Below are 57,671 nucleotides of genomic sequence, written 5' to 3'. Positions count from 1 at the left end.
CGCCGCCTTCGCCTGAAGCGCATCCTCAGGCCACCAGCGCCCCTTCCCATGCGCGCAGGCAGGGGCGCGCCGTCTTGCCTTGGGGGATATCCTCGAACAGTTCGGGGAAGATCTGGGCCAGTTCGGCCAGCGTGTCGTCCCCCAGCGTCGCCAGCGATTCCTGCGCCAGATGCAGGCTCTCGCAAGGGCAGCCTTCGGCAAAGATCACCTCATGCCGGTCAAAGGCCAGATGCACATAGGTGATCCGGTCCCGTGGCGCGCGGCGGATCGTCTGTCCATTCACCAGATGTTTGGCCGCCACCAGAACCTGGGGCCTCGCGAAATACATCTCGGCGCGCCAGTCCTGCACCAGCATCCGGTGCTGCGGCGACACCAGCAGATCCCGGCGATTGCCAAGGCTGCCTGCGCTGATCTGGATCGGGGCCAATGCGCCGATCCCCGGAACGCTGCGCTGTCCGATCCACCGCAGCGGCTGCGGCCCGTGATCCGCAGTCATGATCAGATCGCCGGGGCGCAGCGTTTCGATCTGCCGCGGACCTGACGCCGTTTCGATCACTGTGCCTGCGGCAAAGCAGGGAAAGACCGGCGGGTCCGTGGGAAAGGTGCTGAAGGACAGTTGCTCACCGCGCGGCGGATCGGCACCCGGTCCGATTTGCATGTTGCCCGGCGTGATCCCCTCTGTCGCGATGATGATCTGCGCCGGGCTGGTCATGATCTGATGTGTGCCGGACGAGGCCCGCCCCTGAAACTGGTCATGCTGCGGGTTGAGTGAACTGTAGAGCGGAGGGCCGGGCGGCGTTGTGTCCGGCCAGGCATAGATGTCCACCATCTGCCCGTTGCGGAACATGTCATCGCCGGCGTTCACCTGCCGGATCACGATGCGGAACACATCATCTGCCCCGCCAAGCGCCTGAACCCCTTGCAGTTTCACCTGCATCCCGTTCGAATTGCCCGAGGAGGACAGCCCGGAAAAGGTGCCGATCTGGTTCCCTGTCAGAAAAATCTCGACCGTTGGCAAGAGCGCTGCTCCTTCCGAGGACGTCCATTGCGACGTCACCCTGTGTTGCTTTTGGTTAACCTGATGATTTTACTGGCAAGCAAGCAGGGCAGACCTTGGCGAACTCCTTCTCCGCAGGCAATGACGAACGAACCCTTTGGACAGGGTGATGCGGCAATGTCACGCTTGGCCGGTGTCAGGCGGCAGCGAAATCTGCCCGACTGTAACCCTGGATGAACAACAGCGCGGTCAGATCGCCGTGGTTGATGCGCACATCGCATTGCGCCGCCACGCTAGGTTTCGCATGCAGCGCAACACCCGTCCCGGCGCGTCCCAGCATGCCCAGATCATTGGCCCCGTCGCCCACGGCGATCACGTCGGCTTCGGCAATGCCCAGCCGCGCGCTGATCTGCTCCAGCGCCTCGATCTTGGCCTGCCGCCCCAGAATGGGCCGCGCCACGTCGCCGGCCAGCCGGTTGCCCTCGATCAGCAGGGTATTGGCGCGGTGCTCGTCAAAGCCCAGAACCGCCGCCACCTTTTCCGTGAATGCGGTAAAGCCTCCCGACACCAGCGCCGCATGGCCGCCATTGGCCTTCATCGTCGCGACCAGTTCGGCCCCGCCCGGCATGAAGGTGATCCGTTCCCGCAGAACCTGTGCGATCACGCCCGCATCCAGCCCCCGCAGCAGCGCCACCCGTTCCAGCAGCGCGGCCTCGAAATCCAGCTCGCCATTCATCGCCCGCGCGGTGATCCCCGCCACATGCGCGCCCACGCCCGCCATATCGGCCAGCTCGTCGATACATTCCTGCTGGATCATGGTGCTGTCCATATCGGCCAGCAGCATCCGCTTGCGCCGGCCTGTCGCGCCCTGCACCACCAGATCCAGACCCATGCCCTGCAGATCCTCCCAGACCTGCCAGCGATTCGCGGGCAAGGTAGGCAGGACGAACTCCGCCGCCGCATCAGGATCCAGCCAGACCACATCCCCGCCACCCCATGCGTTGCGCAGGCTGTCCAGCAAAGACCCCTCCAGATTGCGCGTGGCGGGATTGGCTAGAACGGTGGCAATGAACATGGGCGTGTTTCCGATCGTGGATGTCGATGTCGCAAATTGCGCGGGATGCGGCGCTATAGCGTCATTCTCCCCGTTGTGAAAGGATCTGAACCCTTCTATTTCCGGCGGTGGGACACCCCTCCCCAACGGGGGGCGCTTATCTGGAAGGATAGCATCAATGACGACGACCAAACCGGCATCGCGGCCGGCCAATCCGCGGTTCTCCTCTGGCCCCTGTGCCAAAATCCCCACATTCTCGCTTGATCTGCTGGCAGACGCGCCCTTGGGCCGCAGCCACCGCGCAGGCGTAGGCAAGGCCAAGCTGAAAGCGGCCATTGACGGCACGCGCGAGATTCTGGGCATCCCCGCCGATTACCGCATCGGCATCGTGCCCGCTTCCGACACCGGCGCGTTCGAGATGGCGATGTGGACCATGCTGGGCGAACGCCCCGTCGAAATGGTCGCATGGGAAAGCTTCGGTGCGGGCTGGGTCACTGATGTGGTCAAACAGCTCAAGATCGACGCCCGCGTGCATGAAGCAGGCTACGGCGAGATCGTGGATATGGCCGCGCTCGATTACGACCGCGACGTCTGCTTTACATGGAACGGCACCACCTCCGGCGTGCGCATGCCGCATGGCGACATGATCCCGGCGGATCGCAAGGGCCTGACGATGTGCGACGCCACATCGGCGGCCTTCGCGCAGGACCTGCCATGGGACAAGCTGGATGTGACCACGTTCAGCTGGCAAAAGGTGCTGGGCGGTGAAGCCGCGCACGGGATGCTGGTCCTCAGCCCCCGCGCGGTCGCCCGTCTGGAAAGCTATACCCCTGCATGGCCGCTGCCCAAGATTTTCCGCCTGACCTCCAAGGGCAAGCTGATCGAGGGGATCTTCGTCGGCGAGACGATCAACACACCGTCGATGCTGGCGGTCGAAGATTACCTCGTGGCGCTCGACTGGGCGCGCGCGGTCGGTGGCCTCAAGGGGCTGATGGCGCGGGCCGATGCCAATGCCGGGGCCATCTGGGATTTCTGCGAAACCCGCCCGTGGATCGCCAATCTGGCGGTCGATCCGGAGACACGCTCGAACACCTCGGTCTGTTTGAAGTTCACCGATGACCGGATCAAGGACGGTGCCGCCTTCGCCAAGGCCGTGGCCAAGCGGCTGGAGTCCGAAGGCGTGGCGTTGGATATCGGCGCCTATCGTGACGCGCCCGCCGGTCTGCGGATCTGGTGCGGCGGCACGGTGGAAACCGCCGATGTGCAGGCCGTTCTGCCTTGGCTGGAATGGGCCTTCCATACGGAAATCGCGGCGCAGGCCGAAGCCGCCTGATCCCTTGATCCCTGATTGTTCCGGGGTGCGCGCTGCTGCGCGCCCCGCCCCCCCTCATTTCACATCAAAGGACCACTGATATGGCTCCCAAAGTTCTCATCTCCGACGAATTGTCCGACGCCGCCGTGCAGATCTTCCGCGACCGCGGGATCGACGTCGATTTCCAGCCAAAGCTGGGCAAGGACAAGGACAAGCTGATGGAAATCATCGGCAATTACGATGGTCTGGCGATCCGTTCGGCCACCAAGGTCACCGAAAAGGTGCTTGAAGCCGCGACCAACCTCAAGGTTGTGGGCCGCGCCGGGATCGGTGTCGACAATGTCGACAAGGAAGCCGCCAGCAAGAAGGGCGTGATCGTCATGAACACGCCTTTCGGCAACATGATCACCACCGCCGAACATGCCATCGCGATGATGTTCGCCGTGGCTCGCCAAATCCCCGAGGCGTCCGCCTCCACCCATGCGGGCAAGTGGGAAAAGTCGAAATTCATGGGTGTCGAACTGACCGGCAAAACCCTTGGCGTGATCGGCGCGGGCAATATCGGCGGCATCGTCTGCGACCGCGCACGCGGGCTGCACATGAAGGTGATCGCCTATGATCCCTATCTGTCCGACGAAAAAGCCGCCAAGATGCATGTCGAAAAGGTTGAACTGGACGACCTGCTGAAACGCGCCGATTTCATCACCCTGCATGTGCCGCTGACCGATGCCACGCGCAACATTCTCAGCCGTGAGAACCTCGAAAAGACCAAGCCCGGTGTGCGCATCATCAACTGCGCGCGCGGCGGTCTGGTGGATGAGCAGGCGCTGGCCGACCTGCTGACCTCCGGCCATGTGGCAGGTGCCGCCTTTGATGTGTTCGCCGAGGAACCGGCCACCGAAAACCCGCTCTTCGGTCTGCCCAATGTGGTCTGCACCCCGCATCTGGGGGCCGCCACGACCGAGGCGCAGGAAAACGTCGCCCTGCAAGTGGCCGAACAGATGTCGGACTACCTGCTGACCGGGGCCGTGACCAACGCGCTCAACATGCCTTCCGTCACCGCCGAAGAGGCCAAGGTCATGGGCCCCTGGGTCAAGCTGGCCGGACATCTGGGCAGCTTCATCGGCCAGATGACGGACGAGCCGATCAAGGCGATCAACATCCTGTATGACGGTGTCGTGGCCGAAATGAACCTTGCCGCGCTGAATTCTGCCGTGGTGGCGGGTATCATGAAGCGCGTGAACCCGGACGTGAACATGGTCAGCGCGCCCGTGATTGCCAAGGAACGCGGCATCAAGATCTCGACCACCAATCAGGACAAGTCGGGTGCCTTTGACGGCTATATCAAGGTGACCGTGGTGACCGAAAAGCGCGAGCGTTCCATCGCGGGCACCGTGTTCAGCGATGGCAAGCCGCGCTTCATCCAGATCAAGGGCATCAACATCGACGCCGAAGTGGGCGCGCATATGCTCTACACCACGAACGAGGATGTGCCCGGCATCATCGGCACGCTGGGCATGACCATGGGGCAGGCGGGCGTGAACATCGCCAACTTCACCCTTGGCCGTGCCGCCGCCGGGGGCGAGGCCATCGCCATCCTCTATGTCGATGAGGCGGTGAGCGAGGCTGTCTGCAAGAAGCTGCAGGACACCGGCCTGTTCCAGCAGGTCAAGCCGCTCGTCTTTGACGTGAACTGATTACAGTTTTACCGGTTTCGACATATGGCGCCGCCCCGGAAACGGGGCGGCGTTTTGTTGGTCTCAGACCGCCACGGGCCGCTGCATCCCCTGTCGCAGCACCACGATCAGGAACAGCACCATGGATGCCAGCGTCAACGTCGATCCGATCTTCGCCAGGGTCATGTCCTGCCCTTGGATTGCCATGACGATACCGGGCACCAGCAGCACCACACCCCCCAGCGCACAGGCCAGATGCAGTTTCGGCAACCACCCTGCCTGCGCCTCGGGCACAAGATGATAGTAGAAGGCAAAGATCGACAGTGTGACCCATCCCACAAGGTTCAGATGCGCATGTGCGCCTGACAGCTTGTGGTCGCCTGCGGCCGACATCTGGATTCCCCAGGCCATGCCGACCAACACCGCGATGATCGCGGCGCAAAGAAAATAGAACGCGATACCCCTCATGTCCTTGTCCTTTCCGTTGTCCGCCCCGTCGGGCAGATGACGCGTATCGGGCCCTTTGACCTCGGAACAGGCCGGACCTCTGCCGCGCCGATATTGGTTCAGAAACTGGTTACGGGCGTCCCCTGCATCACATGCACCGGATGACAGGGGGCGTCGGCAACATCATGCCGCAACCCGGCGAGTCGGAAAAGATCATCTGCGCTCGCCCTTTTTCGGTGAAATTCGCCGGGGATGATCCTTTCGGAACAAGCCGATACGCGATATGTCACCCCAGAGGTTCACAACGAAAGACCCTGCGATGGCCCAACCCCTCTATGTGATCGGCGACATTCACGGCGAGATCGCGATGCTGGACACCGCACTGGAGCGTATCGCCGCCGATGGCGGGGCCGATGCGCCGCTGATCAGTCTGGGTGATCTGGTGGATCGCGGCCCCGACAGCCGCGCGGTGATTGACACATTGATGCAGGGGCAGATGGCGGGGCGTGACTGGACCGTGCTCAAGGGCAATCACGACCGCATGTTCCACCGCTATCTTGAAGATGGCCGGATCGACGACCCGCGCATCGTCTCCAAGGTCGACTGGCTCAGCCCGCGTCTGGGTGGCGTGGCCACGCTCGCCGCTTATGGGGTATCGCTCGAAGAAGGGCGCGACCCTGCGGATATCCTGCAAGAGGCCCGCGCCGCCGTGCCCGCCGCCCATCTGGCCTTTCTGCAATCCCTGCCTCTCTACCATCAGCAGGATGACAGGCTTTTCGTCCATGCGGGCATCTCCCCCGGTGTGCCTCTGGCCGATCAGACCGAGGATGATCTTCTCTGGATCCGTGACCCTTTTCTCACCTATACGGAGCCGCATCCGATGCTGGTCATACATGGCCATACCGCGCTGGAGGCCCCCGCCCATTATGGCAACCGCATCAATCTGGACAGCGGCGCGGGCTATGGTCGCCCCCTGACCGTGGCAGTATTCGAAGGGGATCGCGTCTGGACGCTTGACGCCGACGGTCGACGCCCTCTGACGCCGTGACGGAACGTTTCGCTGCCCCGGCTTGACTTTGCGGCATCCGGGCGACACCAAACGACTGACCAAATTCACAAAGCGAAGGGGATTCCCATGACCGATATCGTCATTCTCGACGGCGCACGCACCGCCATCGGCACCTTTGGCGGCGCGCTGGCCGCCGTGCCGCCGACCGAACTGGGCGCCATCGTCGCGCGCGAAGCGCTGGCCCGGTCCGGGGTCGAGGGCGCGCAGATCGGTCATGTCGTTTTCGGCAATGTGATCAACACCGAACCCAAGGACATGTATCTGTCCCGCGTCGCCGCGATGAAGGCGGGCATCCCTGACACCGTGCCTGCGATGAACGTGAACCGCCTGTGTGGATCGGGCGCACAGGCTGTCGTCTCGGTCATTCAGTCTCTGATGTTGGGCGATGCACAATTCGGTCTGGCCGGCGGGGCGGAAAGCATGAGCCGCGCGCCCTATATCGTGCCGGATCAGCGCTGGGGGGCCAAGATGGGCGATATCCGCACGCTGGATATGCTCTTGGGCACGCTGAACTGCCCCTTCGGATCGGGTCACATGGGCGTCACGGCGGAAAACGTGGCAGGAGAGCATGAAATCAGCCGCGCGGATCAGGACGCCTTCGCCATGGAAAGCCAGGTCCGTGCGGCCCGCGCCATTGCCGAGGGGCGTTTCAAGGATCAGATCGTCCCCGTCGAGGTGATGGTGAAACGTCAGCCCGTGGCTTTTGACACTGACGAGCATCCCAAGGCCACCAGCCTTGAGGCGTTGGCCGGTCTGAAACCCGTGTTCAAGAAAGACGGCTCCGTCACCGCAGGCAACGCCTCGGGCATCAATGACGGCGCGGCGGCGATGGTGCTGGCGCGGGCCGAGGCCGCAGAGAAAGCGGGCCTCAAACCCCGCGCCCGCGTGCTGGGCTATGCTCATGCCGGGGTCCGGCCCGAGGTGATGGGCATTGGCCCGGTCCCCGCGGTCGAGGCGCTTCTGGCCCGCACCGGCCTCAAGGCCAGCGATTTCGACGTCGTGGAAAGCAACGAGGCTTTCGCGGCGCAGGCCGTGGCCGTCAACCGTGGTCTGGGGCTGGACCCTGCGATCGTGAACCCCAACGGCGGTGCCATCGCGCTGGGTCATCCGGTCGGCGCGACCGGCGCGATCCTTGTCATCAAGGCCATGGCGGAACTGGAACGTATCGGCGGCAAGCGCGCGCTGATCACCATGTGCATCGGCGGCGGTCAGGGCATCGCACTGGCCATCGAGCGGATGTAACCCGACCGGAGTAACCCGCGCGGGTTACTCCAACACCACCCGCACCCGGTCGGCGCGGCCCGCCGCGTCGATCACGGACAGGGTGACGTGGCCCTTGCCCAACCCTTCCAACGCGGCCTCGCGCCGATGCGTGCCCACCACCAGCGGCGCGCCATCGGCCAGCCATGTGAATGGCGGCACCCCGTCGCGCAGCTTCACCGTCAACGCCTGACCTGCCAATGGCAGCCGCGCGCCGTCAGGCGGAAAGGCCAGTCGCGGCGCATCCATTGGCACCGCCCCCCGCGCGCCGAACCGCTGTAGGGGCAGCGGCAGGCTGGCGTTGGGCGCGATCAGCGTCTCGGGCGGCGGTGGCGGCAAAGGGTCGGCCTGCGGCTTCACCCTCTGGAACGCCTGAAACAGCACAGGCGCCGCCAGATCACCGCCAAAGGCTCCCGGCACGGGCGTGCCATCCGGTCGCCCGATCCAGACTCCCACCACATGCGCGCCATCAAACCCCACCGCCCATGCATCGCGGTGCCCGTAAGATGTGCCGGTCTTGTAGGCCAGCCGCATCCGCGCCGCCCCCGGCGGCGGTTCCATTCCCGCCATGATATGCGCCACCTGCCACGCCGCGGCGCGCCCCACGATGCGTTGCGGCACGGCCTCCGTTGGACTGGTCCAATAGAGCGGCTCGGCCTGCCCGCCTTGGGCCAGCCCGGCATAAAGCTGCACCAAGCCTTCAAGCGAGACACCCACACCGCCCAAAGCCACGGCCAGTCCCGCCTGCCCACCGGGCAGCGCCGCCTCGACCCCCGCCCGGCGCAGGGCGGCCATCAGGTTGGCGGGGCCGATCGCCTCGGTCAGCCGGACCACAGGGATATTCAGCGACAGGCGCAACGCATCGGCCACGCGGATTTCCCCCCGGAACTGCCCGTCGAAATTCTGCGGCGCGTAAGCGCCAAAGGCCACAGGCCGATCGTCGATCAGCGTGTCGGGATGCGCCAGCCCCCGGTCAAAGGCCAGCGCATAGACCAGCGGTTTCAGGGTCGATCCGGGCGATCGCAGCGCCGTGGTCATATCCACAAACCCCTGCCGCGTATCTTGCGAAAGGCCCGCTGACCCGACCGAGGCCAGCACCGCCCCCGTCCTGTGATCCGCGACCAGCATCGCGATGGACAACCGCTCACCCATACCGCGCAGGGCATCGGTAGCCAGATTTTCCAGCTTGCCTTGCAGCCCCGCATCCAGCGTCAGGTCATGGCGCACCTGTCCCGGTGACGCCGCCAGAACACGATCCGCCAGATGCGGCGCGAGGATGGGAAAGGCGATGCGCATGGCGGGCACGGGCTCGCTTTGCGCCGCCTGCGCGGCCTCCGCGCTGATTACCCCTTGCTGCGCCAGCCGCGACAGAACCCGGTCGCGCGCTGTCCGTGCGGCCTCGGGCGCACGGTCCGGGCGGCGCGCCACGGGCGATTGCGGCAAAGCCACCAGCAGCGCCGCTTGCGCCGGCGTCAGCCGCGCCGGTTCCTTCCCGAACCACGCCAGAGTGGCCGCCCGCAGCCCTTCGATATTGCCGCCATAAGGGGCCAACGTCAGATACAGCCCAAGAATCTGATCCTTGCTCAACCGCCGCTCCAGCGCCAGCGCCACCCGCATCTGCCGCAGCTTGCCGGGCCATGCACCCGTCCCCGTCTCTTCCAGCAGGCGTGCGACCTGCATGGTCAGGGTCGATCCGCCCGACACCACCCGCCGATGCCACACCGCCTGCCCGAAAGCACGGATCAGCGCCAGCGGATCGACACCCGCATGGTCGTGAAACCGCTTGTCCTCATAGGCCAGCAGCATGTCCACGAAACCGGGGTCCACCTGATCCGGCCCAACCGCCAGCCGCCACCGCCCATCCGCCACCGTATAGGCACGCAGCAAGGCCCCGTGCCGGTCGCGCACTTCGACAGATGTGGCGGGCAGGGCCGATGGCAGTATCGTCGCGTCGATCCACGCGTCCCCCGCATCCCGCGCCGCCGCCCCAAGGATCAGCAGCGCCGCAACGGCAAAGGGCCAGAGCCGCCTCACTCGCCAACCGTCACGCGGCCCGATGCCGTGGTCGCGCGGTATTCGGGTCGATACATATCCTCGACCAGCGCCGCCGGGTGGTGGAACTGACCGGGCGAGATCGCGCGGACGATATAGGCCAGCGTGAACGGCCGATCCGACTGCCAGTCCACCGCCGCCAGAAACCGGTCGGCGCGGAACTCGGCATGTTCCGCATAGGCCGGGTCCAGCCAATCCAAAGCGGCAACATCGCCCGCGTTCAACAGGTTGGGGTTGTCGATCTCGAACCCTGCGGGCAGCGGATCATTCACCATCAGCCGCGCGCCGGTCTCGTCCGCAGGCGTCACGGTCAGCACCGCCACCAGACGGGTGCCGATCCGCACGTCATCCGGCGACAACGGCGCGCCGTCCAGATCGTAATAGGCGCGTTCGATCCGGTAGCCATAGCCACTGGCCAGCGTCGCCCCCTCGGGCACGCCAAAGGTGGTCAACGTCACCTCCATCGGCGCGGTCGAGGCGTTGCGCAAGCCAACCGGGGCCAGCGCCAGATCACTGTCGGTCGTCCGCAACACCGGGCCAGAGACGGGCAGTCCGTTCACCTCCAGCCCCGCTACGGAGGCGTCACGGCTCAGGGCATGCGCCGCCAGCAACGACCACGACGCCTCCTGCGTGGAAAAGGCCCGGCCCACGGCTCCGATGCGTTGCGCCAGCGCGCCGGTATCCACCGCGCTGCTTCCCGCCTCGACCGCCAGCGCTAGAACGCCCGCCGTATCGCGCAGCTGCGTGCCGTAATCCGCGCGCCAGACCGGGGCCTCGGTCCCGCTGGCCGCGTCGATCATCCGCGCTGCGCGGGCAAATAACCGATCCGCCCGCGTCTGATCGCCATAAAGCGCCAGCGCCGCGCCCAGTTGCGCCGCCGCCAATGGCGTGGCCAGCGCCTCTCCCTTCTGATCGGCGTAATAGCGCAGATCACCCATATTGGCCGCCCCCTCGCGCGCCAGAACCATCAGGGCATAGGCCAGATCCTCGCCCCCCTCATCGAAATCCGGGGCAAAGTTGATCCGGTTGCGCAGATTGTCCAAGGCCAGCCGGAACGCCAGTTCGGGCACATCATGGCCCGCGGCCCGCGCGCGCGACAACAGGTCGGTGACATAGGCATCCAGCCAGAAATCCCCCGATCCCGCCTGCCACAGCCCGAAACTGCCATTGCCCGATTGCCGCGTCAGGATACGGTCCAGACTTTGGTCAATACGGGTGCGGATAGCCTCCGCATCCCCCAAATCCAAGGCGCTGACCATGTCCTGCATCGCCAGCAAGGGCATCGTCTGGCTCGCCACCTGCTCGGTGCAGCCATAGGGATAGCGGTCCAGCATCGCCAGCAGAGCGGGTGCATTCAGCCGCGCCAACGGCCCTGCGGCCAGCGTCAGCGACCCTGTGCCCGCGCGCAGCCCGTTGAACCGCTCTGGCGACAGGTCCAACCCCTCATCCGGGGCCAGCACCACCCGTTCGGTCACCGCGACCTCGGGGTCATTGGCGCGCACGGGCAGGGTCAGGGATTTCACCAACTGCCGCCCCTCCGGCGTGGTCAGGGCAACACGGATCGCATGATCGCCCGGTTGATCCGCCGTCACCGGGATCACGACGACCTGTTTCTCACCCTCCGCAAGCGTCACGCCCGATGGCACAGGGGCCAAGGTCACACCATCGGCCGTCACGTCCAGACCCATCCGCCCGACCGGACCGCTGGCATGGGTGACCTCCAGCAGCAACCGGCTCTCATCCCCCGGTGCCATGAAACGGGGCAGGCTCGCGCTGACCACCACCGGATCACGCACCAGAACATCCGCCTCGGCCTGCCCCACGGCGCTGGGCGACCATGCCACGGCCATCAGCCGCACGGTGCCGTTGAAGGCGGGCAGATCGAACCCGATCACCGTGCGCCCATCCGCGCCCACGGTGACGGGACCGCTGAAAAAGGCAAGCAGGTCCTCGGTCGGCGGCGGCGATTGCAACCGCATCCCCGCGCCTGCATCCCCGCCGGATCGCACCTGCCCCATGGCCCCGTTCAGACTGTCGATCAGGCGGCCATAGACATCGCGCAATTCCATCCCCAGACGCCGCTGCCCAAAGTAATGGGCGGATGGGTCAGGGCTGTCGAAACCCGTCAGGTTCAGGATACCCAGATCAACAGCCGCCAGCGTGACATGGGCCATCTCGTCCTGCGTTATGCCATCCACTTGCACGGCAACCTCCAGAGGCCCGCGCGGGTCGGCGGCCTCTGGCGCGTCGATGCTGACGGACAGTTGCCGCGCGCCGGGATCAACGCCCGCATGGGCCAGCCCCAGCGCCCGTGTGGGCATCCGCCCCGCCGCCGCATCCATTGGCCGGATCACGGTCGCGGTGACATAGGCCCCCGCGCCCCAATCATCAGTGACGGTCAGGGGGATCAGCGTCTCGCCCTCGGCAACCGCGACCGTCTGCATCGAGATCAGGCGGTTCGACATCACCGCGACACTGGCAATCCCCGCATGACGCGGCACGATCCGCAGCATCGCGGTTTCGCCGCTGCGATAAGCGGGCTTGTCCAAGGACAGTTCCAGCAGATCAGGCGTCGTGGCGGTATCCGCAGGCGCATACCAGCCAGCGTCGAACCCGGTCGAGGAGGCGGCATAGACCCCCTCCCGCGTCTCGACCACCAGTTCGTATTGCCCCCAGTCCACCGGGGTCGCAATCTCCAGAGGTTCGGTCCCAAGCACAGCCTCGCCCTGGTCGATGCGGGTGCGTGTGGTGATCGGCTCCCACTGCCATTCGCCGAATTGCTGATACCATTGATAACGCGTCTCGACCCGGTTCACGCTCCAGCGAACGGCCAGGGGGGCAGGGGTCAGATCGGGTGACAACCCGATGATGCGAAAGATGGCTTCGGCCCCCTCCGGCAGCGCGCCATCGAACAGCGGGCGGATGCCGATCATCGGCGTGTCGGGAGTCAGCGCACGGGTCAACTCCCGCTCCACCGGACGGTTCGACCCCTCGGACACCCGCAGGGTCACCCGCGCCTCCAGCGGGCTGCCTGCGGCCTGCACATCCGGCAGGGTCAGGGGCAGGGTCACCCGCCCCGCCTCATCGGTGCGCGTCGCCTGCAGGGAACGGCTGCGCGGGCTGACGGGCTCATCATGGCGGCCAAACCGATAGAGGGGGAAGCCCTCAACCGTATCCGTGCCCCGCAACAGAACCTCGCCCTCCACCGCCAGACCCGCGCCGGGTGCGCCAAACAGATAACGCGCCTCCACGCGCAGCGGCGGCGTATCCCCCGCGCGCAAGGCGCCATCCGGCAGGCTCAGGTCAAAGTCGATCCGTTCGGGCAGGAAATCCTCGACCAGTACAGTGCGACTGGCCAAGGGAGCCGCGTCCACATCGGCCTTCACCTCCAGCCGCCATGTCCCGCGCGGCACCGCATCGCCCAAGGGCAGGGCAAAGACATGTCCCCCCGCCACATCCTCGGTGGAAAGACTGCGGGAGTATTCCACCCCATCGGGCCGGGTCAGGATGGCGGTGACGGGCAGGCCGGGGATCGCGGCGGCGCGGTCGTCACGGGCCAGAACGGTCGCATGGATCACCTCACCCGCGCGGTAAGCGCCGCGATCCGTGGCAAGGAACACATCAATCGGCGGGCTGGGCGGGCGGCCTTCCACCCCGCGATCCGATAGGTCAAAGGCCGGATCGGTCAGCGACAGGAACGCGATATCCTCGACATCCGCCCCGGACCCGCTGCCATGGCGCACCACCACCATCGCAGGCGCAGCCGTGCCGGTGCCCCGCGTCAGGCCCGGATCAATGCGCAGATAGCCCTGCGCATCAGTCGCACCGTCCGCAATCACCGCATTGGCCCGGCTCAACACCTCGACCCGCGCGCCTTCTACCGCGCTTGCGTCGGACAGATGCCGCACCGTCACATGCAGCCCATCCGTGCCCAGCATCGTGGACAGGCCCAGATCGGACAGCACGAACCACTGCGTCGCCCCCGGATCGGCATAGGGATCGGCGCCCGGCACCCGCGCCGTCAGCGCATAGATGCCTGCTGGTTGATCTGCCAGCACATCACCCAGCGGCAAGCGCGTGACCATGTCGCGGTTCAACGCGCGCCCCGTCTCGCCCGTCCCGGTCCAGACCTCGGTCGCGATCTCCGAGGCAAAGCCGCGTTCCTGCCATTCGGGCAAGGTGCTGCCGAAGTAATCCTCCTGCATCGCGCGGATCAGGTTGCGGTCGCTGACGCGCCGCAGCGTCAGGTCGATCCGGTCAAGGTTCACCGTCTGCACCGGCACCGCCGCATCCGCGCTGCGCGGCAAGACATAGGCACGCCCCGGAAAGACGATCGACGGCGACCGATCGCGCACATAAAGCACCTGTTCCACATCGCGCAGCAGCGTCTCGCCACTGGCGGCAGGCAGGCCCGCGCGCAGCACGATGCGGTAACGTTCACCGTGCCGCACACCGTCCACACACAGCTGATTGTCCTGCGCCTCCACCGACAAGGTCGCATCCGGCAGGTTCACGAACGGCGTGTAATCCTGCCCCGCCTTGATCAGCGGCTCCGAGAATTGCGCGCAAATCCGCGGCGCGGCGCTGTCGCTCTCTACCGCATTGCCGATCACGCGGAACCCGTATTTGGCAACGGCCTCCTCCAGCGCGCGGTCCAGATCGGCGCGCGGAGCGATGCTCTGCGCCAGACGCAAGCTCGGGATCATGTCGCGCCCCCGCTCCGCCGCCTCCAACGCCTGCGCCAGAACCTCCAGCGCGCTCACGCGCTGCGCTGGCGCATCGGCGCGCAGATAGCCGTTCACCGCAGCACTCACCGCCCGTTCCCGCAGGCGGATCTGGCTGTCATAATCCTGCGTCTGGATCTGCCCGGTCAGGCGCGCATATTCCACCCACAGATCACTGCGATCCAACAGGGACACCGCCGCCCCCATCCACCCGGCGGCACCGGATCTGTCCCCGGCATTGGCCCGCTCCAGCGCGGCTTGCAGGATCGTGTCCGGATCGAAGCCCCCCGCAGGGTGCAGCGTGCCGATCTCCAGCGCCAGATCGCGCGCGTCCTCCAGAGTCGGACGCCCCAGCCAGTCCAGATCCGCGATACGGGCCGCAGCGGATTGCAGAGCGCCGGGCGCCGTCGCCACCACCTCGGCCGACAGCGCGCCCGCATAGGGGCTGCGCCCCTGCACGGCCGATTTCGGAAAGCAGGCATTCGACCGGGTATTGAAGGTAAAGGCCGCGCAATCGCGATCCGCCAGACAGGCGGTCCGACAGGCCGTCAGCGTCGTATCGAACAGGGGTTGCAGATCGCCACCCGGAAAATCCATGTCCCGCGTCACGACGATACGTCGATCCGGCACGATCTCCTGCGCAAAGGCCGTTGCGGGCGCAAGGCCGACAAGGCCAAGAACAAGGGCAAGCGCTGCGATGGTGCGGGGCATGGCGGATCCTCCTGATCTTGGGGCATGGTGACATGACCGCAGATTTCGGTGCAAGGATTCCTCTTGCCGACGGGCGTGTTTACCCGGAATTCACCCGCCCCCGCGATGGTAGGCGACGGTGATCCCCTGATTCAACACGATCGAAAGGACCGGCATGAGCCTTGCCAACAAACTGGCTGATGAACGGCGCGCCCGGCTGGCGGCGGAACGCCTGCTGGAACTGAAACAGGCCGAACTCTTCGCGGCCAACCGAAAGCTGGGCCGCCATGCCAAGGCGCTGTCCGACGAAATCCACGAGACGCGCGCACAGGTCCAGACGATCGAGGATGAGAACAGACGCGTCAAATCCGACCTGAGCGAGGCGCATCAGAAGGTCGAGATTGCTGAACGCCGCCTCTGGCATTCCATCGAAACGATACAGGACGGCTTCGCCTTCTTCGATCTGGACGACCGCATGATCGCGGCCAACAATGCCTATCTCTCGGTGTTCGAAGGGCTGGAAGAGGTCAGGCCCGGCGTCACCTATCCCTACCTGCTGCAACTCCTGACGGATGAGGGAATCGTCAACATCGGCACCCACAGCCCCGCCGAATGGCGCGCCATGATGCTGCGCCGATGGGAGGCGCCGTCGCCCGAACCCACGGTGATCCGGCTCTGGAACAACGCCTATATCAAACTCATCGACCAGCGCGGCAAGGGCGGTGACGTGGTCAGCCTCGCGCTGAACATCACCGAAACCATCCGCTATCAGAAAGAACTGAAACAGGCGCGCGAAAGGGCCGAGGCGGCGAACCGGGCCAAGTCCTCGTTCCTGGCCAACATGAGCCACGAGATCCGCACACCCATGAACGGCGTGGTCGGCATGGTGGACCTGTTGGGCGATACCCCCCTGACAGAAGAGCAGCGTCTTTACGTCAACACGATCAAGACCTCGGCCGAGGCGCTTCTGGTCATCATCAACGACGTGCTCGACTATTCCAAGATCGAAGCGGAACGGTTGACCCTGCATCCCGAACCCTTCGATCTGGAACGCGCCATTCACGAGGTGATCCTGCTCCTGCAACCGAGCGCGCGGCAGAAGGGGCTGGAACTTCTGGTGGATTACGACCTCTTCCTGCCCACCATATTCATGGGCGATCCGGGGCGCATCCGGCAGGTGCTGACGAACCTGATCGGCAATGCGGTCAAATTCACCCCGTCGGGACATGTGCTTGTCCGCGTCGTCGGCCTGCAGGCCGAGGGCAGCGCTCAGGGGCAGGTGCATGTCACGGTCGAGGATACCGGGATCGGCATCGCCCCGGACAAGGTCCAGCATGTGTTCGGTGAATTCAATCAGGTCGAGGATGAACACAATCGCCGTTTTGAAGGGACCGGGCTTGGCCTTGCCATCACGCAAAAGCTGATCGGGCTGATGGGCGGGCGGATCTGGGTCGAATCCGAGCTGCGGCGCGGCAGCGTCTTCGGTTTCGTGCTGGCGCTTCCCGTGGTGGACAGCAGCGCAGGCGATCCGGCGCTGATGCGCGCCTCCGCCAGAACAGCCCTGCGGGTTCTGGTGGTCGACCCGGTCGAGGCGAACCGCCAGATCGTGATCCGCCAGATGCAGGCGCTGGGACACCACGTCACCGCCTGCGCCTCGGGCGAGGCGGCACTGACCCATGTGCCCGAAGGCTTCGATCTGATCCTGACGGAACATGCGATGCCCACCATGGACGGTCTCGAACTGGCGCAGGCGGTCCGCGACACCGGGGCCGGGCTGCCGATCCTGCTGATGACCGCCAATTCCGGTTTTGCCGAGCAGGACCCGGCCCATGTTCACCTGCACGCCATCCTGCAAAAGCCGACCGCGCGGCGGCATCTCTTTGCGGCGCTTGACGGGGTCACCGGGCGCGCCGCCCTTCCATCCGTCCCGGCAAAGGCCAAAGGGACCATGCGCCGGATGCGCGTTCTCGCCGCCGAAGATAACCGCACCAACCAGCTTGTGTTCTCGCGCATGCTGCAACATCTGCAAATCGACCTGCGCTTTGCCGCCAACGGGGCCGAGGCCGTGGCCGCCTGCATCGCAGACTGGCCTGATCTGGTTTTCATGGATATTTCCATGCCCGAAATGGACGGCAAGGAAGCAACCCGCCGCCTGCGCGCCGAACAGGCGGCCCGGGGGCGTCCGCATCTGCCCATCGTTGCCATGACGGCCCATGCCATGGATGGCGACCGCGAGGGGATATTGGCGGCCGGGCTGGACGACTATCTGTCCAAACCGCTGCGCAAGGCCGACCTTGTCTCACATGTCCTTGCCCATTGTCCGCCTGATGCGACCGCGCCGCTTGACACGCTGACCACCACGCTGACCGACGCCGAGGATGCGCCCGCCGCCGGGTAAGCCTCAGGCCGCCTTTTCGGCCGCCACCGCCTCGCGCAGGAACACCCAACGGTCACCCTCGCTCAGATCGGGGCGGAAAGCATAGCCGCCGCTGTCGAAATCCTTGATCCCCTCCGGGCTGGTCAGGCGGCGCTGGATGATGAACCGCGCCATCGCGCCGCGCGCCTTCTTGGCGTAGAAGCTGACGATCTTGGCCTCGCCGTTCTTTTCCTCAAGGAAAACAGGCGTGATGACCTGCGGGCGCAGCGTCGACAGGTCCACCGCGCCGAAATATTCCTGACTGGCGCAATTGATCAGCGTATCGGTCCCCAGAACCTCCGCCTGCGCGTTCAACGCCTCCGAGATGCGGGGGCCCCAGTAATCGTAAAGCGTCGCCCCGCGCGGCGTTTTCAACCGGCTCCCCATCTCCAGCCGATACGGCTGGATCGCATCCAGTGGCCGCAACACGCCATACAACCCCGACAGGATCCGCAGGTGATCCTGCGCAAAGGCCATCTCGTCGGCATCCAGCGACCCGGCCTCAAGCCCCTGATAGGTGTCCCCGGCAAAGGCCAAAGCCGCCGGTTTCTCCTCCATGCCGCCGAAATCGCGGAAGCGATCCGCGGTCAGCTTGGCCAGGCTTTCGGAAATCCCCATCAGTTTCTGCAGATCCTTCACGCTCAGATTCCGCGCAATCCGTGCAAGACGATCGGCATCCGTCCCGAAATCGGGCCGGGTCGGCGTCACGCCGGCGACCTCGGTCATGTCCAGTTTCTTCGCGGGCGAGACGGTGATCAGCATTCCATTCCCCTTCCAGGCATCCTTGCCGGTGACTTAGCCCGCATCCCGCAACACGTCCAGAAACGCTGGCCCGAAACGTTCGGCCCGTTTGTCGCCCAAAAGCCGCTCCATCTCGCGCGCATCGCGCGGGCGCAGTTGCGCGACCTTGGCCAGCAAGGCGGCGGAACAACTCAGGGGCTTGTCCACCCCGTCCGATCCACGCGCCAGATCGGCCTGTGCGGCCAGCAAGCGATCATACAACGTGCCCTCCGCTCGCCCCGCGATCTTGCGCCGTGCGGGGTGCATGGTCTCGACCGCGCCGGTGATCACCTCCAGAAACGTCGCGCCATAGCTTTCCAGCTTCTTCGCCCCCACGCCCCCGATCCGCGCCATCGCGTCCAGCGTGGTGGGCCGGGTTTCCGCCATCTCGATCAGCGTCTTGTCGGTGAAAATGACGTAAGCAGGCACCCGCGCCGCCTCGGCCAGCGCGCGCCGCTTGGCCTTGAGCGCCGACAGCAAAGGCGCATCCTCGTCCGACACCAGCGTTTTGACCGCCGGGCGACGGTCGGGCTTTGCGACAGAATCACTCCGCAGCGTGATCGACGCCTCATCCCGCAGGATCGGCCGCGCCGCATCGGTCATCCGCAAGGCCCCGTGGCGTTCGGGATCGGGCCGGATCAGGTCATGCCCCATCATCTGCCGAAAGATCGCCTGCCACTGGGGTCGCGAATAATCCCGTCCCACACCAAAGGTCGGCAGCGCATCATGCCCGCGTTCGCGCACCTTGTCGGTGCTGTTGCCCGTCAGAATGTCGATCAGATGCCCCGCCCCGAACCATTCCTCCGTCCGCAGGATCGCCGACAGCGCCTTGCGCACGGCCAGCGTCCCGTCAAACACCGCGGCCGGACTGTCGCACAGGTCGCAATTCCCGCAAGGCTCCGGCGTCTCGCCGAAATAGCGCAGCAAGGTCTGCCGCCGACATTCCAGCGCCTCGGCCAGACCCAAGAGCGCATTCAACCGCGCATGATCGGCCATCCGCCGATCCGCCGGGGCCAAGCCTTCGTCGATCTGGCTCCGCCGCAGGCGGATGTCGTCGGGGCCATAGAGCGTCAGGGTTTCCGCCGGCGCCCCGTCCCGCCCCGCGCGACCGATTTCCTGATAATAAGCCTCGATCGACTTGGGCAGATCGGCATGGGCGACCCAGCGGATATCCGGCTTGTCGATCCCCATGCCAAAGGCAACCGTCGCCACCACGATCAACCCGTCCTCCTGCTGGAATCGGGTTTCGGTCTGGCGCCGATCCTCGGCCTCCATACCGCCGTGATAATGGCAGGCGCTGTGCCCCGCCTCGCGCAGAGCTTGCGCCAGTGTCTCGGTCTTGGCCCGCGTGCCGCAATAGACGATCCCCGATTGCCCTTTGCGCGCGGCGGCAAAACTCAGGATCTGGCGGCGCGGATTGTCCTTGGCGGCAAAGGCCAGATGGATATTGGGCCGATCAAACCCGCGCAGAAACTTCAGCGGCGCGTTCCCGTCGAACAGCCGCATGACGATCTCGTCCTGCGTTTCCGCATCCGCCGTGGCGGTGAACGCCGCCAGTGGCACATCCAGCGCGCGGCGCAGCGCACCGATGCGCAGATAATCGGGGCGGAAATCATGCCCCCACTGGCTCACGCAATGCGCCTCATCCACCGCGATCAGGCTGACACCGGCCCGCTGCAACATCCCGAAAGACGACTGCGCCGCCAGCCGTTCTGGCGCGATGTAAAGCAGCTTGAGCCGCTTCTCCTCCAGCGCCAGCCAGACGGCATCCGTCTCCTCGGGCGTGTTGCCTGATGTCAGCGCCCCCGCCTCGACCCCCGCCTCGCGCAGGGCGCGCACCTGATCCCGCATCAAGGCGATCAGCGGCGAGATCACGACAGTGACCCCCTCACGCATCAGGGCAGGCAGTTGGAAACACAGGGATTTGCCGCCGCCCGTGGGCATGATGGCCAGCACGTTGCGCCCGGCCGACACAGCCTCCACGATCTCGGCCTGTCCCGGGCGGAACGCGTCGAATCCGAAGATGTCGCGCAGCAGCGGGACGGCGCTTTGCATGGGACCCCCTGTCGGTCTGTCTATATCTGCTCTTTCCCGACTAATCCCACACCATGGGTTGTTGGGCAAGAGGCCGATAGACCCCCGAACAGCAGAAACAGGCGCTTACCCCAGCAAGATCGCCGGCAGGATGAAATCGCGCAGCGATATGACCGCGATGAACGCCACCAGGGGCGCCAGATCCAGCGGGCTTGTGTCGGGCAGAACGCGCCGGATCGGGGTATAGACCGGCTCCAGCACCCGGTTCAGCCCGGTCCAGAGTTGATAGACGAATTGCTGGTTCAGGTTCAGCACCTGAAAATTGATCAGCCAGCTCATGATGATATGGGCCAGCATGATGAAGAAGACCACATCAAGGATCAGGGCAAGGGTCTGGTAAAGGGCAATCATCCGTCTCGGTCCTCTGTTGGGCGCTCCACAGGTAAGCGCAAGCCGCTCCGCTGGCAAGGTCTGCCCGCCTTTGCCGCGACGTTGCGGTTGACGACCCGTCACCCACGCCAGACAAGCAGGCACCCGTCAGGAGGCCCGCCCATGTATCCCGTCATCCGCCTCGTCACCGAATTCATCCGCTTCCGCCGTGCACCCGCGCTGCCTTTGACCGGCACTCATGTCTCGCGCCACATGTGCCTGCCCTGGGATATCGACCTGTGGATGGAACTGAACAACGGCCGCACCCTCACGCTTTATGATCTGGGCCGTCTGCCGCTGGCCAAGCGCGCCGGGCTGATCGGCGCGATGAAGCGCAACGGCTGGGGCCTGACCATGGCGGGGGCCTGCGTGCGTTACCGCCGCCGCATCCGCATGTTCGAGGTGGTCGAGATGCGCTCCCGCGCGCTGTGCTGGGATGCGCGCTTCATCTATCTGGAACAATCCATGTGGAAGGCCAACGGCGATTGCGCCAATCACATCGTCTACCGTGCCGCTTTGACGGATCACAGCGGGATCGTTCCCCCCGAAAAGGCCGTCCGCGCCATCGCGGGGAATGTCGCCTCACCGCCCATTCCGGCCTGGATCGCCGCCTGGATCGCGGCCGAGGATCTGCGTCCATGGCCCCCGATGCAGGACACAGCGCAGGGTTGAGGCCGGGTCCGCGACGATTGACTTGCCACTGTCATGATTTGGCTGTCTTATCCCGAAAAAGGCCCGTGAACGGCCGAAGAGGGGGACGGTATGACAGCGATTTCCATGCGGCGGCGCATCTGGGGCTGGTTCTTCTTCGACTGGGCCAGCCAGCCTTACAACACGCTTCTGATCACCTTCATCTTCGCGCCCTATGTCAAGGAACTGATGGGCGATGGCACAGCCGCGCAATCCGCTTGGGGTTTCGGCATCGGCGCGGCAGGTTTCATTATCGCCGTGCTGGCCCCGTTCCTTGGTGCGCTGGCCGATACATCGGGCAATCGGCTGCGCTATATCTGGCTGTTTTCCGTCATGTATGTGATCGGTGCCTTCGGCCTGTGGTGGGCGGCCCCCGATGATTTCAACCTGATCCTGACGCTGGTATTCTTTGCGATCGGCATGATCGGGATGGAGTTCGCGACGATCTTCACCAACTCCATGCTCCCCGATCTTGGCCCGCGCGATCAGATCGGGCGGTTGTCCGGCAACGGCTGGGCCTTCGGCTATCTGGGCGGCATGGTCACGCTGATCATCATGCTGGCCTTCCTTGCCGAAAGCGCCACCACCGGCAAGACTTTCATCGGCATCGACCCGATCCTCGGCCTTGACGCCAGCGAACGCGAAGGCACCCGCGCTGTCGGCCCGCTGACCGCGATCTGGTATATGGTCTTCATGATCCCCTTCTTCCTCTGGGTGCGCGATCCGAAACCCGCCCGCGCCGCGCCCGGTGCCGTCAAGCGCGCCCTGTCCGAAGTGGTCACGACCATCCGCGCCCTGCCGCAGACGCCATCCCTCTTCGCCTATCTGGCGTCCTCGATGTTCTATCGCGATGCGCTGAACGGGATGTATGTGTTCGGCGGCATCTATGCCGCAGGTGTGCTGGAATGGTCGGTGGTCGATACCGGCGTCTTCGGCATCGTCGCCATCATCTCGGGCACGATCTTCGCCTGGATCGGCGGCATGGCGGATGACCGTTTCGGGCCGAAAAGGGTGATCCGCGCCTGCATCCTGATCCTGACTTTCGTGGCCATTTCCATCGTCTTTGTCTCGCGCGACAGCGTCTACGGCATGCCGGTCGACCCTGGCTCCAATCTGCCCGACATTACCTTCTACATCCTCGGCGCACTGATCGGCGCGGCGGGTGGCGTCATTCAGGCAGCCTCCCGCACGATGATGGTCCGTCAGGCCAACCCCGACAAGATGACCGAGGCTTTCGGCCTCTACGCCCTCGCCGGCAAGGCCACCTCCTTCCTCGCGCCGCTCTCGATCGGGATCATGACAGCCGTCACGCAAAGCCAGCAACTCGGCGTGACACCGCTGATCGTGCTTTTCCTTCTGGGCCTGTTCTTGCTAGGCTGGGTGAAACCGGATGGAGATGGCAAAGCATGGGCCGCGCGCACACCCTGACACTGACGATATCCCTGTTCCTCAGTCTCGTGCTGGCTGGTGAGGCGGCCGCGCAGGCCGCCAAGCAGTTGTTCGGAGCGCAGAAAACAGCCGCCGCAGCGCAACCCGCGCCCTTTGGCGGTTATTCCAAGGGCTGTATCGCAGGGGCCATGCAACTGCCCGAAACCGGGCCGACATGGCAGGCGATGCGCCTGTCGCGCAACCGCAACTGGGGCCATCCCGAAACGATTGATTTCCTGATGGACCTGTCCGGCTTCGCCGCGCGCCTGCCCGGCTGGCAGGGGCTCTATATCGGAGATATCAGCCAGCCGCGCGGCGGACCGATGCTGACGGGCCACGCCAGCCACCAGATCGGCCTGGACGCCGATATCTGGATGCTGCCGCCCAACCGCCTGAACCTGACCCGCAACGAGCGTGAGAACATCTCCTCGATTTCCTTGCGCCGGGCCGAGGGTGCCTATGTCAACAACCAGTGGACCCGCCAGCATCACGAGGTGATCAAGGCCGCAGCCTCTGACCCCCGCGTGGCGCGGATCTTCGTCTTTCCCGGTGCCAAGGTGCAGATGTGCAAGGATGAAGGCGGCGATCGCGCCTATCTGCGCAAGATCCGGCCTTGGTATGGCCATCACTACCATTTCCACGTCCGACTGAACTGCCCGCGCGGCGCGCGCGGTTGCCTCGATCAGGACACGCCGCCCCCCGGTGACGGTTGCGCCGAGGCGCAGGAATGGGTCAACAACATCCTGAACCCGCCGCCGGCCAAGCCGCGCGATCCCAACGCCCCTGCACCCCGTCCGCGACGAGATCTGACGCTCGCCGATCTGCCCGAACAATGCGCCGCCGTCTTGCGCTCGCGCTAGGCGCGGTCGCGGCGGTCGGTCTGGGGCTTGGTCTTGCAACCGATGCCGGACAGCCGGGCGTCGCGACCTATCTGGGCAGCTATCGCTGGCATATGGATGATCCGGTCTTCGGCGGCTTTTCGGCCATCGACCTCGATCAGGACGGTCTGACCTTCCTTGCCCTCACCGACAGGGGGCATGCGGTCAATGGCCAGTTGCAGCGCAATGACAGCGGGCGGATCACCGGGATCACCGCCCGCCCATTCCTGCTGTTGCAGGATGTCGAAGGGGCACCGCTGAAGAAACGCACCGCCGATTCCGAGGGTCTGGCCCTCGCCCCCCAAGGCGGGTTCTACGTCTCCTTCGAAGCGCATCATCGCGTCCGCTACTATCCGGGCGCCGACCGGCCTGCCATCCGCATCGCCTCGCATCCCGATTTCGCCGGGATGCAGCTCAATTCATCGCTCGAAGCGCTCGCCATCGACGCGCGCGGGCATCTGTTCACCATCCCCGAACGCTCTGGTGCGCTGGACCGGCCCTTTCCGGTCTACCGCTTTGACGGGCAGGGTTGGGACATCCCCTTCCGCATCCCCCGCAGCGGGGCTTTCCTGCCGGTCGGCGCGGATTTCGGCCCCGATGGCTGGCTCTATCTCCTCGAACGCGCACTGACCGGGCCAGGCTTCCGCACCCGCCTGCGCCGCTTCGACGTGACCGGCGATCAGTTGCTGGCCGAGGAGATGCTGCTCCAGACCCGCACCCGACAGCATGACAACCTTGAAGGTCTGACGGTTTGGCAAGACGGGCAGGGGCGCATCCGCCTCACCATGATCTCGGATGACAACTTCAAATTCTTCCAGCGCACCGAGATCGTGGAATACGCCGTCGCACCACCCCTTGCCAGCCCGCTGGACAAAGAGTAAACGGCGATCCTCATTCATCTGCCCCCACCGGGGCCAAGTCGCCGCAACCTTGTCAAAACGGGCACCAACATGAACCGCACCCATCTTCCCGGCATCCTTGCCATGGCCGCCATCGTCGTGGCCTCGAACATCCTTGTCCAGTTCCTCTTCGGCCAATGGCTGACATGGGGCGCCTTCACCTATCCGCTCGCCTTTCTGGTGACCGACGTGATGAACCGCGTCTATGGCGCAGGCCCCGCCCGCCGCGTCGTGTTCGTGGGCTTCGTCGTGGGCGTCCTCTGCTCGCTGATCGGCACACAGATCATGGGCGAATTCGGTCCGCTTGTGACACTCCGCATCGCCATCGGATCGGGCCTTGCCTTCCTGACCGCGCAACTGCTGGACGTCGCAATTTTCGACCGTCTCCGCGCGGGCCGCTGGTGGCGCGCGCCGCTGGCCTCGACCCTTGTCGGCTCGACCGTCGATACTGCGCTGTTCTTCACCATCGCCTTTTCGGCCAGCCTGTCCTTCATCGAACCCGGCAATGACGTGTCCTGGGCTGGTGAGGTGCTGCCGCTTCTGGGCGTCGGCCCCATGGTGCCGCTCTGGGTGTCGCTGGCCGTGGCCGACTGGAGCGTCAAACTTCTGCTCGCTTTAGTGGCACTTGTGCCCTTCCGCATCATCGTGGGGGCACTGACCCCGCGCACCACATGATTTTGTTTTTGACATCTGCTGATTTTGTGGCAACCTGATCTCAGGCGAAACAATTGAAAGGAGGTGCTCTAGTGTCTAACGGGATATTGGAGAGAGGTGTCGGAACAGTTCGGGGGACGCAGTCCTGAGGCAGCCCTCGGGGGATGCAACATCCGAATTGGTGAGAGCCTAACCGGCCCCACCTCCGTAAATCTCAGAGGGCCATCCGCAAGGGTGGCCCTTTCTGTTTGCCTCCCATCCGCGCTATGGTCCGGGGCAACATCACAAGGAACGGGCGGTCATGCTGCGGATCACCGACGACATCGGCATCGAGGATTGGGAACTGACCGAACAGTTCATCCGCGCCAGCGGTCCGGGCGGGCAGAACGTGAACAAGGTCTCCTCCGCCGTCGAATTGCGGTTCGAGGCGGAACGCTCCCCCAACCTGCCGTTGCCCGTGAAAACCCGTCTGCGGCGTCTGGCCGGGCGGCGCTGGACCAAGGACGGGGCCATCGTCCTGCAAGTCGATGAAACCCGCAGTCAGGTCCGCAACCGCGAAATCGCCCGCGACCGTCTGGCCGAGCTGATCCGCGCCGCGCTCGTCGCCCCCAAGCGTCGGGTAGCGACCAAACCCACCTTCGGATCGGTCAAGCGCCGCATCAAGGCCAAGAAGGTGCGCGGCGAGGTGAAGGCCATGCGCGGCAAGGTTGAAGGCGAGGAGTGACCGCCCCACGCGGCCCCGTCATCAGGTTTTCACTTGATACGCCGGGCGATTGGCCCTATCCACCCGCTTCCTGTTGAAGTCCCGCCCTGCCACCGGCAGGCCGCCACGCATGGGGGAAGGCACGATGCTGCACACGCCTTACTACCTGATCGACAAGGCACATCTGCTGCCCAATCTGGAAAAGATCGCCCACCTGCGCGAGGCGTCAGGCGCCAAGGCGCTTCTGGCGCTCAAATGTTTCGCCACATGGTCGGTCTTCGACATGATGTCCGAGTATATGGACGGCACCACCTCGAGTTCGCTTTTTGAAGTGAAGCTGGGCCGCGAGAAATTCCCCGGCGAAACCCACGCCTATTCCGTGGCTTGGGCCGATCACGAGATTGACGAGGTTCTGGCCAATTCCGACAAGGTGATCTTCAACACCGCCGGACAGTTGACCCGCTTTGAAGAGGTCAGCCGCGGCCACACCCGCGGCCTGCGCGTCAATCCCGGCGTCTCCACCTCCAGCTTCGATCTGGCCGACCCCGCGCGCCCCTTCAGCCGTCTGGGTGAACATGACCCCGCCGTGATCGCGCCCGTGCTGGATCAGATCAGCGGCTTCATGTTCCACAACAACTGCGAAAACGCCGATTTCGACCGCTTCGACGCGATGCTGGGCAGCATCGAACAACGTTTCGGCCATCTGATCCGCAAGATGGAGTGGATTTCGCTTGGCGGCGGCATCCATTTCACCGGCGAAGGTTATCCCCTTGACCGTCTGGCCGAACGCCTCAAGCGCTTCGCAGGCCAGAACGAGGTGCAGGTCTATCTGGAACCCGGCGAGGCGGCGATCACCAAATCGACCACGCTGGAACTGACTGTTCTGGACACGCTCTACAACGGCAAGAACCTCGCCATCGTCGACAGCTCGATCGAGGCGCATATGCTCGACCTCTTGATCTACCGCGAAAGCGCCAAGGTCAGCCCCAACGCGGGCCCCGAGGAATGGATGATCTGCGGCAAATCCTGTCTGGCGGGTGACATCTTCGGCGAATTCCGCTTTGCAAAGGCGCTGAAACCCGGCGACCGGATCAGTATTCAGGACGCCGCCGGTTACACGATGGTCAAGAAGAACTGGTTCAACGGCGTCAAGATGCCCGCCATCGCCATCCGCGAGCTGGACGGGACCGAGCGCCTTGTGCGCGATTTCGGCTACGACGATTTCGTCGCCGCCCTCTCGTGATCGCCCGCGCCGCGGTATGGCGCTTTTCCTGCAACTGGAACCTTAAAGGAGGTCTGGTGACACCATGAAACGCAACGTGCTTATCATCGGCGCCGGTGGCGTGGCTCAGGTCGTGGCGCATAAATGCGCGCAGAACAATGATGTGCTGGGCGATCTGCATATCGCCAGTCGCACGGTCGCGAAATGTCAGGCGATCCTCGACTCGGTGCATGAAAAATCCGCGATGAAACAGCCGGGCGTGTTCAAGGCCCATGCGCTTGACGCGATGGACTCGGCCGCCGTGGCCCAACTGATCCGCGATACGGGCTGCCAGATCGTGATCAACGTGGGCTCGCCCTTCGTGAACATGACCGTGTTGCAAGCCTGCATCGAAACCGGTGCCGCCTATATGGACACGGCCATTCACGAAGACCCCGCCAAGATCTGCGAAACACCGCCATGGTATGGCAATTACGAATGGAAACGCCGCGAAGCCTGCGAAAAGGCTGGCGTCACCGCCATCCTCGGCATCGGTTTCGATCCCGGCGTGGTCAATGCCTATGCCCGTCTGGCCGCCGACGATTACATGGACAGCGTCACCTCCATCGACATCGTGGACATCAACGCAGGCTCGCATGGCCGCTGGTTCTCTACCAATTTCGACCCGGAAATCAACTTCCGCGAATTCACAGGCACCGTCTACAGCTGGCAGAACGGCGCATGGCAGACCAACACAATGTTCGAGGTTGGCCGCGAATGGGACCTGCCCGTCGTCGGCAAGCAGAAAGCCTATATGACCGGCCATGACGAGGTGCACTCGCTGGCCGCCAATTACCCGGATGCCGATGTGCGCTTCTGGATGGGCTTTGGCGATCACTACATCAATGTCTTTACCGTGTTGAAAAACCTTGGCCTTCTGTCCGAACAGCCGGTGAAAACCGCCGAAGGGCTGGAAGTGATCCCCCTCAAGGTGGTCAAGGCCGTTCTGCCCGACCCCTCCAGCCTTGCTCCTGATTACACCGGCAAGACCTGCATCGGCGATCTGGTCAAAGGTCTGAAAGACGGCAAAGAGGTGGAAGTGTTCATCTACAACGTCGCCGACCACAAAGACGCCTATAACGAGGTGGGCAGCCAAGGCATTTCCTACACCGCAGGCGTGCCCCCCGTCGCCGCCGCGATGCTGATCGCGAACGGCACATGGGACACCGGCACGATGGTCAATGTCGAGGAACTGGACCCCAAACCCTTCCTGACCCTTCTCGACCAGATCGGCCTGCCCACCCGCGTCAAGGATGCGGCGGGCGACCGGCCCTGGAACGCCTGAACCGACAGGTCAGGCAGGCCGCCCGGTCTGCCTGACCTCGCCAAGGGGCGAGATCACCTTGCCCCCCGCCGCCACCGCATCCTCCAGATCATGTGTCACAAGGATCGCCGGAATCCCCTCGGCCCGCACCCGGCCAAAGACGAAATCCCGCATCTGCCGCCGCAAATCCGCATCCAGCCGGGAAAACGGCTCATCCAGCAACAGCGCACGCGGCGCGCTTAGCAGGCAGCGCATCAAAGCGACCCGCGCGCGTTGTCCGCCCGACAATGTCGCCGGATCACGCCCCGCGAAACCAGCCAGTTCCGCCGCCTCCAGCGCGGCGTCGATCCGCGCTTGCCGCGCCGCACGGCCCTTGACCGTCGAGGGCAGGGCAAAGGCCAGATTCTCCCCCACGGACAGATGCGGAAACAGCAGATCATCCTGAAACAAAAGGCCAATCCGCCGCGCCTCAGGTCCCAGCCCGCTCAGGTCGCGCCCGTCCAGCCGCACCCGTCCGCTTACGTCAAAGCCCGGATCAGGTCGCCCGATCAGCACCGACAAAAGCGTCGATTTCCCCGACCCCGATGGCCCCATCACGCTCAGGACCTCGCCCGGCGCCACCGTCTGATGCAGATCGACCAACCGCCTGTCGCCCAGCGTGATCGTCAGGTGATCCAGTTCCAACCCCGCCGCCATCGCCTACCCCCTGTCCAACACGCCACGCCGGTTGCGAAACACCACCGCCGGCAGCGCCAGCGCCAGCGCGAACCCCAGCAGCGGCAACACCGTCTGCGACAGCGCATAAACCCCGATCAGCCGCCGGTCACCCCCAGATGACAGGGCCACCGCCTCGGTCGTCAGGGTGCTCACGCGCCCCATCCCGATCAAGAGCGTCGGCAGATATTGCCCCACCGACACGGCAAACCCCACCGCCGCCGCCACCAGCACCGGCCGCAGCAGCATCGGCAGACGCACCCGCCACAGGACACGCTCCGCCCCGGCGCCAAGGCTGGCCGCCACCAACCCTTGCCGCGCATCCCAGGACCGCCACGGGTCGGACAGCGACAGAAACACATAGGGCAGCACGAAAATCACATGGGACGCGATCACCGCCGCCCGCGCGCCGGTCCATCCCGTTCCAATCGCAAGGGTTTGCAACCCGATCAGAAAGGTCGCCTGCGGCACGATCAACGGCAGATACAGCAACCACAGCGCCCGCGTGGAAGGCCGCAGCCCGTGGCGATACTCGGCCTCAAGGCAGGCGACGGTCAGGATCAGACTGATCCCCGTGGCCACCGCGCCGATCACCGCCGTTTCCACCGCGATCCGCGCCAGACCATCCCCTTGCCGCGCCCAGTTGCGCCATGTGAACTGATCCGGCAGCAGGTCGGGAAAGGTCCAGAAGCCCGCAACCGACCACACCGCCAGCCCCAGAATCCCCAAACCCACCGCCAGTGCCATGATCAGCGCCAGCGCCATCGCAAGCGCCCGCATCGCGCCATCCCGCGCCATCCGGTGCCCCATCCGCACACAGGCACAGCCCAGCCGCGCGACCACATGCTCGCCCAGCCGCCACATCAGCAGAACGCCCAAAATCAACCCCAGTTGCAGCACCGCCCCCGCCGCCGCCTGAAACCGCAGGCCTAGATCGGGGTCCGACAGCCACTCCAACACCTGCACCGCCAGCGTTGACGGCCGTGTCGGGCCAAGGATCAGCGCCACGTCAATGACCGAACAGGAATAGGCCAGCACCGCATAGACGGGCAGGCGGATCTGCACATAGAGCCTTGGAAACACGGTCAGAACCCAACCCGCCATGCGCCCGTATCCCATCGTCTGCGCCAACAGGACCGACCGCCGCGCCGGCACCTGCCCCAGTGCCGCCAGCGTCATCAGCAGCAGAAAGGGCACTTCCTTGACCACCAGCCCCGCCATCAGCGACAGCCCCAAGGGGTCCTGCGTGATCAGAAGGTCCGGCGGCCTTTCCCATCCTGTGGCCCAAGGCGACAGCCCCCGCGCGATCCAGCCGGATGGAGCGATCAGAAAGGCCAGCCCGAATGCCGCCGCCGCGTGGGGCACCGACAACAAGGGTGACAAGGCCCGTTCGATCAGCCCGAAACTGCTCGTCCCTTGCCAGGCCGCGCAGATCATGACCGTGATCAGCAGCGACACCGCCGTCGCCCCCAGCCCGGTGAACAGGCTCAGCCACACCGCATCCGGCAATCCGGGCCAGGCCAGCAAAGCGCGCCACGGCCCCAGTGACAGCGACTCGCCACCCAATGCCGGAAACCAGCCAAAGGCCGGGGCCAGCACCCCGGCCAGCCCCGCACCCACGGGCACCAGCAGCACCGCAAGGGTCAGCAGCGGTGCCAGCGGCAAAAGCGTGACCCGGTTCCTCGGAATGGCAGGCACCGGACCGCGCCGCCCTTATTGCGCCACGCCGAAGCGCGCCTCCCAATCGGTGGCGATGCGCTGCATCCAGCTGGGATGCGGCTCGGGCAGGGCAGGGCCAAGATCGGCGGGTGACAGAGTCGCGACCCCCAGATCCAGCGCCGCGAACCGTGCCGCATCCTCGGCCGAAAGCTTGCCCATCGACAGAACCGTCGGCGTGCCCATAACGGCGGCATCCTGCTTGTGCAACTGCGCCTCGACCGACATCAGGTAATTGGCCACGACCATCGCGCCTGCCTTGGCATTGGCATTGAACGGAATTGCCAGGAAACTCGCGTTCCCGATCGTGCCCCCGTCCAGAACCATGCTCCTCACCGTGTCGGGCAACTCGAAATTCGCAATCGCCGCCGAGGCTTCACCGGGGCTGAAGGAAATCGCGATGTCGATCTCGCCATCCGCCATCAACTGCCGCTGTGCCGGGCCGTTCTGGGGATAGGCTTTGCCCTCGCGCCACAGGCCGGGCGTCAGCGCGGTGATATACTCCCACAATGGGGCCGTCACGGCCTCGTAATTGGCCTCTTCCACAGGGGCGTAAAGCGGATCACGATCCGTCACCAGTTCCAGCAGCGCCTGTTTCAGAAAGGTCGTGCCCAGAAAATCAGGCGGCTGCGGATAGGTGAAGCGCCCCGGATTGGCCTGAGTCCAGTCCAGAAACTCCAGCATGGTGCGCGGCGGTGCGGCCACGCGGGCGCTGTCATAATAGAACACAACCCGCGCCATGCTCCACGGTGCTTCCAGCCCCTCGACCGGCACGGTGAAATCCTCGATCAAAGCCGGATTCTCTTCGGGATCGACCAGCGCCCAGTTCGGGATATCCTCGGACCACGGCCCGAACAGCAACCCGTTCTCCTTCATCGCGGCGAAATTCGCCCCGTTGATCCAGATCAGGTCGATCGACCCGCCCGTCGTCTGGCCCGCCGCCTTTTCGCTGACAACGGTGCTGACGGCGGTCGCGGTGTCCGACAGCTTCACATGCTCCAGCGTGACGCCGAAATTGTCCTTCACCTGCTGACCGGCCCAGGCGATATAATCATTGGTGCGCGGATCACCGCCCCAGGCGTTCCAATAGACCGTCTGCCCCCGCGCCTCCTCCAGCACGGCATCCCAGTCTTTCGGATCAGGCTCGGCAAATGCGGGCAGGGCAAGGCCCGCGGCAAGGGCGACAAGGGCGGTCAGTCTGGCAATCATGAAGTGTCTCTTTTCCCTAAACGGCCTCTGACGGGCCATGCCATCCGAGAAACACCGCCCCGCGCCATGTCGTCAACCGCGACCTTTACACAATTTCGTTGAAGCCTGATTAAAGCGCCCCTTTACACCCCCGCCACCTTCGCCTTGACTGGCGCGACCGATACGACCGGGGAGGGTCCGATGGGCATGCGTTTTTTCTCGGACAAGGACCGGCCCGTCCATCTTGGGCCCTATCCGCTGGAACGGCTGACCCGGTGCGACACGCAGCCTGACCCGTCCGCCGTGCCGCGCATGCCGGCGCTGAATTTCCACCGCCCCGATGCGCCGCAAAGCATCGTGAACGCGATGGGCGAATATCAGGCCATGCTGGACGCGATCCGCGACGGACTGGTGAACCGCGCCCGCGCCGTGATCCCCGATGATCCGCAGACCCGCGCCAACCACCTGAAAGCCTTCGGCTATTTCTCGGATGCCTCGATGGTCGGCATCGGTCCGGTCACGCCTGCGATGATGCTCGACCAGCCTCGCCGGAACCCCGATATCGACCGTCTGGCCCATGATCTGCGGACCCGTCAGACCAAGACGCTGGCGTCAGGTATCGACATGATCATGGCCGATCTCAAGGAGTCGATGGAGGCCCCGCCGCGCGGCATCCACGGCCATCACACCGCGCTGATCTTTCTTTATGAGCATCACCGCGATCCCAAACCGGATGAGGCCGGGGCCGACTGGATCATCGACGCGCAAGCCCATCGCGCCTGCCTGCGCGGGTCCGAAACCGCCGTGGTTCTGGCCAATTACATCCGCCTTCTGGGTTTCGATGCCTGCGCGCACAGCTATACGACGTCGGATGTGGACCTGCACCGTCTGGCCGTGGCCGCTGGCCTCGCCACGGTCGAGGACGGCACGCTTGTGGCCCCGTGGCTGGGGCCCCGCTTCGGGCTGACCGCCGTGACCACGGATCTGGACCTGACCCATGACCGCCCGCTTGCGCCCATGGCGCAGCAACCGTGGTTCCGCACCCAAGGCCCCGCGTGGTGGCTGGGCAAGGGGTTCGCCAAATCCGCGCTGAACCGCGACCCCTTCCGCCGCCGCGCCTATGCGATGGGCGCGCATCCGTTCGAGACGCTGAAACGCGTGGACAGTCCCACCACCTATATTGACGAGCCGCGCGTCGCCCGCGTTCCCAAGCGCGCCGATCTTTTCGCCCGCGCGCAATTCGGCGATCTGGGCAAGGCCGCGCAAAAGGGGGCGACGGGTGGGCATTATGTCCGCAAATCAGCCCCCAGCACCGCACAACGCCGCGTCCTCGGGGCTTTCGTGCTGCTACAGGACGGCGATCCCGCACCCGCCAAAACTCCGCTCGATCCGGCACGGGCCGCCGATCTGGTCAAGGCCTCCGCCTATTTCCTTGGCGTCGATGCCGTGGGCATCTCGCGCTGCCCGGATTGGGCGTGGTATTCCCATGACGCCACAGGCACCCCCATCGACCCGCCCCATGATCAGGCGATCAGCATGATCATCGACCAGGGGTTCGAGACGATGGCAGGCGCCTCCGGCGACGACTGGATCAGCGTCGCCCAGTCCATGCGCGCTTACCTGCGTTTCTCGCTGCTGGGCGGTGTCATCGCGCGGCAGATCCGCAATCTCGGCTACAAGGCCAAGGCCCATAGCGTCATGGATGGAGAGGTCTTGCAGCCACCCCTTCTGCTGCTGTCGGGGCTGGGAGAGGTCAGCCGGATCGGCGAAGTGATCCTCAACCCTTTCCTCGGCCCGCGCCTGAAATCGGGTGTGGTGACCACCGATCTGCCGATGGCGCATGACCGCCCGATCGACTTTGGATTGCAGCGTTTTTGTGAATCCTGCAACAAATGCGCGCGCGAATGCCCCTCCGGCGCAATCACCGCCGGTCCAAAGCTGATGTTCAACGGTTACGAGATCTGGAAATCCGATAGCCAGAAATGCGCGACCTACCGCATCACCACACCGGGCGGCGCGATGTGCGGCCGCTGCATGAAAACCTGCCCGTGGAACCTTGAAGGGCTTTTCGCCGAAAAACCCTTCCGCTGGGCCGCGATGAACCTGCCCGGCGCGGCCCCGGTTCTGGCACGGCTGGACGATGCGCTGGACAAAGGCGGTCTGAACCCGGTCAAGACATGGTGGTGGGACCTTGAGATCGAGGAGGATGGCGGCTATCGCCCGACCCGTCACCCGGTCAACCGCCGCGATCTGCAAAAAGACCTGCACCTGCGCTATGCGGATCAGACGCTGGCCGTCTATCCCGCGCCCTTGGCGCCGCATCCCTGGCCCTATCCCGCCCCGATGGACCGCGAGGCCGGGATTGCCGCCTATCAGGCGATGATCCCCGCAGACGAGCACCGCGCAAGGCTGGCACAAGGCGACGTGAGCCATATCCACCGCTACACCGTCCCGCAGGACGCCCCTGTGATCGAGGTCCGCGTGTCCAAAGTGGATCGCATGACGCCCGATGTGACCAAATTCGAATTCACCGCCCCCGATGGCGGTGATCTCCCCGCATGGACCGCAGGCGCGCATCTGGATATCGTCGTCGCCCCCGAATACCTGCGGCAATATTCGATGTCCGGCGATCCGGCGGACCGGTCCAGATACCAGATCGGCGTGCTGCGCGAGGATACCGGACGCGGCGGATCAAAGCTGATGCACCGTATCTTCACACCGGGGCGGCGGGTGTTCATCTCGAAACCCATCAACCATTTCGATCTGGTCGAGGACGCGACGCGGATTCTTCTGATGGGCGGCGGGATCGGCGTCACCCCGATGATCGCCTTCGCCCACCGCCTGCACGCGCTGGGCCGGGATTTCACGCTGCACTATTCCTGCGCCAGCCGCGCGGCGGCGGGCTATCTTGACGATCTGGCAGCCTTTCCCTGGGCCGACCGCGTGCACCTGCATTTTTCCGACGAAGGCACCCGCGCCGATCTGGACGCGATCCTCGCAGGCTACCGAGACGGCTGGCATGTCTATACATGCGGACCCACCCGCTACATGGACGCCGTCATCGCCGCCGCGGAACGGCAGGGCTACCCGGATGACGCCCGGCATCTGGAATATTTCGCCGTCCCTGACGTGCCCGATTACGTCAACCACCCTTTCACCCTGCGACTGGCCCGCACGGGGCGCGACCTGCTGATCCCCGCCGACCGCAGCGCCACCGACGTTCTGGCCGACGCGGGCATCCACGTCGATGTGAAATGCGCCGATGGCATCTGTGGCGTTTGCAAATGCGGGCTGGTCGCGGGCGCTGTCGAACACCGCGACTTCGTGCTGTCACGCGCCCAACGCGACGGCGCGATCATCCTGTGCCAAAGTCGTGCGGCGGAACCGGACGGGGTCATCACCGTCGATCTGTGACCTTTGCCTGTCTGTTGATCAGTCCGCAGCCAAGGCCCCACGATCCGCCCTGTCGGGCTGCCTTGGATCTTGCGGGCGCGCCACGTGGCTGGCTAGGCTTTCCCCAATCCGACATCGCAAAGGTCCCCATGCGCCAGCTTTCCCCCGCCAGCATCGCCCCGCCCTTTGCCCGCTATGCCCACGGCGTCGAACTGCCCGCCGGGTGGCGCATCGCGCGCACCTCTGGCCAATTGGGGCTGGCGGCGGATGGCACCGTGCCGGACAACGCCCATGATCAGGCGCGGATCTGCTTCGCCAATATCACCGCCATTCTGGCCGAGGCGGGGATGGGTCCGGCCGATGTCATGCATCTGGCCGCCTATGTCACGGATCGCGCCCATATGGCGGGTTACATGCAGGCGCGCGACGCATTTCTGGCCGATGTCACCCGCCTGCCCACATCGACGCTGATCATCGTGTCAGGCTTCACCCGCCCCGAATTCAAGGTCGAGATCGAGGTGATCGCCGCCGCGCCCTGACCCCGTCCGTCAGACCACCACATCCATCGCCGTCTGGTCGCCCACGCCGAACACACGCTTGTAGCGCGCAATCTCGGCCTCGGGTCCCATCGCCTTGTTGGGGTTGTCCGACAGCTTGACAGTGGGTCGCCCATCCGCCGACACCGCCTTGCACACAAGGCTGAACGGCGCCAAGGCATCCCCTGCCACCAACCCGCGGAAGTCATTGGTCAACAGCGTGCCCCAGCCAAAGGATGGCCGCACCCGCCCTGCAAACTGCTTTTGCAATTCGGCGATCTTGGCCACGTCCAGCCCGTCCGAGAAGATCACCAGCTTCTGCCGCGGGTCCTCGCCCCGGCTTTTCCACCAGTCAATCGCCACCTCCGCGCCCGTCGCCGGATCGCCGCTGTCGATGCGGATGCCGGTCCAGCCTGCCAGCCAGTCGGGCGCATTCTGCAAGAACCCCTTGGTGCCATAGGTGTCGGGCAGGATGATCCGCAGATTGCCGTCATGTTCCTCATGCCAGTCGGCCAGCACCTTGTAGGGCGCCTCGCGCAGGGCATCATCATCCTCGGCCAAGGCGGCATAGACCATGGGCAGCTCATGGGCATTGGTGCCGATCGCCTCGATATCCCGCTTCATCGCGATATGGCAGTTGGACGTGCCCACGAATTTCTCGCCCAAGCCCTCGATCAAGGCCTGCACGCAACGATCCTGCCACAGATAGGAATGCCGCCGCCGCGTCCCGAAATCCGCCAGTCGCAGGCCATCCACCTCGCGCAGCGCCTCGACCTTCTCCCACAGCTTCGTCATCGCGCGGGCATAGAGCACCTGCAACTCGAACCGCCCCATCGTGTTCAGCACCGCCCGCCCGCGCAACTCCATCAGCACGGCCAGCGCCGGGATCTCCCACATCATCACCTCGGGCCAGCTGCCCTCGAAGGTCAGTTCATACTGGTCGCCCTTGCGCTCCAGATGATAGGGCGGCAGGCGCAGCGCCTCGAACCACTCCATGAAATCGGGGCGGAACATCTGCCGCTTGCCGTAAAACGTGTTCCCGCGCAGATAGGTGATTTCCCCCCGCGTCAGCGACAACGAGCGGATGTGATCCAACTGCTCGCGCAACTCGCCTTCGTCGATCAGCTTGGCCAGCGGCACATGCGCGGACCGGTTGATCAGGCTGAACGTCACCTGCGTGTCCGGCTTGTTGCGGAACACCGACTGGCACATCAGCAGTTTATAGAAATCCGTATCGATCAGAGACCGCACGATCGGGTCGATCTTCCAGCGATGATTCCAGACGCGGGTGGCGATATCGACCATGGGATGGCTCCGTCAATGTGCCTTGCGGTTAAAGCAAAGGCAGGTCCCGCGTGCAAGCCGCGTCAGACCAGCCGCACACCCGCCGCCCGCATCGCACCCAGCGCCGCCTCCAGCGATCCGTTCAGGTCGATCCCCCGGCATAGGTCCAGTCGCACGGTTACGTCGAACCCCAGCCGCGCCGCATCCTGCGCCGAATAGGCGACGCAGAAATCGGTCGCCAATCCCACCAGCACCAGATCCGTGATCCCGCGCGTGCGCAGATACCCCTCCAGCCCGGTGGGGGTGGTCTTGTCATTCTCGAAGAACGCGGAATAGCTGTCGATGGCGCGGCGAAACCCCTTGCGGATGATCAGGTCCGCCGGATCGGTGTGCAGCGCGGCGTGGAAGTCCGCACCTGTGCTGCCCTGCACGCAATGATCCGGCCACAGAACCTGCGGGCCATAGGGCATCTCGGTCAGGTCATAGGCCGCGGCCCCCGGATGCTCGGACGCGAAGGACGAATGATCAGCCGGATGCCAGTCCTGCGTCAGCACCACGCAAGGCACCTCCTGCATCAGGGCGTTGATCCCGGGCACAATCGCATTGCCATCCGTCACGGCCAGCGCACCGCCGGGGCAGAAATCGTTCTGCACATCGATCACGATCAGAGCTTGGGTCATGGGCGGGCCTCCTTCTTTGCGTCAAAGGGGTAGGGTCTGGGGCGGCGCGCGTCAATCTGACATGTCAGCCGGGCTTGCGCCAAACCCGCGCCGGGCTTAAATCGCGCCCCATGTATACCGTCGCCGCCCTCTATCACTTCACGCGCTTCGATGATCCCGCCGCGATCAAGCCGGGGCTGGCGCAACTGTGCTGTGCGCGTGGCGTGACCGGCACGCTGCTGCTGGCGCGCGAGGGGATCAACGGCACCATCGCCGGCAGTCGTGACGCCATTGACGCCGTTCTGTCCCATATCCGCGCCCTGCCGGGTTGTGCCGACCTCGAATGGAAGGAAAGCACCGCCAGCCAGCCGCCTTTCGCCCGCATGAAAGTGCGGCTGAAGCGCGAGATCGTGACGATGGGCCAGCCCGATGTCGATCCGCGCGCCCGCGTCGGCCATTATGTCGATCCCGCCGACTGGAACGCGCTCATCACCGCGCCCGATGTGGCCGTGATCGACACCCGCAATGACTATGAGGTGGCCATCGGCACCTTTCAAGGCGCCGTCGATCCGCAGACCGCCAGCTTCCGCGACTTCCCCGCATGGTGGGAGGCGAACAAGCACCGCTTTCACAACAAGCGCATCGCCATGTTCTGCACCGGCGGCATCCGCTGCGAGAAAAGCACGAATTACCTGCTGGGGCAGGGGGTGGATCAGGTCTATCACCTCAAGGGCGGCATCCTGAAATATCTGGAGGAAGTGCCCGAGGATCAAAGCACATGGCAGGGCGAATGTTTCGTCTTTGACCGCCGCGTGTCCGTGGGCCACGGGTTGACCGAAGGCCCGCATCTTCTGTGCCACGCCTGCCGCCGCCCGATCCTTCCGCAAGACCGCAGCCACCCTGCTTTCGAGGAAGGCGTCGCCTGCCATCACTGCGTGGACGAGACAAGCGCCGAGGACAAGGCCCGCTTCCGCGAACGTCAGAAGCAGATCGCTCTGGCCCGCGCACGCGGAGAGGCGCATCTGGGCGGTATCACCGGACTTTGACGCCGGATTTTTCGAGTATTTGAAGAACGATGAAGCGGCAGGCGCGCGCTCAGGCGGCCGCCAACCGCATGGCGCGGCGCGCGCGGGTCAGGATCAAGAGCATGATCCCGATATTCAGGAAATTCCACGCGATCCCGTTGATGAAGGCCATCTCATAGCTGCCCGTCACGTCATAGATCCAGCCCGACATCCAGCCGCCAATCGCCATGCCCACGATGGTGGCCATGATCACAAAGCCGACCCGTGCGCCGGCTTCCCGCGCGGGCATGTATTCGCGCACGATCACCGCATAGCTGGGCACGATCCCGCCCTGGCTCAGGCCGAAAATCAGGCTGACCACATAAAGCGACACGAGGCCCCCCGCAGGCAGATAGAGAAACAGCGCCAGACATTGCAGCGCCGACCCGATCAAGAGCGTCATCACGCCGCCCAACCGATCCGCCAAAAGGCCGGAAATCAGCCGCGACACCACACCGCCCAGCAGCATCAGCGACAGCATCTCGGCCCCGACCGCAGGGCCATAGCCCAGATCCACGCAATAGGCCACGATATGCACCTGCGGCATCGACATGGCGACACAGCAGCCGATCCCCGCCAGCCCCAGCAGCCACATCAGGGCACGCGGCGAAAACCCCGCCGATTTCGCCCGCGCGGCTGTGATGCTGTCGGAATGCGCGCTGGCCTCCAGCGGCACGCGGGCGCGCAGGAACAGCGACAGCGGGATCACCCCCACCACCACTGCGACAGCCAGCACCATATACACCGTGCGCCAGCCGCTTTCTTCCAGCACGCCGGCCAGAAGCATGGGCCAGATCGCGCCCGACAGGTAATTCCCGCTGGCCGCAATCGCCACGGCGATGCCGCGCCGCTTCAGGAACCACAGAGAGATATCGGCGATCAGCGGGCCAAAGCTGGCCGCCGTGCCGAAGCCGATCACGAATTGCAGGAATGTCAGCGTCCAGACCGATCCCGCGACCGAGGCCAGCGCGAATCCGCCCCCGATCGTCAGCGCCGCCGCCGACAGGGCGAAGGAGATCCCGAACCGATCCACCGCCCGCCCGATCACCAGATTGCCCAAGGCAAAGCCGATCATTGTCAGCGTATAGGGCAAGGACGCATCCGCCCGCGCCGTCTGAAACTCGGCCTGCATCGCGGGCATGATCACGATGATCGCCCACATGCCGACATTGCCGATCGTGGCGATCAGCAGCGACACGGCCAACCGTGTCCAGGAATAGCGACTGTCGAGTGCGTCAATGCCCATGCCGCGACGCTAGCCGCGGCTTTCGCGCTTGTATAGGGCGCATACGACCCATCGGTGACGCAAATGTGTGCAAGGGTGCAAGACAGGCGACAGGGCCAGCGTGTAGAAGGCTGAAAAGCCCCAAGGATGGCCCTGATGATCGACGCCCTGATCCTGCCCGCACAACGCCGCGCCCTGCACCCGCTGGCGCTGGCCCTGCACCGGCGTGGCGTGACGGCGGACAGTATCTCGCTGTCGGGCTTTGCGATCGGGATACTGGCCGTGCCCGCACTGGCCATGGGCTGGGTCTGGCTGGCACTGGCGCTGATCCTGCTCAATCGGCTGGCCGATGGTCTGGACGGCGCCGTGGCGCGGCTCAGCGCCCCAACGGATCGCGGCGCTTTCCTTGATATTGCGCTGGATTTCGTCTTTTACGCGCTCATACCTCTGGGCTTCGCGATGGCCGATCCCGCGACAAACGCGCTGCCCGCCGCCGTGCTGATCACGGCGTTTGTCGGCACCGGGTCCAGCTTTCTGGCCTTTGCCGTCATCGCCGCCAAACGCGACCTGCAGGCGCAGGATTACCCCACCAAAGGCATCTTCTATCTTGGCGGCCTGACCGAAGGGTTCGAGACGATCGCGCTATTTGTCGCCATGTGCCTCATGCCCGCACTGTTCCCCGTGCTCGCCTATGGCTTCGCCGCAGCCTGCGCGCTCACGACCCTGACCCGCTGGTGGCAGGGATGGCAGGCTTTCAAGCCGGACTAGATCCGCTTTCCATCCTCGCCAAAGACCATCATCGCGGCATCGTGCCAGCCCAGCCACAAATCCGTCCCCTCGCTTGGCAAGGGCAGATGCCCGCCCTGCCGCACGGTGATCAATTGCCCATGCGGCAGGCGCAGATGCACCAAAGTCTCGGCCCCCAGCGCCTCGCAATAGGCGACACGCGCCTGCAACCGCGTCGGGCTGTCGGTCAGCTGGATATGCTCGGGCCGGATACCCACGGTCTTGCCGACATTCACCCCCACGCTGCCCGCCGGCATGAAATTCGTGGCCGGTGATCCGATGAAGCCTGCCACGAATTCGGTCTGCGGATTCTCATAAACCTCCAGCGGCTTGCCGATCTGGTCGGCCTTGCCCGCGTTCATCACGATCATCCGGTCGGCCAGCGTCATCGCCTCGACCTGATCATGCGTCACATAAAGCGATGTGACCCCCAATTCCCGCTGCAATTGCTTGATCTCCAGCCGCATCTGCACGCGCAGCTTGGCGTCGAGGTTCGACAAGGGCTCGTCGAACAGGAACACCGCAGGCTTGCGCACAATCGCGCGGCCCATGGCCACCCGCTGCCGCTGCCCGCCCGACAATTCACGCGGCTTGCGGTCCAGATACGGCTCCAGCTGCAACAGCTTGGCCGCCACCGCGACCCGCGCGGCGATCTCATCCTTGGGTGTCTTGGCGATCTTCAACCCGTAGGCCATGTTATCAAACACCGACATATGCGGGTAAAGCGCATAGTTCTGGAACACCATCGCGATATTGCGCTCCATCGGCTCGGCCTCATTGACGCGCTTATCGCCAATGCGGATCTCGCCGCTGGTGATGCCCTCCAGCCCCGCCACCATCCGCAAAAGCGTGGACTTGCCACAGCCAGACGGCCCGACGATCACGATGAACTCGCCATCGGCCACGTCGATATTCACACCGTGGATCACATCCGTCGCGCCAAAGGATTTGCGCACGTTATCAAGGGTCAAGGTCGCCATTTATTTCTCGCTATCGACTAGGCCACGGATGAAAAGCTTCTGCATCGAGATCACCACGATCACAGGCGGCACCATGGCCAGAATGGATGTCGCCATGATCACCGGCCAATCGGCCAGATCGTCACCTGATGGGAACATCTGCTTGATGCCCATGACGATGGTGTTCATCGACGGATCGGTGGTGATGAGCAGCGGCCAGAGATACTGGTTCCAGCCATAGATGAACAGGATCACGAACAGCGCCGCGATATTGGTGCGGCTCATCGGCAAAAGGATATGCCAGAAGAACTGCATGGGGCTCGCCCCGTCCACACGCGCGGCTTCCGTCAGCTCGTCCGGCACGGTCAGGAAGAACTGCCGGAACAGGAACGTCGCCGTGGCCGAAGCGATCAACGGAAAGATCAGCCCCGAATAACTGTTCAGCATCCCGAAATTCGCGATCACCTCATAGGTCGGCACGATCCGCACCTCGACCGGCAGCATCAGCGTCAGAAAGATCAGCCAGAAGAATACCGTCCGCCCCGGAAAGCGGAAATAGACGATGGCAAAGGCGGATGTCAGCGAGATCACGATCTTCCCGATGGTAATCCCCAGCGCCATGATCAGTGAATTCAGCATCATCGTCGCCACCGGCGCATTCACGCCTGAAAACAGCGCCTTGCTGTAATTCTCGATGAAATGCCCGCCCGGCAGCAGCGGCATCGGCGGACGCACGATCTCGGGCTGCGTGACGGTCGAGGCGACAAAGGCCAGCCAGATTGGAAAGAAGATGAACAGGACGCCGATGATCAGACCCAGATGGGTGAACCAATGGCCAAGGCCGCGTCGTTGCACCATGCCGCGTTGATCAGACATCAGTAATGCACCCTGCGTTCGATGAATTTGAACTGGATCACGGTCAGTATCCCCACCAGCAGCAGCAGGATCACCGACTGCGCCGCGCTTGACCCCAGATCCTGCCCGACGAAGCCGTCGGAATAGACCTTGTAGACAAGGATCGTCGTCGCCTGCTGCGGCCCGCCCGCCGTGATCGTGTGGATCACGCCGAAGGTCTCGAAAAACGCATAGACCACATTGACGACCAGCAGGAAAAACGTGGTGGGCGACAAGAGCGGCCAGACGATGGTGCGGAACCGTGTCCAGAACTTCGCCCCGTCGATCGCCGCCGCCTCGATCACCGAACGCGGGATCGCCTGCAACCCGGCCAGGAAAAACAAGAAGTTATAGCTGATCCGCCCCCAGCTTGACGCGACCACGACCAATCCCATGGCCTCGGCCTCGTCAAGGACATGGTTCCAGTCATAGCCCAGCAGACCCAGATACCATGCCACCACGCCCACGCGCGTGTTGAACATGAACATCCACAGCACGCCCGCCACAGCCGGGGCCACCGCATAGGGCCAGATCAGCAGGGTGCGATAGGTGCCCGACCCCTTGATCAGCCGATCCGCCAGAATCGCCAGGTAAAGCGCCACGCCCATCGACACCACCGTGACCAGCCCCGAGAAGATGGCCGTCGTCACAAAGGACGCGCGGTAATAGGGATCGCCCAGCAGATATTCGAAATTGCCCAGACCCACGAACTGCGTCTTCAACCCGAAAGGATCGGGCACGAACATCGACTGCCAGATTGCCTGCCCCGCCGGATAGAAGAAAAAGATCGCGGTGATCACGATCTGCGGCAGAAGCAGCAGGGCGGGCAGCATCCAGCCCTTGAAGATGACGCGCTTTTCCATGCGGAGATATCCGGTTCAGGTCAACGGGGAGGGTATCATGGGACAGGCCGTGGCGAAAGAAAACGGCCCCCGATCATGCCGGGGGCCGTTGTGATGGCTGATGCCTCAGCGGTTGGCCTGCTCAAAGCGGCGCAGCAACTGGTTGCCACGCTCCACGGCGCTGTTCAGCGCGGCTTCTGCGGTTTTCTGACCGGACCACACACCTTCCAGCTCCTCATCGATGATCGTGCGGATCTGGTCATAGCTGCCCAGACGCAGACCTTTGGAATTCGCGGTCGGCGCGTTGCGGGTCATCTGCAACCCGGCGATCTCGGTGCCCGGATTCGCAGCATAGAACCCCTGGCTTTCGGTCAACTCACCCGCTGCTGTCGTGATCGGCAGATAGCCGGTATCCTGATGCCACTTTGCCTGCACCTCGGGCGAGGACAGGAAGTTCAGGAAGGCGGCCACACCCTTGTATTCCTCTGCGGGCTTGCCTGCCATGATCCAGACGGACGCGCCGCCGATGATCGTGTTCTGCGGTGCGGCCTCGACCGAATCCCAGTAGGGCAGGTGGCGGATATCGAAATCGAACTGCGCCTCGGCCTTCACACCGGCGTAACCGGCAGAGCTTTCGGTGAACAGCGCGCATTCGCCGCCGCGGAAATTGGCGCCCGCCTCGTTGCGGCGACCGTTGTAGATGAACTTGCCCTCCTGCGCCCATTTGCCCAGCTGTTCGATATGGGCCACCTGCAACGGGCCATTGAAGACCAGCTCGGCGTCAAACCCTTCAAAGCCGTTGGATTTGGTGGCGAAAGGCACGTCATGATAGGCCGAGAAGCTTTCCAGATGCACCCAGCTCTGCCACGAGGTCGTATAGGGGCAGGTGACCCCGGCATCCTTGAGCTGCGTCAGCACCGCATCCCATGCTTCCCATGTGGACAGGTCCACATCGGGGTCGATCCCCGCCTCGGACAGCTTGTCGCGGTTCACATACAGCACCTGCGTGGACGAGTTATAGGGATAGGACAGCATCTGCCCGTCCGCGGTGGTGTAATAGCCGGTGACGGCCGGGATATAGGCATTCGGATCGAAAGGAAGGCCGGATTCCTCCATCACCTCATAGACCGGCTTGATCGCGCCGGTGGCGGCCATCATCGTGGCGGTGCCGACCTCGAACACCTGCAACAGATGTGGCTGCTCGCCAGCACGGAAGGCGGCGATCCCGGCGTTCAGCGCCTCGGAATAGTTGCCCTTGTGCGTCGCCACGACCTTGTAGTCGGACTGGCTGGCGTTGAACTGCGCGACCTGCGCGTCCAGCAATTCGCCCAGACGGCCGGTAAAGGCGTGCCACCACTGGATCTCGGTCTGTGCCGAAGCGGCGGTGCCCCATGCCATGGACATGGCCAGGGCCAGGTTCAAAGTCTTGATGTTCATGTCGTCCTCCCAGACGTTTCATGCTTCGTGGATTGCCTGCCCCGATCCAGCGCCAAAAGGTGCGAGCCGAAGCGAACATTTCTGAAACGATACGAAAGGATTGGTCCGAAGCCCCCGAGCAAGTCAAGCAATTTTGGCCTGCCAGCCGCAAGGGCAACCAGAAGGGTCGCGTCATCCCGTATCATCAGCCGCTGGCTAGAGGCGCAATGTAACGAACCCATGAAGGCGCAGGCGAATGTTCGATCTTTTTCGCCTGCGTGCGATGCGTGGCCCGGCGCAGGGCGCCCGGCCGGACAGGATCAGCCGCCCAGACAGGTCGTGAAGGCGCCTGCCATGCTGCGCAACACCTGCGGATAAAGGTCGGCACCGGGGGCCATGTCCTGCCCCAGCGGGTCCAGCAATCCGACCCGCGCGCTATCGCCGAACACGGTCTCGACCAGCCCGCTGCTGAACTGCGGCTCTGCGAAAACACAGGCAGCCCCAAGGTCGGCCACCGCTTCGCGCAGCTCCGCGATTCGGCCCGCGCTGGGCGCGCTCGCATCGCTGAACGAGATGGCCCCCGCCGCGGCCAACCCGAAGCGCCGCTCGAAATACTGATAGGCGTCGTGGAACACGACAAACTCTGTCTCGGCCATAGGGGCCAGAAGCTTGGTCAACTCCGCCTCCAGCGCCGTCAGTTCCGCCTGCCCCTCGGCCGCATTGGCGGCATAGGCCGCGGCATTCTCCGGGTCCAGCCTCGAGAGTTCCGCCGCAATCGCCCCCAGCCAGACCCGCCCGTTCGCCGGGTCCAGCCAGGCATGGGCATCCGCGCCGGAATGGTCATGCCCGGCATGATCCCCGGCATGGCTTTCCGCCGTGTCATGGTCATGGTCGTGATCATGCGCCTCGGCCTTGTCATGCGCGTGGTCATGATCGTGATCGTGCCCCTTGGCCGCATCATGATCATGCCCCTCATGTTCCCCGTGATCATGCGCCGCAAAGGTCGCCCCTTCGCGATAGTCATGCAGGATCGTGCCCTCCACCGACATCAGCTCCAGAACCGCAGCCCCTTCGCCCAATGTCTCGACCGGCCCTTCCAGCCAAGGGGTCAGACCCTCGCCGATCCAGACCACCAGATCCGCCTGTTCCAGAGCCTGCGCCTCGGACGGGCGCATCGCATAGCCATGCGGTGATGCACCGGGCCGCACGATCAGCGCAGGCGCACCCAGATCGCCCATCACCTGCGCCACCAGCGAATGCACCGGCGCGATATCGGTCGCAACCTGCGGCACCTCGGCCAGCGCGGCGGTGGACAGCAACGAGGCCATCAGACCAATCGAAAACGGGGCAGGGCGAAACAGCGGACGCATGGGCGATTCCTCGGATGTTGACAGGACCGGACCTGAGGTAGTCGATATGTTATAACATTGCAAACCGAATGTTATAACATTGCATAATCCCGCCCGATGCCCTACCTCTGACGGATCATGACCGCCCATGGATTCGACCCGCACGATCACGACCATTGCATCGCTGACGCCCTGTCCGCGGCCGAAGATGCCTGCGCGCGCCGCAAGCTGAACCTCACGCCCGTCCGCCGCCGCGTGCTGGAAATCCTGCTCCAGCAGCACAAGGCGATGGGCGCCTATGACATCCTCGCTCGGCTCGAATCCGAAGGTCTGGGCTCGCAACCTCCGGTCGCCTACCGCGCGCTTGATTTTCTGGTCAGCAACGGCTTCGCCCACAAGATCGAAGGGCTGAACGCCTATATCGCCTGCTCGCATCCCAACGCGACCCACGCGCCCGCCTTCCTGATCTGCCGCAAATGCGGCGTGGTGCAGGAAACCCAATCCGAACCCGCCAAGGGCACGCTCGGCTCGGTCGCCCGCGCCTCGGGCTTCGTGATCGAAAGCACCGTGGTCGAGGCGCAGGGAGTCTGCCCCGCCTGTCAGGACGGAGCCCCGGCATGAGCCTGATCGAAGCCCGCGACCTCTCGGTGCGCTACGGTGGCCATACTGTTCTGTCCCATGTGGACATGTCCATCGACAAGGGCGAGATCGTGACGATCGTCGGCCCCAACGGATCGGGCAAATCCACGCTCCTGCGCGCCATCATCGGCGCGGTGCCGGTGGCAAGCGGCCGCCTGATCCGCGACGCCGGGGTGAGCATCGGCTATGTGCCGCAGAAACTTGCCATCGACCCGACCTTGCCCATGACCGTGGCCCGCTTCATGTCCCTGCCGCGCCGCCAGCACCCCGCCGATGTGGCCGCCGCCTTGGAACAGGCGGGCGTCCCCGACCTCAGCACCCGCCAGATGACCGACCTGTCGGGCGGACAGTTCCAGCGCGTGCTGCTCGCCCGCGCGCTGCTTGCGAAACCCGACCTGCTGCTGCTGGACGAGGCGACACAGGGCCTCGACCAACCCGGCTCCGCTGCCTTCTACCGCCAGATCGAGGATGTGCGCCGCCGTCTTGGCTGTGCCGTGCTCATGGTCAGCCACGAACTCCATGTGGTCATGAGCGCCTCGGACCGCGTGATCTGCCTCAACGGCCATGTCTGCTGCCAGGGCACGCCCGAAATCGTCGCCTCCGCCCCCGAATACCGCGCGCTCTTCGGCACCGGGACCCAAGGCGCATTGGCCCTCTACCGCCACGATCACAACCACAGCCATGATGACGGCTGCGATCACGATCACGGCCATGCCCATGACCACGCGCATGACACCGGGGTGATCCCGTTGCATCAGGCCACACGCGACAAGGTGCATTGATGCTGGACGACTTCCTCATCCGCGCCACCCTCGCCGGTCTGGGCGTGGCTCTGGCCGCTGCTCCGATGGGCTGTTTCGTGGTCTGGCGGCGCATGGCCTATTTCGGAGATGCCACCGCCCATGCCTCGATCCTCGGCGTCGCGATTGCGCTGGCCCTGTCGGTCTCGGTCTTTCTGGGCGCGATGGCCATGGCGCTGCTGATGGCGCTGGCCGTGACCGCACTCTCCGGGCGCGGCTATGCGGTGGATACGCTTCTGGGCGTGCTCGCTCATTCCGCGCTGGCCTTCGGGCTGGTCGCCGTGTCCTTTCTGTCGGGCGTGCGGATCGACCTGATGGCCTATCTCTTCGGCGATATCCTCGCCGTCGGCAAAACCGACCTTGCCCTGATCTGGGGCGGGGCGGCGCTGGTCCTCGCGCTGCTCACATGGCGCTGGTCCGCCCTGCTGACCGCCACGCTCAACCCCGACCTCGCCCATGCCTCCGGCATCGACCCCCGGCGCGAACAACTGGTGCTCACCCTCGCCCTTGCCGTGGTCGTCGCGGTCGCGATCAAGGTCGTGGGCGTCCTGCTGATCGCCGCCTTGCTGATCATCCCCGCCGCCGCCGCGCGCCCCTTCGCCCGCACGCCCGAAGGCATGGCCGTGATCGCCGTCCTCGTCGCCGGCCTGTCCGTGCTGGGCGGCTTGCAGGCCTCGCTGATGTTCGACACGCCCACCGGCCCCAGCATCGTCTGCATCGCCGCCCTGATCTTCGCGGGCAGCGCGCAGGGCACCTCGCTGCGGCGCGCCTGACAGCTTCTTTTTGCCCCAAATATCCAATCCCGCCGCTGTCTCCGGCGCACCCCTCGCCCTTGCCGCGCAACTATGGCACCCTGCGCCTGACGACCGGGAAAGGATCACCCATGACGCCGCTTTCGACCCTCATCGCCGCCGGGCGCGGCCAGCAACCCGCCGATCTGGTCCTGCGCGGCGGTCGCATCCTCGATCTGGTGACCGGAGAACTGCTGTCAGGTGACGTCGCCATCTGCGGCGACACCATCGTGGGCACCTGCGCCACATATGACGCGGAACAGATCATCGACGTGACCGGCCTCATCCTCGTGCCCGGTTTCATCGACACCCATCTGCATATCGAAAGCTCGCTGGTCACGCCCTTCGAGTTCGACCGCTGCGTCACCCCGCGCGGCATCACCACCGCCATCTGCGACCCGCATGAGATCGCCAATGTCATCGGCGTGGACGGCATCCGCTATTTCCAGCAGGCCGCCCAACACACCCTCATGGATATCCGCGTGCAACTGTCGTCCTGCGTGCCGTCAACCCAGATGGAAACCGCAGGCGCGCGGATCGAAGCGGCCGATCTCGAACCCCTGATGCACCACCCCTCCGGCATCGGCCTGGCCGAGATGATGAACTACCCCGGCGTGCTGGCCGCCGATCCCGGCCTTCTGGCAAAGCTCGACCTTTTCCGCGGCGGCCATATCGACGGCCACGCCCCGCAACTGACGGGCCGCGACCTCAACGCCTATATCGCCGCCGGAATCCGCACAGAACACGAGGCGACCACCGCCGCCGAGGCGCGTGAGAAGCTGCAAAAGGGCATGCGCGTGTTGATCCGCGAAGGCTCGGTTTCCAAGGACATGGTGGCCCTCGCCCCGCTTCTGACTGAAACAACCGCCCCCTACATGTGCCTGTGCACCGATGACCGGAACCCGCTGGACATCGCCGAACATGGCCATCTCGATTACATGATCCGCAGCCTGATCGCCGCTGGCGTGCCGCCCCTCGCCGCCTACCGCGCCGCCAGCCTGTCCGCGGCCGAGGCGTTCGGGCTGAAAGATCGCGGCCTCATCGCACCGGGCAAACGCGCCGATATCGTGGCGATTGACTCACTCGAAGGCTGCCACGCGCAACTGGTGATCTGCGGGGGCGTGCACGTCACCGACACAGCCTTCGCCGCCCGCCCCACGCTCCCGCCCGTCGGGCGGTCCTCGGTCAAGGCCCCAACCGTCACCGCACAGGATTTCCGCACCAAAGCCAACCGCGAGGATACAGACGTCATCGGCATCATCGAGGGCAAGATCATCACCGATCACCTGCACGAGGTGATCCCCATCACCGACGGGGCCAAACACGCCGACCCCGCCCGCGACCTCATCAAGATCGCGGTGGTCGAGCGTCACGGCAAGAACGGCAATATCGCCACCGGCTTCGTGCGCGGCTTTGGCCTGCAAAACGGGGCCATCGCCTCGACCGTCTGCCACGATCACCACAACATCGCGGTGGTGGGTGCCGATGACGCCGACATGGCCACCGCCGCCAACCGCCTGTCACAGATCGAAGGCGGTTTCGTCGTCGTCCAGAACGGTCGGATCCTCGCCGAACTGCCCCTTCCCGTGGCCGGTCTCATGAGCCTTGAACCTTTTGAACATGTCCGCGACGCGCTGACCCACCTCCGCGCCGCCGCCCGCACCCTTGGCGTCACGCTGGACGAGCCCTTCCTGCAACTGGCCTTCCTCGCCCTGCCGGTCATCCCCGCGCTCAAGATCACCGACCGTGGCCTTGTCGATGTGACACGGTTCGAGATCATCAGCTAAGCCGCATCCCCACCACCGCCACCGCCCGATCCGCCAGCGCGCTTTGTCCCACGCTGTCCATCACGATCACCCCTTCGATCAGGGTCAGCAGGGTCGCGGCCACCGCCGCAGGCTCGTCTGTCCCCTCGGGCAATCGCCCCTCCAGCCAACCGGCAAATCCCGCCATGATCTCCTGCCCGGCCTCACGATGCGCCGCGCTGCCGCCCGCCGCAGCCGACAGGATATCCAGCCAGACGCGGCCATATCCCGCCATCCCCGGATCACGCAGCAGCACCACCACCTCGGCCAGACAGACGGGCACGCTTACCGCCCGCCCCGGTGGCAAGGCCGCCTCCAGCCCCGCGACAAAACCACCCGCCAGATGATGCAGCAGCGCCCCGACAACCCCCTCCTTGCTGCCGAAGTGATAGATCAGCATCCGGTCACTCGTGCCCACCGCCTGCGCAAGGGGCCGCAGGCTGGCATGGGTCAGCCCATGGGTCAGCACATGCTGCGCCATCCCGTCCAGCCATGCAGCCCTGCGATCATCCGACAGCGTCATCATCCCCACCTGTAGCAACCGCTACATTTTTCTTGTAGCGCGCGCTACATTCGCTTAGATTGAAGCAGATGCTACACCGCCCCCCGCCCCAAGGAAACCGCCCATGACCCTGTTCGACATCCTGCCCGTCCTCGCGGGTCTCGCCACCGTCGCCGCCGTGCTGACCTACGCGCACCGCCCCCGCACGCTCGGCCCGCAGGCATGGATCGCCGCCGCCACCCTCTGCGCCGCCTTCGCCGGATGGAGCCTTTATGCCATCGCCACCGGCGGTCCCTTCGGCTTCTGGGCCGAACACACCCGCAACGCATGGGGCGTGCAGATCTGGTTCGATCTGCTGCTCGCCGCCGGTTGCGCGCTGGCCTTCATGATCCCCGAAGCACGGCGTCTGGGCATGCACCCCATGCCCTGGACACTCCTCGTGCTCTGCTCCGGCGCCATTGGCCTTCTGGCGATGCTGGCACGGATTCTCTACCTGCGACACGGGCAACCCCGCAGCCAGTGAACGCAGGAAAAATCCGTTGCGTCACCTGCTTATTCCGCAAAGCAAAACAGTATTCCACTGATTGACGGGTCTGGCCCAAGGCACTACCGTCCTGCCCAATTCGGGAGGATAGAATGTCTGACACCACCGCCATCAATGACTGCATCTCCATCGAACGGGTCGGCGACATCGCCTTGATCTGCATCGACAATCCGCCGGTCAACGCCACCGGACAGGCCGTCCGCCAAGGTCTGCAAGAGGCCATCGAACATCTGAACACCCAAGCCACCGCCCGCGTCATCGCGATCTACGCCGCAGGGCGCACCTTCGTGGCAGGCGCCGATATCCGCGAATTCGGCAAGCCCTTCGTGCCCCCCGCGCTGCCCGATGTGTTCAACATCATCGAAGCCTCTGCCATCCCGGTGATCAGCGTCATGCACGGCACCGCCCTTGGCGGCGGGCTGGAACTTGGCCTCTCCACCCATGCCCGCGTCGGCATCGAAGGGCTGCGCGTCGGCCTGCCCGAAATCCTGCTGGGCCTTCTGCCCGGCGCTGGCGGCACGCAGCGCATGCCTCGCCTGACCGGTATCCCCTTCGCGCTGGACATGATCCTGTCGGGCCGTCAGGTTCCGGCCAAAGAAGCACTTGAGGCCGGGATCATCGACCGGCTGGAAACAGGCGATCCCCGCGATGTGGCGCTGAAAGCCGCGCAGGAGGTGATCGACGGCACGCTGAAAACCCGTCGCACCGACCAGATCGCGACCATCGCCGATCAGGTCGCGCTGGATCAGACCGCCGCCCATCTGCGGAAAACCCAAAGCCACCTCTTCTCGCCGCATAAATGCGTGGAAGCCGTGGCCGCCTCCACCTTGCCGCTGGCCGAGGGTCTGAAGATCGAACGCGCCGCCTTCATGGCCTGCATGGACACGCCGCAGCGCGCGGGCCTGATCCACGCCTTTTTCGGCGAACGCGCCGTCAGCAACATCCCCGAGGCGAAAGGCCCCTCCCGCGAGATCGCCCATGTCGGCGTGATCGGCGGCGGCACCATGGGCTCCGGCATCGCCACCGCCTGCCTTCTGGCGGGACTGCGCGTCACCTTGGTCGAAGTCGCGCAGGACGGTCTCGACCGTGGCATCTCCACGATCACCGCCAATCTCGACGGGGCCGTCAAACGCGGCAAGCTCAAGGCGGACAAGCGCGACGCGACGCTGGCCATGCTCACGCCCTCGCTCGACATGGGCGCGCTGGGCGCGGTCGATCTGGTGATCGAGGCCGTTTTCGAGGATATGGGTGTCAAGAAAGACATCTTCACCAAGCTGGATGCGATCTGCAAACCCGGTGCGATCCTTGCGTCCAACACCTCCTATCTGGATATCAACGAAATCGCGGCTGTCACCTCCCGCCCGCAGGACGTGCTGGGCCTGCATTTCTTCAGCCCCGCCCATGTGATGCGCCTGCTGGAAATCGTGGTGGCGGACAAGACCGCCCCCGATGTGGTCGCCAGTGGCTTCCAGCTTGCGAAAAAGCTGGGCAAGGTCGGCGTCCGCGCCGGCGTCTGCGACGGGTTCATCGGCAACCGTATCCTCGCCCATTACAGCAAAACCGCTGCCTATCTGGTCCTCGACGGGGCCACCCCGCAGCAGGTGGATACCGCGCTCGAAGGGTTCGGCTTCGCCATGGGACCGCACAAGGTGGGCGATCTTGCCGGTCTCGACATCGGCTGGATGACCCGCAAACGCAAAGCCGCCACCCGCGACCCCAACGAGCGTTACGCCGGGGCCGTCGCAGATCGTATCTGCGAAGCAGGCTGGTTCGGCCGCAAGACCGGCAAGGGCTACTACGTCTACGAGGGTAAGGAGATCACACCGAACCCCGCCGTGGACACCTTCATCGCCGAGGAACGCGCCAAAGCCAACATCACCCCGCGCACCTTCACCGATCAAGACATCGTGGACCGCTACATGACCGCCATGATCGTCGAAGCCACCCGCGTGGTCGAAGACGGCACGGCCAAACGCCCGCTCGACGTGGATATGGTTTTCCTGTTCGGCTACGGCTTCCCCCGCCATCGCGGCGGCCCGCTGCACTATGCCGATACCATCGGCGCCGCCGCCCTGACCCAACGCATCAAGACCTACGCACAGGAAGATGCGACCTATTGGCAGGTTCCGGCCCTGCTTGAAAAGATGGCCACGCAAGGCACATCTTTCGCTGACATGAACAAGGAGGCCTGAAGATGGACCTGAGTTTCTCCCCCGAGGAAATCGCCTTCCGCGATGAAGTGCGCGCCTATCTGGCCGAAAACCTGCCCAAACGCATTTCCGACGCGGTCCGCAACGGCGGCGAGCAGAGCAAAGAGATGCTGGAGGAATGGCACGCCATCCTGAACCGCAAGGGCTGGCTCGCCACCACATGGGGCGTGGAATTCGGCGGTCCCGGCTGGACACCCGTGCAAAAGCATATCTTCGAAGAAGAATGCTGCCGCGCCTACGCCCCCCGCATCGTGCCCTTCGGCCTCAACATGCTGGGCCCGGTGCTGCAAGCCTTCGGCTCCAAGGAACAGCAGGACTATTACCTGCCCCGCATCCTCGACGGCACCGACTGGTGGTGTCAGGGCTATTCCGAACCGGGGGCAGGCTCCGACCTCGCCAGCCTGAAAACCCGCGCCGTGCGCGAGGGCGATCACTACATCATCAACGGCCAGAAGACATGGACCACGCTGGGCCAGCACGCCAACATGATCTTCTGCCTCTGCCGCACCGATCACGCCGCGAAACAGCAGGAAGGCATCAGCTTCATCCTCGTCGACCTTGCCACGCCGGGTATCGAGATGCGCCCCATCCGCCTGATCGAGGGCGGGCACGAGGTGAACGAGGTCTTCTTCACCGACGTCCGCGTCCCCGTCGCCAATCTGGTGGGCGAGGAAAACAAGGGCTGGACCATCGCCAAATTCCTGCTCACCCATGAACGCACGGGCATCGCAGGTGTCGGCTTCTCGATGCAATCGCTGGAAGAGGTCAAAGCCCTCGCCAGAAAAATCCGCCGCGCAGGCCGCCCCCTGATCGAAGACCCGCTCTTCGCCGCCCGTATCGCGCAGGCCGAGATTGACCTCGAGGCGATGAAAATCACCAACCTGCGCATGCTCTTCAAGGCGCAGCAGCAGGGCGCACCCGGCCCCGAAACCTCGATCCTCAAGATCAAAGGCACGGTCATCCATCAGGAGTTGAAAGACCTCGCCCGCCGCGCCCTCGGCCCTGTCGCCGCACCGTTTCCCGGTTCCATGACGGACGGCAATATCATGTTCGGCCCCGAAGGCACCGCCAACAACGCCGCGCGCTATTTCAACAACCGCAAGACCTCGATCTTCGGCGGGTCCAACGAAATTCAGCGCAATATCCTGACCAAAACCATGCTGGAGCTCTGACCGATGGATTTCAACCTCACCGAAGACCGCCGGATGCTCCAAGACAGCCTCAACCGCTATCTGGGCGACAAATACCCCGTCGATCACCGCAACAAGGTGGCCTATGCGCTGCCCTGCCATGATCCCGACAAATGGGCGGAAATGGCCGAACTGGGCGCGCTGTTCGCGCTGGCCCCCGAGGATGCTGGCGGGTTCGGCGGCACGGGTTTCGACATCATGGTGGTGTTTGAGGCTTTGGGCCGCGCCCTCAACCCCGAACCCCTGCTGGGCGCGGCCATGGCCAGCCGCCTCATGACCAAGATCGGCGCGGATCAAGAGGTGCTGTTGTCCGGTGCCACGAAATACGCCGTCGCCGTGGGCGAGGTGGAAGCCCCCTATGATCTGGACAGCATCACCTGCACTGCCACAGCCAAAGGCGCGGGCCATGTCCTGTCAGGCCGCAAATCCGCCGTCTATGGCGGCCAAGTCGCCGATGTGATCCTCGTCGCCGCCATGCTGGACGGCAAACCCGCGCTGTTCGAAGTGCAGGCAAGCGACGCCCAGATCGCAGGCTATCCGATGATGGACGGTGGCGGTGCCGCCGAGGTGCTGCTCGACGACACGCCCGCCAAGCTGCTGATGGCCGATGCCGCCGACGCCCTGACCGACGCGCTGAACGCAGGCACCTTGGCCCTCTGCGCCGAGGCCGTGGGTGCCATGGACGTGACCCATGCCACCACGCTGGACTACCTGCGCACGCGCAAGCAATTCGGTGTGCCCATTGGCAAGTTTCAGGTCCTGCAACACCGCGCCGTCGACATGCTGACCGAGATCGAGCAGTCCCGCTCCATCACCATCAAGGCCGCGTCCGAACTGGACGGCCCCGATGCCTCCCGCTTCGTGTCCATGGCGAAAAACCTGATCGGCCGCGCCGCCCGCCTTGTGGCGGAAGAGGCGATCCAGATGCATGGCGGCATCGCGATGACATGGGAATACCCCGTCTCGCATTACGCCAAACGTCTGGTGATGCTGGATGCGCAGCTTGGCGACACCGACTACCACCTGTCGCGCGTGATGGCGGGGCTGAAGGCGGCGTGAACGCTTTGATCCGCTGAAACACCAAAGGGCACCCCAGCAGGTGCCCTTTTTGTTTTTTGCGCTCCGCGCGGAATCAAGGTGCGCAGCACCGCCGCGCGATCGCCGACCCGCCCCCCGGGGCGGCGATTTGGCAACCGTTGCGACCAGAATGATCGTTCGATGACCGGACAACCATAAACTGCCCCAAACAGCCGTCCCATCGCCACCCCGCGTGTCGGCGACCGCGCGTCTTGCTGGAGAGGTTGGATGAGAGCCGCTAGCGAGCCGTAGGGTGCGTGCTTGCACGCACCATTTGTAATTGCGGGCGGGAATGGTGCGTGCTTGCACGCACCCTACGTCTATCCCAAAGCCGCTGTCTGCGAACGCGGGAGACCCCACGCACCGAAGGTCACCCCCCCGGTCCAAGCCCGCACCACACCACGAAACCGTTAAAAAATCCCTAACGCGACCCGCCAACCCATTGAAAACAAATAAACCGAAAAATGTCCCACGGTGGGACACTCGGAATTACCGCTTGCGGTCACGGCGCGAGGACATGGGCTGGAACGCCACCCCCACATGGGCCTCGCAATAGGGCTTGCCCGCCTGCGTGGGCAGGCCGCAGAACCAGAAGTTCTCGGTCGCAGGATCGCCCACGGGCCATTTGCAGGTCCGCTCGGTCAGTTCCATCAGCGTCAGGCGGCGCGCCTTCTTTTCGATCTCGGAAACCTTGGCCAAGGCTTCGGGGCTGATCTCATTGGCCGAAGGCTGCGGCGGCAAAGGCTGCCCCGCCGGAATGATCGCCTTGCGGGTATGGGGCACCGTGACCTGACGGGCCACGACATCCTCCTCCACGTCATCCTCGACCTCGACCTCATCCTCCACCACCCGCGGCGCGGGCTTGGCGGCGGGACGGGCCTTCGCCTCGACCGGTTTGGGCGCGGGCTTGGGCTTGGCCTCGGGTTTGGGGGCCGCTGCGGGGGCCGCCGCCGCAGGGGCAGGGGCCGCACCAGCGCGGTTGGACAGACCCAGACGATGGACCTTGCCGATCACGGCATTGCGCGTGACGCCGCCCAGTTCCTTGGCGATCTGGCTGGCCGACTGGCCCTCGCCCCACATTTTCTTCAACAGCTCAACGCGCTCATCGGTCCAGGACATGGTCTTTCCTTACCCAAAAGGCGGCCCGCAATCTCCGGGGCCGCCCTGTCATCTTGTAGGTTCCTATTCTAAACAACCCTTGCCGAGTTACAAGGTGCCGAATCACATCCGCACCGGTTTGCAGGGGCCTGCCGCCAGCGCATGGCCAGGAAAAACAGGAGAAGCCGAGATGAGTCAGACACGCGACATGGGAAGCAGGCGCTTCGGACGGGTCAACTGGCTGGGCCTCTATACGCTGGCCTGGCGCGAGGT

The 57,671-nt window shown here is 64.7% G+C and carries 48 protein-coding genes (2 of these 48 only partly in view); 27 read left to right on the top strand and 21 right to left on the bottom strand.

Translation table 11 applies throughout. From position 1 onward, the window contains the following. A protein-coding gene (locus tag PVW27_RS07280; RefSeq protein ID WP_274556431.1) for an asparaginase crosses the window boundary here: on the top strand, positions 1-16 show its 3' portion. 980 nt of this gene lie to the left of the window's left edge; the window shows 16 of its 996 coding nt (coding positions 981-996); the start codon falls outside the window, past its left edge; the stop codon is at positions 14-16. A 9-nt stretch (positions 17-25) separates the two neighbouring features. On the opposite strand, the gene PVW27_RS07275 is transcribed toward PVW27_RS07280, so the two are convergent. Together PVW27_RS07275 and serB are read right to left on the bottom strand one after the other, a co-directional pair. Continuing rightward, positions 26-1,057, bottom strand: a complete 1,032-nt coding sequence (locus PVW27_RS07275) for a Hint domain-containing protein (RefSeq protein WP_274556430.1) — start codon at positions 1,055-1,057, stop codon at positions 26-28. A gap of 136 nt (positions 1,058-1,193) precedes the next feature. Continuing rightward, positions 1,194-2,072, bottom strand: a complete 879-nt coding sequence (gene serB, locus PVW27_RS07270; RefSeq protein ID WP_274556429.1) for a phosphoserine phosphatase SerB — start codon at positions 2,070-2,072, stop codon at positions 1,194-1,196. Positions 2,073-2,229: 157 nt separating this feature from the next. Here serB and PVW27_RS07265 point away from each other — a divergent pair, with 157 nt between their 5' ends. Then, positions 2,230-3,384: a phosphoserine transaminase gene (locus PVW27_RS07265; RefSeq protein WP_274556428.1), complete on the top strand. Its 1,155-nt coding sequence runs from the start codon at positions 2,230-2,232 to the stop codon at positions 3,382-3,384. 80 nt (positions 3,385-3,464) lie between these two features. After that, entirely contained in the window at positions 3,465-5,060 is a 1,596-nt protein-coding gene (serA, locus tag PVW27_RS07260) for a phosphoglycerate dehydrogenase (protein WP_274556426.1), read from the top strand. A 63-nt stretch (positions 5,061-5,123) separates the two neighbouring features. Here serA and PVW27_RS07255 read toward each other — a convergent pair whose 3' ends face one another. Further along, positions 5,124-5,507 (bottom strand): hypothetical protein, encoded by a 384-nt coding sequence (locus PVW27_RS07255; RefSeq protein ID WP_274556424.1) that lies wholly within the window; start codon positions 5,505-5,507, stop codon positions 5,124-5,126. Positions 5,508-5,805: 298 nt separating this feature from the next. Between PVW27_RS07255 and PVW27_RS07250 the strand changes: the two genes are divergently transcribed. Together PVW27_RS07250 and PVW27_RS07245 are read left to right on the top strand one after the other, a co-directional pair. Continuing rightward, a complete protein-coding gene (locus PVW27_RS07250) occupies positions 5,806-6,534 on the top strand; it encodes a metallophosphoesterase family protein (protein ID WP_274556422.1) in 729 nt (242 codons plus the stop codon). Between the two features lie 87 nt (positions 6,535-6,621). Continuing rightward, positions 6,622-7,797, top strand: a complete 1,176-nt coding sequence (locus PVW27_RS07245) for an acetyl-CoA C-acyltransferase family protein (protein ID WP_274556421.1) — start codon at positions 6,622-6,624, stop codon at positions 7,795-7,797. A gap of 24 nt (positions 7,798-7,821) precedes the next feature. Here PVW27_RS07245 and pbpC read toward each other — a convergent pair whose 3' ends face one another. Both pbpC and PVW27_RS07235 read right to left on the bottom strand, forming a co-directional pair. Next, complete coding sequence (gene pbpC, locus PVW27_RS07240) at positions 7,822-9,849, bottom strand: penicillin-binding protein 1C (RefSeq protein WP_274556419.1); 2,028 nt, start codon at positions 9,847-9,849, stop codon at positions 7,822-7,824. Beyond that, positions 9,846-15,302: an alpha-2-macroglobulin family protein gene (locus PVW27_RS07235; RefSeq protein ID WP_274556417.1), complete on the bottom strand. Its 5,457-nt coding sequence runs from the start codon at positions 15,300-15,302 to the stop codon at positions 9,846-9,848. The genes pbpC and PVW27_RS07235 overlap by 4 nt, the downstream gene beginning before the upstream one ends. A gap of 154 nt (positions 15,303-15,456) precedes the next feature. Between PVW27_RS07235 and PVW27_RS07230 the strand changes: the two genes are divergently transcribed. After that, the gene (locus tag PVW27_RS07230) at positions 15,457-17,679 is read left to right on the top strand and encodes a response regulator (protein WP_274556415.1); all 2,223 of its coding nucleotides are present in this window, start codon (positions 15,457-15,459) and stop codon (positions 17,677-17,679) included. A 3-nt stretch (positions 17,680-17,682) separates the two neighbouring features. On the opposite strand, the gene yaaA is transcribed toward PVW27_RS07230, so the two are convergent. From yaaA to PVW27_RS07215, 3 genes are all read right to left on the bottom strand, one after another. Further along, entirely contained in the window at positions 17,683-18,459 is a 777-nt protein-coding gene (gene yaaA / locus PVW27_RS07225) for a peroxide stress protein YaaA (RefSeq protein WP_274556413.1), read from the bottom strand. Between the two features lie 33 nt (positions 18,460-18,492). Continuing rightward, positions 18,493-20,532: a DNA helicase RecQ gene (recQ, locus tag PVW27_RS07220; RefSeq protein ID WP_274556411.1), complete on the bottom strand. Its 2,040-nt coding sequence runs from the start codon at positions 20,530-20,532 to the stop codon at positions 18,493-18,495. Between the two features lie 105 nt (positions 20,533-20,637). Beyond that, positions 20,638-20,922, bottom strand: a complete 285-nt coding sequence (locus PVW27_RS07215; RefSeq protein ID WP_274556409.1) for a YggT family protein — start codon at positions 20,920-20,922, stop codon at positions 20,638-20,640. 141 nt (positions 20,923-21,063) lie between these two features. Here PVW27_RS07215 and PVW27_RS07210 point away from each other — a divergent pair, with 141 nt between their 5' ends. From PVW27_RS07210 to PVW27_RS07175, 8 genes are all read left to right on the top strand, one after another. Continuing rightward, positions 21,064-21,612, top strand: coding sequence for an acyl-CoA thioesterase (locus PVW27_RS07210; RefSeq protein ID WP_274556407.1), 549 nt, complete (start codon positions 21,064-21,066; stop codon positions 21,610-21,612). 90 nt (positions 21,613-21,702) lie between these two features. Continuing rightward, complete coding sequence (locus PVW27_RS07205) at positions 21,703-23,058, top strand: MFS transporter (RefSeq protein WP_274556405.1); 1,356 nt, start codon at positions 21,703-21,705, stop codon at positions 23,056-23,058. Then, complete coding sequence (gene mepA / locus PVW27_RS07200; RefSeq protein WP_274556403.1) at positions 23,037-23,918, top strand: penicillin-insensitive murein endopeptidase; 882 nt, start codon at positions 23,037-23,039, stop codon at positions 23,916-23,918. Before PVW27_RS07205 ends, mepA begins: the two co-directional genes overlap by 22 nt. Then, a complete protein-coding gene (locus PVW27_RS07195) occupies positions 23,891-24,817 on the top strand; it encodes an esterase-like activity of phytase family protein (protein WP_274556400.1) in 927 nt (308 codons plus the stop codon). Before mepA ends, PVW27_RS07195 begins: the two co-directional genes overlap by 28 nt. A 69-nt stretch (positions 24,818-24,886) precedes the next feature. Next, positions 24,887-25,510, top strand: a complete 624-nt coding sequence (locus PVW27_RS07190) for a queuosine precursor transporter (protein WP_274556399.1) — start codon at positions 24,887-24,889, stop codon at positions 25,508-25,510. Positions 25,511-25,790: 280 nt separating this feature from the next. Continuing rightward, a complete protein-coding gene (gene arfB / locus PVW27_RS07185) occupies positions 25,791-26,213 on the top strand; it encodes an alternative ribosome rescue aminoacyl-tRNA hydrolase ArfB (RefSeq protein WP_274556398.1) in 423 nt (140 codons plus the stop codon). A gap of 127 nt (positions 26,214-26,340) precedes the next feature. Further along, the gene (locus PVW27_RS07180; protein ID WP_274556451.1) at positions 26,341-27,435 is read left to right on the top strand and encodes a carboxynorspermidine decarboxylase; all 1,095 of its coding nucleotides are present in this window, start codon (positions 26,341-26,343) and stop codon (positions 27,433-27,435) included. Positions 27,436-27,499: 64 nt separating this feature from the next. Further along, the gene (locus tag PVW27_RS07175) at positions 27,500-28,738 is read left to right on the top strand and encodes a saccharopine dehydrogenase family protein (protein ID WP_274556397.1); all 1,239 of its coding nucleotides are present in this window, start codon (positions 27,500-27,502) and stop codon (positions 28,736-28,738) included. Between the two features lie 9 nt (positions 28,739-28,747). Here PVW27_RS07175 and PVW27_RS07170 read toward each other — a convergent pair whose 3' ends face one another. The 3 genes from PVW27_RS07170 to PVW27_RS07160 are packed head-to-tail and all read right to left on the bottom strand — an operon-like array spanning position 28,748 to position 32,356. Beyond that, a complete protein-coding gene (locus tag PVW27_RS07170) occupies positions 28,748-29,413 on the bottom strand; it encodes an ATP-binding cassette domain-containing protein (protein WP_274556396.1) in 666 nt (221 codons plus the stop codon). 3 nt (positions 29,414-29,416) lie between these two features. Beyond that, on the bottom strand, positions 29,417-31,129 hold the full coding sequence (locus PVW27_RS07165; protein WP_274556395.1) for an ABC transporter permease: 1,713 nt from the start codon (positions 31,127-31,129) through the stop codon (positions 29,417-29,419). Positions 31,130-31,144: 15 nt separating this feature from the next. Further along, positions 31,145-32,356, bottom strand: coding sequence for an ABC transporter substrate-binding protein (locus tag PVW27_RS07160; protein WP_274556394.1), 1,212 nt, complete (start codon positions 32,354-32,356; stop codon positions 31,145-31,147). Between the two features lie 180 nt (positions 32,357-32,536). On the opposite strand from PVW27_RS07160, the gene PVW27_RS07155 reads away from it, so the two are divergent. After that, a complete protein-coding gene (locus tag PVW27_RS07155; RefSeq protein ID WP_274556392.1) occupies positions 32,537-35,749 on the top strand; it encodes a 4Fe-4S double cluster binding domain-containing protein in 3,213 nt (1,070 codons plus the stop codon). 128 nt (positions 35,750-35,877) lie between these two features. Further along, a complete protein-coding gene (locus PVW27_RS07150; protein ID WP_274556390.1) occupies positions 35,878-36,267 on the top strand; it encodes a RidA family protein in 390 nt (129 codons plus the stop codon). 9 nt (positions 36,268-36,276) lie between these two features. Here PVW27_RS07150 and pncB read toward each other — a convergent pair whose 3' ends face one another. Beyond that, the gene (pncB, locus tag PVW27_RS07145; protein ID WP_274556388.1) at positions 36,277-37,569 is read right to left on the bottom strand and encodes a nicotinate phosphoribosyltransferase; all 1,293 of its coding nucleotides are present in this window, start codon (positions 37,567-37,569) and stop codon (positions 36,277-36,279) included. Positions 37,570-37,631: 62 nt separating this feature from the next. Beyond that, positions 37,632-38,228: a bifunctional nicotinamidase/pyrazinamidase gene (pncA, locus tag PVW27_RS07140; RefSeq protein WP_274556386.1), complete on the bottom strand. Its 597-nt coding sequence runs from the start codon at positions 38,226-38,228 to the stop codon at positions 37,632-37,634. Positions 38,229-38,338: 110 nt separating this feature from the next. Here pncA and trhO point away from each other — a divergent pair, with 110 nt between their 5' ends. After that, complete coding sequence (trhO, locus tag PVW27_RS07135; protein WP_274556384.1) at positions 38,339-39,253, top strand: oxygen-dependent tRNA uridine(34) hydroxylase TrhO; 915 nt, start codon at positions 38,339-38,341, stop codon at positions 39,251-39,253. Positions 39,254-39,302: 49 nt separating this feature from the next. On the opposite strand, the gene PVW27_RS07130 is transcribed toward trhO, so the two are convergent. Next, positions 39,303-40,517, bottom strand: coding sequence for an MFS transporter (locus PVW27_RS07130; protein ID WP_274556382.1), 1,215 nt, complete (start codon positions 40,515-40,517; stop codon positions 39,303-39,305). Positions 40,518-40,652: 135 nt separating this feature from the next. Between PVW27_RS07130 and PVW27_RS07125 the strand changes: the two genes are divergently transcribed. Beyond that, positions 40,653-41,264: a CDP-alcohol phosphatidyltransferase family protein gene (locus PVW27_RS07125; RefSeq protein WP_274556381.1), complete on the top strand. Its 612-nt coding sequence runs from the start codon at positions 40,653-40,655 to the stop codon at positions 41,262-41,264. Here PVW27_RS07125 and ugpC read toward each other — a convergent pair. The 5 genes from ugpC to PVW27_RS07100 form a co-directional block, all read right to left on the bottom strand. After that, the gene (gene ugpC, locus PVW27_RS07120; protein WP_274556380.1) at positions 41,261-42,262 is read right to left on the bottom strand and encodes a sn-glycerol-3-phosphate ABC transporter ATP-binding protein UgpC; all 1,002 of its coding nucleotides are present in this window, start codon (positions 42,260-42,262) and stop codon (positions 41,261-41,263) included. The two genes, PVW27_RS07125 and ugpC, sit on opposite strands and share 4 nt — an antisense overlap. After that, positions 42,263-43,099: a sn-glycerol-3-phosphate ABC transporter permease UgpE gene (gene ugpE / locus PVW27_RS07115; protein WP_274556450.1), complete on the bottom strand. Its 837-nt coding sequence runs from the start codon at positions 43,097-43,099 to the stop codon at positions 42,263-42,265. Between the two features lie 17 nt (positions 43,100-43,116). Next, entirely contained in the window at positions 43,117-43,998 is an 882-nt protein-coding gene (gene ugpA / locus PVW27_RS07110) for a sn-glycerol-3-phosphate ABC transporter permease UgpA (protein WP_274556379.1), read from the bottom strand. 105 nt (positions 43,999-44,103) lie between these two features. Next, positions 44,104-45,414, bottom strand: coding sequence for a sn-glycerol-3-phosphate ABC transporter substrate-binding protein UgpB (ugpB, locus tag PVW27_RS07105; RefSeq protein WP_274556378.1), 1,311 nt, complete (start codon positions 45,412-45,414; stop codon positions 44,104-44,106). A 299-nt stretch (positions 45,415-45,713) separates the two neighbouring features. Continuing rightward, the gene (locus tag PVW27_RS07100) at positions 45,714-46,763 is read right to left on the bottom strand and encodes a zinc ABC transporter substrate-binding protein (RefSeq protein WP_274556377.1); all 1,050 of its coding nucleotides are present in this window, start codon (positions 46,761-46,763) and stop codon (positions 45,714-45,716) included. 117 nt (positions 46,764-46,880) lie between these two features. Here PVW27_RS07100 and PVW27_RS07095 point away from each other — a divergent pair, with 117 nt between their 5' ends. The 4 genes from PVW27_RS07095 to ade all read left to right on the top strand — a co-directional run bounded on the left by PVW27_RS07095 (position 46,881) and on the right by ade (position 50,759). After that, positions 46,881-47,363 carry a transcriptional repressor gene (locus PVW27_RS07095; RefSeq protein WP_274556375.1) on the top strand — a complete coding sequence of 161 codons (483 nt, stop codon included), beginning with the start codon at positions 46,881-46,883 and terminating at the stop codon, positions 47,361-47,363. Further along, the gene (locus tag PVW27_RS07090) at positions 47,360-48,163 is read left to right on the top strand and encodes an ATP-binding cassette domain-containing protein (RefSeq protein ID WP_274556373.1); all 804 of its coding nucleotides are present in this window, start codon (positions 47,360-47,362) and stop codon (positions 48,161-48,163) included. The genes PVW27_RS07095 and PVW27_RS07090 overlap by 4 nt, the downstream gene beginning before the upstream one ends. Further along, complete coding sequence (locus PVW27_RS07085; protein WP_274556372.1) at positions 48,163-48,954, top strand: metal ABC transporter permease; 792 nt, start codon at positions 48,163-48,165, stop codon at positions 48,952-48,954. The genes PVW27_RS07090 and PVW27_RS07085 overlap by 1 nt, the downstream gene beginning before the upstream one ends. A 110-nt stretch (positions 48,955-49,064) precedes the next feature. After that, positions 49,065-50,759 (top strand): adenine deaminase, encoded by a 1,695-nt coding sequence (gene ade, locus PVW27_RS07080; RefSeq protein ID WP_274556370.1) that lies wholly within the window; start codon positions 49,065-49,067, stop codon positions 50,757-50,759. Here ade and PVW27_RS07075 read toward each other — a convergent pair. Continuing rightward, complete coding sequence (locus tag PVW27_RS07075; RefSeq protein WP_274556368.1) at positions 50,752-51,300, bottom strand: TetR/AcrR family transcriptional regulator; 549 nt, start codon at positions 51,298-51,300, stop codon at positions 50,752-50,754. The genes ade and PVW27_RS07075 overlap by 8 nt on opposite strands. A gap of 103 nt (positions 51,301-51,403) precedes the next feature. Here PVW27_RS07075 and PVW27_RS07070 point away from each other — a divergent pair, with 103 nt between their 5' ends. The 4 genes from PVW27_RS07070 (at position 51,404) to PVW27_RS07055 (ending at position 56,282) form a co-directional block, all read left to right on the top strand. After that, positions 51,404-51,802 carry a hypothetical protein gene (locus PVW27_RS07070; protein WP_274556367.1) on the top strand — a complete coding sequence of 133 codons (399 nt, stop codon included), beginning with the start codon at positions 51,404-51,406 and terminating at the stop codon, positions 51,800-51,802. Between the two features lie 113 nt (positions 51,803-51,915). Further along, a complete protein-coding gene (locus PVW27_RS07065; protein ID WP_274556365.1) occupies positions 51,916-54,015 on the top strand; it encodes a 3-hydroxyacyl-CoA dehydrogenase NAD-binding domain-containing protein in 2,100 nt (699 codons plus the stop codon). Between the two features lie 2 nt (positions 54,016-54,017). Beyond that, entirely contained in the window at positions 54,018-55,205 is a 1,188-nt protein-coding gene (locus tag PVW27_RS07060; protein ID WP_274556363.1) for an acyl-CoA dehydrogenase family protein, read from the top strand. Between the two features lie 3 nt (positions 55,206-55,208). Further along, on the top strand, positions 55,209-56,282 hold the full coding sequence (locus tag PVW27_RS07055) for an acyl-CoA dehydrogenase family protein (RefSeq protein WP_274556362.1): 1,074 nt from the start codon (positions 55,209-55,211) through the stop codon (positions 56,280-56,282). A gap of 507 nt (positions 56,283-56,789) precedes the next feature. On the opposite strand, the gene PVW27_RS07050 is transcribed toward PVW27_RS07055, so the two are convergent. Beyond that, on the bottom strand, positions 56,790-57,419 hold the full coding sequence (locus PVW27_RS07050; RefSeq protein ID WP_274556360.1) for a GcrA family cell cycle regulator: 630 nt from the start codon (positions 57,417-57,419) through the stop codon (positions 56,790-56,792). Between the two features lie 169 nt (positions 57,420-57,588). Here PVW27_RS07050 and PVW27_RS07045 point away from each other — a divergent pair, with 169 nt between their 5' ends. Further along, on the top strand, positions 57,589-57,671 hold the 5' portion of the coding sequence (locus PVW27_RS07045) for an ABC transporter permease (protein ID WP_274556358.1). Its footprint extends 721 nt past the window's final position; only the first 83 of its 804 coding nucleotides appear in the window; the start codon lies at positions 57,589-57,591; its stop codon lies off the right edge, out of view.

Source organism: Seohaeicola sp. 4SK31 (assembly GCF_028802875.1).
Lineage (GTDB): Bacteria > Pseudomonadota > Alphaproteobacteria > Rhodobacterales > Rhodobacteraceae > Seohaeicola.
This window is presented reverse-complemented; position numbering and strand designations above follow the sequence as displayed.

Excerpts from the sequence above, each read along its gene's own strand:
- serB (WP_274556429.1), bottom strand. The coding sequence starts at position 2,072 with ATGTTCATTGCCACCGTTCTAGCCAATCCCGCCACGCGCAATCTGGAG.
- PVW27_RS07265 (WP_274556428.1), top strand. The coding sequence starts at position 2,230 with ATGACGACGACCAAACCGGCATCGCGGCCGGCCAATCCGCGGTTCTCC.
- serA (WP_274556426.1), top strand. The coding sequence starts at position 3,465 with ATGGCTCCCAAAGTTCTCATCTCCGACGAATTGTCCGACGCCGCCGTG.
- PVW27_RS07255 (WP_274556424.1), bottom strand. The coding sequence starts at position 5,507 with ATGAGGGGTATCGCGTTCTATTTTCTTTGCGCCGCGATCATCGCGGTG.
- PVW27_RS07250 (WP_274556422.1), top strand. The coding sequence starts at position 5,806 with ATGGCCCAACCCCTCTATGTGATCGGCGACATTCACGGCGAGATCGCG.
- PVW27_RS07245 (WP_274556421.1), top strand. The coding sequence starts at position 6,622 with ATGACCGATATCGTCATTCTCGACGGCGCACGCACCGCCATCGGCACC.
- PVW27_RS07235 (WP_274556417.1), bottom strand. The coding sequence starts at position 15,302 with ATGCCCCGCACCATCGCAGCGCTTGCCCTTGTTCTTGGCCTTGTCGGC.
- PVW27_RS07230 (WP_274556415.1), top strand. The coding sequence starts at position 15,457 with ATGAGCCTTGCCAACAAACTGGCTGATGAACGGCGCGCCCGGCTGGCG.
- yaaA (WP_274556413.1), bottom strand. The coding sequence starts at position 18,459 with ATGCTGATCACCGTCTCGCCCGCGAAGAAACTGGACATGACCGAGGTC.
- recQ (WP_274556411.1), bottom strand. The coding sequence starts at position 20,532 with ATGCAAAGCGCCGTCCCGCTGCTGCGCGACATCTTCGGATTCGACGCG.
- PVW27_RS07215 (WP_274556409.1), bottom strand. The coding sequence starts at position 20,922 with ATGATTGCCCTTTACCAGACCCTTGCCCTGATCCTTGATGTGGTCTTC.
- PVW27_RS07210 (WP_274556407.1), top strand. The coding sequence starts at position 21,064 with ATGTATCCCGTCATCCGCCTCGTCACCGAATTCATCCGCTTCCGCCGT.
- PVW27_RS07205 (WP_274556405.1), top strand. The coding sequence starts at position 21,703 with ATGACAGCGATTTCCATGCGGCGGCGCATCTGGGGCTGGTTCTTCTTC.
- mepA (WP_274556403.1), top strand. The coding sequence starts at position 23,037 with ATGGGCCGCGCGCACACCCTGACACTGACGATATCCCTGTTCCTCAGT.
- PVW27_RS07195 (WP_274556400.1), top strand. The coding sequence starts at position 23,891 with ATGCGCCGCCGTCTTGCGCTCGCGCTAGGCGCGGTCGCGGCGGTCGGT.
- PVW27_RS07190 (WP_274556399.1), top strand. The coding sequence starts at position 24,887 with ATGAACCGCACCCATCTTCCCGGCATCCTTGCCATGGCCGCCATCGTC.
- arfB (WP_274556398.1), top strand. The coding sequence starts at position 25,791 with ATGCTGCGGATCACCGACGACATCGGCATCGAGGATTGGGAACTGACC.
- PVW27_RS07175 (WP_274556397.1), top strand. The coding sequence starts at position 27,500 with ATGAAACGCAACGTGCTTATCATCGGCGCCGGTGGCGTGGCTCAGGTC.
- PVW27_RS07170 (WP_274556396.1), bottom strand. The coding sequence starts at position 29,413 with ATGGCGGCGGGGTTGGAACTGGATCACCTGACGATCACGCTGGGCGAC.
- PVW27_RS07160 (WP_274556394.1), bottom strand. The coding sequence starts at position 32,356 with ATGATTGCCAGACTGACCGCCCTTGTCGCCCTTGCCGCGGGCCTTGCC.
- PVW27_RS07155 (WP_274556392.1), top strand. The coding sequence starts at position 32,537 with ATGGGCATGCGTTTTTTCTCGGACAAGGACCGGCCCGTCCATCTTGGG.
- PVW27_RS07150 (WP_274556390.1), top strand. The coding sequence starts at position 35,878 with ATGCGCCAGCTTTCCCCCGCCAGCATCGCCCCGCCCTTTGCCCGCTAT.
- pncB (WP_274556388.1), bottom strand. The coding sequence starts at position 37,569 with ATGGTCGATATCGCCACCCGCGTCTGGAATCATCGCTGGAAGATCGAC.
- pncA (WP_274556386.1), bottom strand. The coding sequence starts at position 38,228 with ATGACCCAAGCTCTGATCGTGATCGATGTGCAGAACGATTTCTGCCCC.
- trhO (WP_274556384.1), top strand. The coding sequence starts at position 38,339 with ATGTATACCGTCGCCGCCCTCTATCACTTCACGCGCTTCGATGATCCC.
- PVW27_RS07130 (WP_274556382.1), bottom strand. The coding sequence starts at position 40,517 with ATGGGCATTGACGCACTCGACAGTCGCTATTCCTGGACACGGTTGGCC.
- PVW27_RS07125 (WP_274556381.1), top strand. The coding sequence starts at position 40,653 with ATGATCGACGCCCTGATCCTGCCCGCACAACGCCGCGCCCTGCACCCG.
- ugpC (WP_274556380.1), bottom strand. The coding sequence starts at position 42,262 with ATGGCGACCTTGACCCTTGATAACGTGCGCAAATCCTTTGGCGCGACG.
- ugpE (WP_274556450.1), bottom strand. The coding sequence starts at position 43,099 with ATGGTGCAACGACGCGGCCTTGGCCATTGGTTCACCCATCTGGGTCTG.
- ugpA (WP_274556379.1), bottom strand. The coding sequence starts at position 43,998 with ATGGAAAAGCGCGTCATCTTCAAGGGCTGGATGCTGCCCGCCCTGCTG.
- ugpB (WP_274556378.1), bottom strand. The coding sequence starts at position 45,414 with ATGAACATCAAGACTTTGAACCTGGCCCTGGCCATGTCCATGGCATGG.
- PVW27_RS07100 (WP_274556377.1), bottom strand. The coding sequence starts at position 46,763 with ATGCGTCCGCTGTTTCGCCCTGCCCCGTTTTCGATTGGTCTGATGGCC.
- PVW27_RS07095 (WP_274556375.1), top strand. The coding sequence starts at position 46,881 with ATGACCGCCCATGGATTCGACCCGCACGATCACGACCATTGCATCGCT.
- PVW27_RS07090 (WP_274556373.1), top strand. The coding sequence starts at position 47,360 with ATGAGCCTGATCGAAGCCCGCGACCTCTCGGTGCGCTACGGTGGCCAT.
- PVW27_RS07085 (WP_274556372.1), top strand. The coding sequence starts at position 48,163 with ATGCTGGACGACTTCCTCATCCGCGCCACCCTCGCCGGTCTGGGCGTG.
- ade (WP_274556370.1), top strand. The coding sequence starts at position 49,065 with ATGACGCCGCTTTCGACCCTCATCGCCGCCGGGCGCGGCCAGCAACCC.
- PVW27_RS07075 (WP_274556368.1), bottom strand. The coding sequence starts at position 51,300 with ATGACGCTGTCGGATGATCGCAGGGCTGCATGGCTGGACGGGATGGCG.
- PVW27_RS07070 (WP_274556367.1), top strand. The coding sequence starts at position 51,404 with ATGACCCTGTTCGACATCCTGCCCGTCCTCGCGGGTCTCGCCACCGTC.
- PVW27_RS07065 (WP_274556365.1), top strand. The coding sequence starts at position 51,916 with ATGTCTGACACCACCGCCATCAATGACTGCATCTCCATCGAACGGGTC.
- PVW27_RS07060 (WP_274556363.1), top strand. The coding sequence starts at position 54,018 with ATGGACCTGAGTTTCTCCCCCGAGGAAATCGCCTTCCGCGATGAAGTG.
- PVW27_RS07055 (WP_274556362.1), top strand. The coding sequence starts at position 55,209 with ATGGATTTCAACCTCACCGAAGACCGCCGGATGCTCCAAGACAGCCTC.
- PVW27_RS07050 (WP_274556360.1), bottom strand. The coding sequence starts at position 57,419 with ATGTCCTGGACCGATGAGCGCGTTGAGCTGTTGAAGAAAATGTGGGGC.